Consider the following 57,671-nt stretch of genomic DNA (forward strand, 5'->3'; position numbering starts at 1 on the left):
CCGACGCTTCGCGTCGGGAGACGGGAGCGAGTCGCTTCGCTCCCCGCCAGGGAGCCGCTGCGCGGCTCGCAGTGGGTCGAGTGCCGTTGCCGTCGATCGAGTCGCTTCGCTCCTCTGAATTCCGAATCTTGGTTCTCACCAAACGAATTCATCGCAACGTTTGAACCAGTACCCGACACCCGAACGAGGCTGGGGAGGAGGGGAAGGGTCACAAAAAGCGCCCCGTCTCGCGTCCACTGCCTCGTCATCATCATGCTCCCAATCATACACCCCCACCCACCAAACCGCAAAACAACCCGAAAACACAAAACACCGAAATCCGCACCACCACAACACCATTCGACGTTCATAAAAACACCACCGTGCACAACCCACGAAACAAACCCAACACCAACCGAATACCGAAACCCACTGACACACAACAACATTCAAAAACACCCAAACCGAGCCTCACAACACCCCCACACCACCCGACACCACTCCCCCACACCACCCAACCCGAACACCCGCCGGCCCCCCCAACCGCAGCCATCGCCTACCGGCGCGGCACCAACAACGAGAAGGCACCTCGTCAAAGGCAGCAAACGACCACGGCTGAACGACGCACAATTTGGACCGACAGCTTGCTGATGGCGCCTTCCACATACAGTTACCCCGTGAGCATCGCGATCTCGTGGTGCAGAAAGGCGATACCGAAGTGTGGCCAGATAACGAGACCGACCGTGACTTCCTGAACTTCGAAGGGGTTGCAGATACCGTCGCTGAGATGATCGTGCAAGCTGAAGGCCGCCCGATATCGGTCGGTGTCTCAGGCGCTTGGGGCGTAGGTAAATCATCCTTGATCAAGCTGACGAAATCCTCGCTTAAGAAACATCAGCCAACACAACCTGCTCCATCAAAATTTGTCTTCGTCGATTTCAACGCGTGGCTTTATCAAGGATTTGATGACGCCCGAGCCGCTTTGCTTGAGGTAATCGCCAGTAAACTTGCCGAAGAAGCACAAGCACGGAAAACCGGTATGGACAAGGCGAAAGAATTCCTTCACCGGGTTCGATGGTTTCGTCTGGCAAAGACATTGGCGGTTCCCACCGCCGCAGTTGCAGTTGGGCTTGTTGGAGACGTGACTGGCCTGGTCTCAGCTGGCCTGAATGGAGAGATTGATGCCGAGGGCCTGCAACGGGCCGAGACGACAGGCGCTGACCTCGCCGAAGCCGGCCGCTCGATACTTGATCCGAGAATCATCTCCTCCCCTCCGCAACAAATACAAGCGCTTCGTGATTCTTTCGAGAACACACTTACCGAGTTGCGCATCACTCTCGTTGTCCTCATAGACGATCTTGACCGCTGTCTACCGGGAACTACGATCTCTACGTTGGAAGCAATACGCCTGTTCCTCTTCATGGAGAACACTGCGTTCGTTATCGCCGCCGACGACGGGATGATCAAACACGCTGTCAAGAGGCACTTCGCGGGTCTTGAGGACGACGTTCTGGTGACCAACTATTTTGACAAGCTGATTCAAATTCCGATTCGAGTTCCTGGCCTGGGGACGCAGGAAGTGCGCGCGTACATGATGATGTTGTTCGTGGAAAACAGCAGTATCGATCAGCAACAGAAGGACGTCATTCGAGACGCGATAGCTGGCCGACTGCGCGAGTCGTGGAGGGGGAAACGCGTCGATCGGGCTTACCTTGCCTCGTTGGATCTCGAATTGCCACCTGCGCTGATTGCAAAGTTGGAGACCGCAGAACGGCTCGCGCCGCTCATGACAACAGCTCAGAGAATTGCTGGGAACCCTCGCCTGATAAAGCGATTCCTCAATGCTCTGTCGATTCGGATGTCCATCTCATCTGCTCAAGGTGTCGGGGTGGACGAAGCAGTCTTAGCTAAGCTTCTTTTATTTGAACGCCTCGCCCCGCCTGCGCTGTACACCGAACTGGCGACCGCCGTCAATGCGGACCCCGATGGGAAACCCACCTTCCTGACGGACTGGGAGAGCCGAATCGCTGCTGGAGAATCTGTGAGCTTGCAAGGCGGATGGGACGACGGTTTCATCCGAGAATGGCTGACATTGCCGCCCAGTCTGGCTGAGGTAGACCTTCGGGGCGCGCTCTACGTCAGTCGAGAACACGCTCCAATGATTACCGCTGCCGACCGTCTCTCGTCCGACGCAGCAGGGATCTTGACAGCTCTCCTCGAAAGTCCGGGAGAAAGCGATGCTTTGAAAGATCAGTTGCGGGCTGTATCACGTGCGGAAACCGGCATCATCATGGATCGTTTGCTCGCAAAGGCACGACAAGAGCAGGAATGGGGAGCCCCCGATATCCTTCGCGCTTGCATCACCGTCGCAGACGTTGACCCGGGTCAAGGCTCAGCACTAGCCGGTTTCTTGATCGAACGTCCCGGAGTTCAGATCCAACCGAGTATCGTCCCTCGAATCACCGGTCTCAGCTGGTCTTCCGATGTTCTCAAGCATTGGAAGGAATCCGCAGATGTCAGTGGCCCTGTGAAGAACGCGATCGAAAATCGAGGTGCTTAATGGGCACGTCGCAAAGCAGTAGCGGGCCAGGTTCATCAGTCTCACTGGTACCTCCCTGGGCGGACGACGCCCAGTCGCAGGTCGAAAGTTTGGACGGGGATAGTTCAGCGGCGGAAGAACATCCGGCACAACTACCTCCGGCACCATTGGCCCCACCGCGCCGTTTCCGTGATGCGCGACGGAGTCTGGGCAGGTTCGCGGGAACAGGAGCCAGACGCGATCTGGAGCGCGCGCTCGCCCACTACGTTAGCCAGGGGTACGGCGGCAGCAGCACCATGGCCCGCCGACTCGGGGCCACGTCAGCCAATGCTGCCCGTCTCAACCAAGTACTTTCATCAGGTATTCAACCGGACGGGACCGCGCTTCGCGATGAGACTCTAGCAACCGGTTCCAATGCCGACGTCGTCATGGACGCCATCGTCGAGGCGGTACGTCCTGTCGATGGAACACAAGATAGCGAAGCCTCACGCAAAGCGATGCGCGATGCTCTTTCCGATCTTCTGGATCGCTATCCAACAGCTGACTTGCTGACGTTAAATGACATGCAGCGTCAGTTCGTGATCGAGCGCTACGCTGCTCTCGATGTCTACGGACGATTTTGTCTCGACTTACAGAAGTCGTTGATGCACAAGGCTCCTGATGCCGCGACAGCCTTGAACAGGTTGAAACAAATCCGAGCGTTCATCACGGAGCACGTTGCCGCGTCGTTCAGATCGATTCGCGAAAAAGGACTTCCTGCAACAACTCACAGCCTCTCTAGGCTTACCAAGGAAGCGCTTCGGGAAACTCTCGGCGTGTTTGAGGAGTATCTAAGATGAAGTTCACAAGCGGACCATCGTCGTCGAGTGCGAACGATTCCGGCGATAGCGCCGTACCTGTCGTTCTTTTTGGACGTTCTTCTCTACCTCACGTTGTGAGCGCTGGGGCCTCCGTCGGCGAGACCTTCCGTCGACGTGAATTGCTACCGTCTCCCCTGGCGTGGGACTTCCTGTCGATCGCGCTCTCGATCGTCGCCGCTGACGGTGTAGTCAAACGCGACGAAAGTCCTGACGGATGGACACGAGAATTCGACATGCAGATCGCTGTCAGCGATCTCGATATATGGACGCAGCAAGTATCGGCATTGTCGGATGCCTTTGCGTTTCTCACAACCGACCGGTGGCGGTTGACATTCACCGGCGGTGCCAAACATCCAGATCCTCCGAAGAAACCAAGGTTTCCTGCTACCGATGCGGTCGCTCTACTCTCCGGTGGCCTTGACAGCCTCGTTGGCGCCATAGATCTGAGTGCTCAAGGAAAACGCCTCCTCCCGATAAGCCAGACGGTACGAGGAGACCGTGCCACGCAAAAAAGATTCGCAGCCTTGGCCGGGGCGGGAAGCGAGCATCTGCAGCTCAATCACAACGCAAACACACCCCGCTTTGCCAAGGAAACATCGCAGCGGTCACGTTCGTTGCTCTTTCTGGCGTTCGCCACTATTGCTGCTACGGCTACGGATCGCTATCACAGCGGCGGAACAGTGCCTATCTACATCTGCGAAAATGGGTTCATCGCGATGAACCCGCCTCTCACGGGGGCGAGAGTGGGAAGTTTGAGCACTCGAACCGCACATCCACACTTCCTCGGATGCATTCAAGAAATATTTGACGTACTCGGCCTACGTATCGAGATCAGAAACCCCTATCTCGAGAAGACGAAGGGTGAAATGCTCCGTGGATGCCTCGACCAGGACCTACTTGCAGCCGAGGCATCGAATTCGACCAGTTGTGGACGATACCAACGATTCAACTACACCCACTGTGGACGTTGCATTCCCTGCCAGATTCGACGTGCCTCCTTCCTTGGCTCCGAACTTACCGACGAGACGAAATACGTTTACGAAGATCTGGGAAGAACCGATGAGGATCACGCTGGCTTTGACGATGTGCGCTCAGTGGCCATCGCCCGGCTCATAACACGGGATGAGGGAATCAGCCGTTGGTTGGGACCCTCACTGAGCTCGCCGCGGATTTCCAATCGCCAAGCACTGCAGGACATGCTCGACCGCGGACTCAACGAACTGAGCGCCCTTCACACGCACTACGCGATCTTATGATCGACTTCCACTGCCACCTCGATCTGTACCCGGACCCCCAGGATATGGCAATTGCAGTGCAACACAGCGGCATCGGCCTTCTGTCTGTCACGACCACACCTTCAGCCTGGCCAGGAACCTCCCGCCTGGCACATCAACGACCAGCGATCCGGACCGCACTTGGCCTCCACCCACAACTTGCTCACGAGCGCAAAAATGAGCTCCACTTGTTCGACAAGTACCTCAGTGAGACTCGATTTGTCGGAGAGATCGGGTTGGATGGCTCACCCGCTCTCCGCCACGCAAGGAACGACCAACTTCAAGTATTCGAACACATCCTCGCTGCGTGCAATCGCGCTGGAGGAAGAATTCTCTCGATCCACAGCCGCGGAGCCGCATCTGCGGTATTGGATTGCCTCGAGCGGTACGATCCTTCGAATATCCCTGTCTTTCATTGGTTCTCGGGGACGGTAACCGAACTCAAACGCGCCATCGACAATGACAGCTGGTTCAGTGTCGGCCCCGCGATGCTTGCTGGCGCGAAAGGCAGGAACCTTGTAGCAAAGATTCCACAGAATCGGGTACTTCTGGAAACCGACGGGCCATTTGCCAAATCAAGGAATTCACCTCTAAATCCCTGGGACATCGCACTCGCACGGCAAGAGTTAACACAAGTCTGGAACCTCGACGAAGACCGTGTAACTCGCATACTGACAGAGAACGAAAAGGCAATACTTCGATGAATGCGTGCCACACCAACCGAACCCAACACCAGCCTTCGCAGCCGAAAAACAGATTTACTAGGAGCCTCAGACGGAAGAGTGTGAACGACGATTCGAAAACTAGTGATGTGCACCGAGTTTCGTGGAATCGTGACATTTGTCTTCAGGCTACGGGTTGACGTGTGACGTGTACGTTCTCGAACTCGATCGGTGTCAGCATCCCGAGCGCACTGCGCCGACGTTGCCGGTTGTGGAAGATGATCTCGATTGCTTACTGCGAGATCGGAGGCGGGCGCGTTCGGTTTCGGTGGTCCCGCCCCAAACTCCGTACTGCTCGCCGTGACCCTCAGCGTGGGATCGACATTCCTCGATTACCTTGCAGCTGACACAGATTCGACGCGCATGGGACTCTCGGCGCACTCTGTCTTCCCTGGTCTCGTCTTCTCGTGAGAAGAAAAAGTCGGGCCCGAAGAATTTGCATTCTGCGTCGTGCCGCCAACCCCACGCCTTGGTTATGGGGAGCAACTTCGTATGGTTCGGCATGATCTCGCTCGTGTTACTCGATTGCGGGGAGACGTTGTTCCGCTAGGTTCGGCGCCCGCTGCCACCAGGCTGGTGACGATGCAGTCCCCGCGGGTACAGTCATCGGTTGCTCTGCCTTGTCCGCCTCGCACCCGAAGAGGTGTCAAGAGCCCTCATCACTCCTGCCCTCTACTACTGAAGCGGGGATTGCGGCAATGGCCACGCCATCGTCGAGTCGGCTTCGGCAATCGTTTGCGGTGCTCCGGACGGGGGCCATGCCTTCTCGTCGTACGCTTGCTTGCGTTTGGACAAACGCTCATTCGGACTATCGAACGGCCAAATGTGGATGATCCGATCAACGCCGTCGAGTGCATACATGACGACGGTGACGGGATCGATGGAATGCCTACGCGGTAACGCTGTCCGCCACCCCGTGATGGTCGCCGGCAGCCCACCCGGGATCAGACGGTAGTCGCGGATCTCGTAGACGGGACCGTGAGATCCGGCGGTTACGGTCGGGACGAAGGGGAAGGCTGTGAACGTCTCGACGGACAGTGAACGCACCGAAAGTACCTGGGAAAGCGGATGGCCGTGGAGGCGTTGCCGGTGACGAGCGTCCAACAGTGTGTCGATCGTGTCGAATTGTCGTAGAACCCAGATCCGTCCCAATCTGCCGTTCTCCGACGACCACCCACCGAGATACTCTCCACCGTCGTCCGCGCTCAAAGCCCAGGCGTCGGTGTGTTTCGCTACCTCGGCCTGATCCACCAGGGCGAATTGCACAGTGGTCCACTCATATCGGACTGCTGTGATAACAGCTGGCTGGTCCTGGCCTGTGATCGCTTCGAGCTGTTGTGGATTCACTTCTGTTTGTCCTTCTGATCCTGTCCTGCGCTCAGTCATTGTGTGCCACGCGCCCCCGCAACGGGCGTCGAACATATGCCCATCTGCTTGACCTGTTTGTCTCGGCCGATCAATGCAAGTCCTTCGCGCTGTGACCTGTTTCGAGCCGATGTGCACTGCACTGAGGTATTTCGCAGCGTCTGCGCTGGCGACAGTGCAGTGGCACACGACTCGCTCCATTGAGCAGCGTTTCTCTGTTTTGTAGACGCGCAGCCCCATAAATGACGGGACCTCAGTGCGCCGCCGGCGCGCTTCGTCGAATCTCTTCTCCCCATTGCTCTGGGGTTACGGCTGCACACCAGGATCATGTGCCATGACACTCGATCGTGCGCTCCTTTTGCGCGGCACTGCCGTGTGAGGGGCTCGCACCTGAGACGCTCGGGGCTTACACGAGAACGGCAGTCAATTTGTCGTACACGGTCTCTTGCACTTCGATGTCGCCTTGGGCGATCTGGGCATCCCGGTGGGCGCTGGATCGTTCGAACGGCACGCGCACCGGCTCTGTCGAATCCAACGGGCGGGTTGTTCTGATGCTGTCCGCGTAAGCCGCTGCGCGGCGCTTGAAGTCATCGGGGTCTGTGAATAGGGCGGGGTCCCATACCGAAAGGAAGAAGCCGCAGTCGGACAAACCGACCGGCGCCGCTGCGGCTCCGGTGAGCATGCCCAGAAGTTGGACGGTCAGCGCGAGACCGGATCCACGATGTCCTCCCCAGACTGTGAACGCACCCGCGAGAGCCTCGGAGGGGTCGAGGGTGGGAGAACCTGATGCGCTGTACGCCAGTCCGCCGCTCAGGGGGTGTCCGAGACGTTCATGGAGCATCACTTCTGCCAGTGTGATGGACGAGGTGCCGATGTCCCAGATCAGGGGCGCCCCGGCTGTCGGGAACCCGAAAGCAATGGGGTTGGTGCCGAACCTGCTTTCGGTACCTCCATGTGGCGCAACCACGTGGGGGCCGCTTCCGGCGATAACGCCGACCAGCCCAGCGGCGGTGATCTGCTCGAGGTAGTAGGAGAACATCCCGGTGTACCAGGTCTGATTTGCTCCGACTGCGGCGATCCCAGTGGTGCGGGCTTTGGAGAGGGCGATCTCGGTTGCGCGTTGAGCCACCAGGTATCCGACTTGATCTCCTCCGTCGATGCTGGCGGATACGGGGGTTTCTCGGATTATCGTGATGGGACGCGGCGGCTGCGGTATCTGCCTTTTGCGTTCGATGATCGAGAGAGCTCTGGCGAGACCGCCGTAGGACAAACCACGCAACTCGCAGTCGAGGAGGTGGTCGGCGATCACTGCGGCTTCGGTTTCGCTGTGGCCGCATGAGGTCATGGCGCGATGCGCGAGATCGTGTGCCTGGGAGATTGTAAGTTTCATGCCGTGCTTTCGACAAAGAGTTGCGGGATTGATGTGAATGGGCAGCGCTCGTTCACGATGGAGCGGTGGCGTTCTTGGCCGTTGTGGCAAGGTCTGCGGCCATCAGCGGTGGCTGGACGGCCAGTACGCGCCGAACCCACAGAGCGGCGACTGCGCTCAACGCGGCTGACGCGATCAGAATGAACGCTGGCGCCTGCCCATTTCCGGTGATGTTGACCAAGAACTGACTGAGTGGCAAGGCGGTTCCGCCCAGAATCGCAGCGACGAGTCCGTACCCGACCGCGAAGATGGTTCCGCGTACCTGTGCGGGAACGACCTCGACGTAGGTGACCGGAACGATTGACGAATAGAGAACGGGTCCGACCGAGAGCAGTACAGCGAACAGGAGAACCGTGCCGATGCTGCCGGCGTGAGCGAGCGCGGCGAAGAGGGGGTAGGACACGAGCATGACCGCGATACAAATCGTCAGCAGTGGACGCCAGCGGCCCCAACGGTCGGTGATGCGTCCGCCGACGGGGATCAGGCTCAGACCGACGATGAGCGAGATGACTGTGACGAATGTTGCCTGAGTGCGGGTGTACTCGAGCGAGATTATGTAGGTCTGAAGGTAGGTGTAGACCATGTAGATCCCGATCATGTGCAGCGCGCCGATGAGGAAGATCAACACGACGAGCGGCCAGAAGCGCGTGAAGGCGTCGCGGGTCGGGGTCTCGGAGGTTTCCTCTTTACTTTCGAGCGCTGAAAATTCTGGTGTTTCTCCGAGCTTGGAACGCATGTACAGGCCGATCAAACCCATGGGCAGGGCGAGAAGGAAGGGCAGACGCCACCCCCACGATGTCAGTTGTTCACTGGTCAAGGTGGCATTGATGGCCAGCACTACGAGGGCGGCGAGTAAGAACCCCGCGATGCTGCCGAACTGAACTCGGCCGGCCATCCGTCCGCGCACACTATGCGGAGAAAACTCCGCCGCATAGATCACAGCGGCGCTGAATTCGCCGCCGGCGGCCAGTCCCTGGAGAAGGCGCAGGATCACCAGCAGTATGGGTGCAGCGATTCCGATGCTTTCGGCTGTGGGTAGCAATCCGATGAGCGGGGTGACGATAGCCATCAGGATCAGAGTGATGATCAGGGTGTTGCGGCGTCCGATGCGGTCGGCGAGGGGACCGAAAACGAACGATCCGAGGGGTCTGACCACGAAGGCGGCACCGAAAATGGCAAAGGTCGACAGAAGCGCGACTCCGGGCGTGGCTTCTGGAAAGAACAGGTGCGCAAGGACTGTCGCCAGAAATCCGTACACAGCGTAGTCGTAGGTTTCGACGGTGTTACCGACTGTCGCAGCAATTGTCACTCGCCTGAGTAGGCGTCGATCGTGCGGTGTCATGGACGGGGGTGCAGATGTGTTCACCGTGCTCCTAGGTTTGCGATTCTGTGGGTGAACGCCCGATCCCCAGCGGGCGTGTTGTGGCCTACGCCACTATAAGCGTGCTTACATTAGAACAGCAAGCGTATGTTTTGGAAGCGACTTAGGCAGAAGGTATGACTGCCCTCTGCGGTTGGCCAGATCAGACGGCACACGTGGTCGGAGAGGATTGATCCGCTGACCGAGCACTCTCGCGGAGCTCAGACGGTCCGCACACAATCTCTCCCAACGCGCCGGCCTGGCGTCGCCCATCATCGAGAACGCCGGATCCAGGGGCCGTTTGCTGATGTTCTTTGACCAAAAACAAACTCACTGCTATAACCGCAGCATGCTTATGTTCGACCTCCCCTTCACGGAAACTCGGTAGCTGGTTCGGCCGCTCAGTCCCTTGTCCTGCAAGCGGTTCAGCCTTGCAATGACCCTCACCCCATGAACCGATCCGGCAGGTCGTCGAACGAGTTCAGCCCTTCCAATTTTCTTTCTCATCAAACTTTTTTCGCGGCAAAGAGAGGCCCCCGACATGGAACGCAACGTGAACCCGCCCCCCGGCAGCACCGGGGCCCTTCGAAGACGGCCCCTTCACCGATGACGATTCTCAAGCACACGTCGAATCCACAGGAACGTCGAAGCAGTAAGTGGCTACTGCCGGGTGCACACATGGAGAGTTCGGTCGAGCCGGACCGACAATGTCGCTTCTATATGACAACACCGATCCCCGAGCCTGGCCTCGCACTCTTACGAGCAGCCGGGCACGTCCATATCCCCGATGAACCTCCCAACCCGGCTCAGCTCCACGCCGCTTGCACATCCGGCGAGTTCGACGTGATCGTGGCACAACTCAGCGATCGATTCGAGTCGAACCTGTTGGCATCGGCAAGGATTCGCGGAATATCGAACTATGCGGTCGGATTCAACAACATCGAGATTCCCGCGGCCACGGCAAACTCCATCATGGTCGCCAACACTCCGGACGTGCTCACCGATGCGACGGCCGACATCGCTTTGGCGCTGATGCTGGCCACGTCGCGGCGTATCGTCGAAGCAGACGCTTTCGTTCGAGCAGGCCACTTCACAGGTTGGCACCCCACTCTGTTGCTCGGCCGAGATCTTGCCGGAAGAACTCTCGGACTCGCCGGCTTTGGACGTATCGCCCGTGCCACCGCCCGTAGGGCACTCGCGTTCGGCATGAATGTTGCGTTCTGTCCCAGACCCCCGCATGACCGGGCTGTCAGTGAAGACGAGCTGACCGAGTTCGGTGGGCGTGTTCGGCACACGGATTGGGACGACCTGGTCGTATCCAGCGATTACCTGTCTCTGCACCTCCCGCTCAACGAGCAAACCCACCATCTGGTGGATCAATCGGTTCTCGAGGCAATGCAGCCGTCGGCAATTCTCGTCAATACCGCGAGGGGGGCCATCGTGGATGAAGCCGCCCTTGTCGAAGCGCTCCGATCGGGCGTGATCGCCGCAGCCGGCCTCGATGTCTACGAGGACGAACCCTTATTGGCCAGTGGGCTCATCGAGCTGCCCAACGCCGTGCTTCTCCCTCACATAGGTAGTGCCACCACCAGCGTGCGATCGAGAATGGCTGAGCTGTGCGCGACCAATGCGGTGGCGATGGCGCAGTCCAGACTTCCACCGCATGCCGTCAACCCCGACGCTTGGCAGCGATGACGTGTGCGTTGCTCGGGCCACTCAGAGGTGCATGCCACAGATGAAGGTTTCTCCGAACCTGCCTGGAAGGCAGAGACTCTGGAGGTAACTCTCGACCTACAGGAGAGCGAGAAGATCACAACGAAAGGACGTCCGATGGACCTATCCGTACGCGCCTCGGCACGTGCCCACACTTCGGCGCACCCCCGGGCCGCATCGCGCCGGCCGGCTCGACATCGTCAGCTCAGGGCGCGTAACTCTGTCTCGACTGCCAGAGCGCACTTGCGAAGCGATTGTTCCAGAACTGTGACGCCGGAATCATCGAGCTGCTCGGTCAGCGTCTCGTTGATTTTGAGGACTTCGGCGTCCATGTCGTTCAGTGCGGCCCTGCCTGATTCGGTCAGCGACAGTGAAATTGCGCGCTCGCTCTCCGGGTGCGGGCTGCGCTGAACGAAGTCGCGCTCTTCGAGTTGCGCGACCAGTCGCGTCATTGTCTGGGGGCGCACGAAGCACCGCCGAGACAGTTGAGCGAGAGACAAATTGGGCCGATTCTCCAGCGTCTTCATCGCCGCATACCCCGACAGCGACATGTGCCAGTTCGCGAGCCGCTTGTTGCCGATACGGGTCACCGCACGCTCGAGTCTGAACACAGCGTCGAGCAAGTACATAGGGTCGGCCATGTCAGGGACGTCGGATGCAGCCGACTCAAGCGTCATGATCTCGAGCTTATCTGCCGCAGTGACCACCGCTGCCCATGCTGGCCAGTGCGCATGTCGAGACTGATAACAGCTGATGAGCGATCTTCCAATCCCGAACACCTCTAATAGGGAAGCAAGCTGCGATTTTGGTGCCGGAGAGGGGCGCCGACGCACAAGAAATATTAATCCGCAGATCGAATGGAGCGAAGATGGGCGTGTCTTGCGTTGGAAGCACAGACGACTTTTCGATAGACCCCGTAGGCGGTGCGCTTCCGCTGTGTGACGCCTGCCGCGAACTCTCTCGCTGCCGAATGGGCATGACTAGGGTCACCTACCAGGCCGACGGCTCGGTAGATATCGAAGTAAGTTGCGACCGGCAGTATCGCGGCGGACCGACGGTGGCGCACGGGGGTTGGATCTCGGCCATTTTCGATGATGCGCTCGCCGTGGCGGTTCTGCAAGCAGACGCCAAAGTGGTCACGGGAGAACTCTCGGTCCGATACGTGCGCCCCGTCCCGATCGAACGGCCCCTACTCATCACCTCCCGGATTGCAGGACATGACGGACGAAAGTGGTTCGTCGAGGGATCGATGGCTCTACGCACGCCCGGCGCGCCTGTACTCGCGACGGCGCATGCGATTTTCCTCTCTCGCAGCGCAGACCATTTCGTCCGCCACCAGCAGTGGCTCGACGCTCAATCGAACGCCCATTCCGGCCGGCACCAGGACCAGACCACCGATTGACAAATCGTAAGCATGCTGCCTTAATGGAAGCATGCTTACGAATGTGGGGGCGGTCACCGCTCAGTCCTACCGTGACCTGTTCCGCAATGTGCCAGGTCCCATCGTGGTCGTGACCGGAATGCAGGACTCGATTCCACACGCGACCACCGTCAGTTCCTTCAGCAGCCTGTCACTGGACCCGATGTATGCACTGGTCAATCTGGATCTGACCTCGCGATTGCTTCCCGTGATCGAATCGACCGGGAAGCTGGGCATCAATCTCCTAGCCGAGAACCAGAAATGGATCGGCATGCTGTGCGCAACCAAGTCCGACGACAAGTTGACAACCATTTCATGGTCGAAAAGCGCAGGCACACCTCGCATCTCCGATACCGCGGGATGGCTGGGGTGCAATGTAGAACGGCTGATCGAGGTCGGTGACCACAAGATCGTCGTGGCACGGCCGGTCGAAATCGACGTGACTGCCCGATCCCCGCTGGTGTATCACGAGGGCGACTTCCGGTGCATCGGCCCCTCCGCGAGCTGACCTGATCCGCCGATCGACTCCGACATTCACATATTCCCCGAAAGGTAATTCCTCATGGTCAACATCTTCACCGGCCTCCAGCCACTCGAACCCGGCGAAACGGACCCCACCGAGTTGCTGCAGCGTGCAGCGGCGATGAACGACTCCGCCGCAATCGACCGCGTTCTGGTCGGCTACTCCTCCATCTGGCCGCACAATCACGCGACGGCACCGTTCATGACCGCGCTGACCGACAAACTCTCGCCGATTGTTGCGCACCGACCCGGAGTGATGCATCCCACCGCCGCAGCCCGTTACTTCGCCACGCTCGATGTGCTTGCTCGCGGACGACTCGCCATCAATCTGGTGACCGGAGGGTCGGACAAGGATCTACGGCGCGAGGGCGACTACACCCCCAAGGAAGAGCGTTACGACCGGGCGAGTGAATACCTGGATGTGATGAAGGCAGCCTGGAGCAACCCCGATTCGTTCGACCACGACGGAAAGTACTACCGCGCAGATGCCGTCAAACAACTAGTTCGACCCCGGAACGGGCACGTACCTATCTTCATGGGAGGAGAAAGCGATGCCGCCGTCGACTTCGGAGCACGCCACGCCGATCTCTACATGCTGTGGGGTGAGCCGGTAGCGGGAACGAAGGAACGCATCGAACGCGTCAAAGCGGCAGCACAAGGATACGGCCGCTCCATCGAGTTCTCGCTCAGTCTCCGTCTTTTCGTCGGTGATACCGACGACGAAGCATGGGAAGCGGCCCGTGCCGTTGAACGAACGATCCTCGAAGCGCAGGGTTCGAACAAGTTTCTACGCTCCTCGTCGACGGACAAGTCGGTCGGGCCGCGAGCGCCAGCTCGCACTCACCGACGAAGAACTCCACGACGACTGCTTCTGGACCGGGCTGGTCAAGCTCCTGGGCGGCTTCGCCAATTCAGCCGCCCTCGTAGGTACCGAAGATCGGATACTGGAGGCGTTGTCGAAGTACGTCGACCTGGGTGTATCGACCTTCCTGCTGACCACCGGCGCCGAAGCGTCCTGGGATCCCTCTCTCGAGGACCTGGCGTTGCGCATCAAAAAAGAACTCTGACCAGATCTCTTCCGACACGACGCGGGGACAGTACGCGTGGTGATGGTGGGAACACTTCCTATGAAAGGGAGACACGTATGACCTCTCGAGACCTCTTCGACCTCGGAGGAGGAACCGTAGGTGGATTGCTCTCGACGCGCGCTGCCAGTATGCCGGACAAAATCGCGGTGCTCTGCGGCGAGCAATCGCGAACCTACACCGACATGGACCGTGCAGCTACCGTCGTGGGTTCAGCGCTGTTGGCGTTGAACTGCACATTCGGTGATTCGGTGGGGATCTTTCTGTCCAACCGACTCGAGTATCTCGAAACCTGGATGGGCACTGCGAAGGCGGGGCTCGTCCAGGTTCCCATCAATACCGCGTACAAAGGTGGCTTCCTCGAGTACGCCCTCGGACACACCGAGGTACGAGTTCTGGTCACTGAATCGAGGTTGGGAGAGGCACTCGCTGCTGCCCTTCCTCAGCTCGCTGACACCGTGCATGCGGTGGTGTTCGTCGACTCGATCCCTGCTTCAGTTCGCCGCACCGGGGTGACCGTGCTGACCTGGGATGAGCTGGTAGCACTCGGCGACCGCGACCATCAGTTCCCCCCAGTGGAACCTTCCGACATCACCGCCATTCAGCTCACCTCGGGCACCACGGGAAAGAGCAAAGGCGTGGTAGTGCCGCATCTACATAACGTCATCGCCGCCCGCGAAGGTGCCCTGGCGATGACGACCACCCGACGCGACCGGCTCTACACGTGCCTGCCCCTCTTTCACGGCGCCGCCCAGGTCAACATCTTTCTACGCGCGGTGTACGCGGGCGCGACAACGATCCTCTCGACCAGGTTCAGTGCCAGCCAATTCTGGGACGAGATCCGCGCGAGCGGTGCCACAGAATTCAACGCGCTGGGCTCGATCCTGCCGATGCTGCTGGCACAACCCCCGAGCGAGCAGGACCGCGCTCACGACGTAGAGCGTGTCTTCGCCGCACCAGCACCTCCGGATGTCCTGTACTCCTTCGAGGAACGCTTCGGTGTTCACATCGTGGAGGGCTACGGATCCACCGAAATCAAGAACGTCACCTACAACCCGATTCACGCACGAAAAGTAGGGTCCATCGGACAACCGACACCGTCCACTCTCCTGGAAATTCACGACGAATCCGGACGCAGGCAACGTCCGGGCGAGATCGGGGAGATCGTCTACCGTCCCAAACTTCCACACATCATGTTCAAATCGTACTATCGTGACGCCCCGTCCACCCTGGCCACTATCACCGATTTATGGTGGCATACAGGTGATCTCGGATATGTCGACACCGATGGTTACTTCTACTTCATCGACCGCAAGAAGGACGCATTGCGTCGGCGGGGCGAGAACATTTCTTCCTACGAAGTCGAAACCGTGCTCGCATCCTTTCCGGGGGTCATCGAGGCAGCGGCCGTTGCCACGCCATCCGAACTCGGCGAAGACGAAGTCCTTGCTATCGTCCACGTCCCCGACCCGGACTCGTTCGACTTCAAAGCCCTGTTCGAGCACTGCGATTCGCTGATGCCACATTTCATGGTTCCTCGGTTCTATCGTGCCGTCGAAGAGCTACCTCGAACCCCTACCGGCAAGATCCGCAAAGCAGATCTACGCGAGACCGGGCGAACGGAAACGACCTGGGACGCACACTCGGCCGGTCATCGTCCCACCCGAAACGTATGACCGGCCCCGGCTGGGCACCCCTGAAGGAGCATCTCGTATGACCACCACCCCCGTGCGCATCAAAGACATCTCCCCACGCTTGGGCTTCCAAGCGCATCCCGCCGTCGACACCGACACCAAGGTGCGCTTGGTGAACGAGCTCATCGCAGCGGGAGTACCGGCGATCGAGGTGTCCTCCTTCGTTCGCCCCGATCTCATTCCCGGGTTGGCCGACGCAGACGAGGTCTTCGCCCGCGTCGACCGTCGCCCTGGCGTCTCCTTGGAATGCTGCGTAGGAAACCTGCGCGGCCTCGAACGAGCAATCGACGCCGGTGCAGACGCCGCGTGGTTCCTGCTGTCCGCAGACGAAGATTTCGCCCGAAACAACATCGGACGCACCATGCGCCAGTCCCTCGACGAACTCGAACGGATGCAGGAGCGTGCGTCCTCGGCATCGATCACACTCGGGACCTATCTCATTTTCGCGTGGGGCGGACCAACCTCGCGGCCACGAACCCCCGACGACCTGACGACACTGACCGATCCCTTGATGAGTATGGGAGTATCCAAATGGATTCTCGCCGACTCCTCCGGCTATGCAGCGCCACACCAAATGCGTGAAACGGTGTCCTACGCGCTCTCACTGGTCGAACCCGACGACATCACCGTCCAGATCCACGACGACCGCGGACTCGGGCTCGCCAATGTTCTCGAATTGATCTCGCTCGGCGTCAAGAACATCGACGCTGCACTTGCCGGTTCCGGCGGACATCCCGCAATACTGACCGGCCGCGGCGCAGGAATGTGTACCGAAGACCTCGTACAACTACTCGAACTCCAGGGCCACGAAACCGGCATCGACCTGACCAGCTTGATCACCACGGCAAACTGGCTCGTCGACACCGTCGGCATCCCCGGGCGGGGCTTCACTCGCGCGGTCGGAGCTGTCCCCTCAGCGGACGGACCAACGCCACAGTCCGCTCGATTCTCGTGGCATTGAAACCCACTCGATCGGAGAAGCCATGTCGGTGACACTGCCGCCTGTCCTCGTCGAGCACCTCGAGAACGCCGAACACGGCGAGGAACAGTGGAATCGCGCGGTGGCGTCCCTAGCTCGCGGGCACACCGTCGTAGTGATCGTTGCCCACCGCAGCGTCCTGGTCTGCGTGGCCCACACCGTCGATGCCGCACAAATGGCATTCCTGATCCGCCACACCAGCGGGTTCATCCAAGTCGCGCTATCCGAGAACGTGTGCGAACGGCTTCAGCTTCCGGAAGCTGCGCACAATAGAGGTCAGCAACGGCCGGCTGCCACGGGCCAATGCGTTGCAGTCGACGCCGCGGCAGGGACCAGCACCGGAATCTCGGCTGCCGACCGCGCTCGTACCGCGCGTGTGCTCACCGACCCCACTTCGACCGCAGCAGATCTCACCCGCCCCGGACATCTCGTGCCGACCTGCGTGCCATCGGCAACCGGAGAACACAGTGGAAACGAGATCGCGGAAATTGCGCATGCTCTGAGCGCAGCAGCAACGGCCATGCCAGGTGCAGTCTTTGCCGACCTGATCTCCGAACGAGATCCGACAAACCTGGCCGAAGCAGACGAGGCACACCATTTCGCCGAACGCCACAGCCTCACGGAACTGACCATCGCCTTCCATGACTGATCCGCAGCTCCATTCACCGACAGCAGCGACTGCCGCTCTCACTGCAGTACTCGCCGACCTGCACGCAGAGAGCGAATCGCTCGACCAGCTGGTAGCACACCTGCCCGCTCGACAGTGGACACTCCCCACGCCCGCCACCGGCTGGACCATAGCTCACCAGATAGGACATCTACTCTGGACCGACCTGGCAGCGCTGCACGCCCTGACCCAACCCGAGACGTTTCACTCGCAGTACGTCGTTCCCGCATCATCGGGCGATCCGCATTTCGCCGACACCGCGGCCGAGAATTATTCGAAGTTGCCCCCCGCGATCCTGCACAGCACATGGAGAATGCACCAGCGGCGTCTTTCCGACGCACTTCACCGAGTTCCTCCAGGAACCAAGCTGGCCTGGTTCGGTCCGCCGATGAAACCGACCACTATGACCACCGCACGGTTGATGGAAACCTGGGCTCACGGCCACGATGTCGCTGACGCTCTGGGGGTAACCCGCACGCCCACAGCGCGATTGAGAAGCATCGCCGATCTCGGCATCCGAACGCGAGCCTTCTCGTTCACTGTCCACCAACTGTCCCCACCCCGTGAATCCGTCCGGGTCGAACTCACAGTGCCCACCGAGAGCGCAGGTGAGCGCGTCTGGACATGGGGACCCGAGGACGCACCCGAAAGCGTTATGGGCTCAGCCCTGGACTTCTGCCTCCTGGTAACCAAACGTGCCCACCGCGACGACCTCGATCTGAAAGCCACCGGTCCCGGAGCCGATCGCTGGCTCGACATCGCACAAGCTTTCGCCGGGCCACCAGGCCCTGGCCGAGAGCCCTCCTCGACGGGTCGAGCAAACAGCTCGATCGCTACCGGAAAAGAAAGAAAGCCTGATTAGCATGAGCGTCTTCGTTGTTCACTACACCCACCCGGACGCAGAAGGGTGGGCACGTTATCTCGAACCACACCTGGAATGGATAGCTGATCATGTCGAGGCGGGCACTATCCTCGCGTCCGGGCCGACGAATACCTCCGATCACGTGCGAACTGCCACTCTGATCATCGACCTACCCGACCGCCACTCAGTGGACCAGTTCATCGAGACCGATCCGTACACCGTGCACGAGCAGGTCTCCGACCTCACTGTCATCGAGTGGGATCCGATCTTCGGCATTTTGCGGGAGCGTTCCAGTGTCGAAGGACGATCCACACGTGAAGTTGTCACCGACATCGTCCGCACCTTCGGTTGACCCGCGACTGAGCTGCGGAGTGGAGCAGCGCGCACAACGGACTGGTAGGCGTTCGCTTCGAAGAGCATTTCGGGTAGTTCACGGTGTTGCCGGGCGTTGAATCCGGCGGCCAGTCATTTCCGTTCCCTACGTGCGAATTACCAACCGGGCAGCACACTCATCGGCATGTCGCGGGATGCGCAGTTGCTTTCCACGGAGTTGCGTTCCCCGTTCGGCGCACTTCTGTCGGCACCCCAGTGGACGGACCACCTACGCTGAAAAGCTGGTCTCCCGGCCACTGGGGGAACCCCGAATACTCTTCCGCGAGAAGCGATTATCCTCAGTTCTCCGTCAGCTTGAGTATCGAGTTGTCCCGATCGGCTGCAACATAGATGGTGCCGTCGCTGCCCACCACCATGCCACCAGATCTGGGGTATGGATCCTGGAGATATCCAACGGGTAGCGTCGACGCAATCTTGTTGCTCTTCCCCGCCAGGGGATCCACGATGTGCACATCACCGCTACCGGAATCAAGCACAGCTAACCTGCCATCCGGTAGAACGCCAATGGATCTGACGATGCCGAAGCCGGCGGCTACCTCTGTCAGAGAACCGGAATCGACGTCGAGCTCGAGTACTCGACCAGCGGTACTCTCCGCGAGATAGACGCTGCCATTCCCACTGGACACCAGCGCCATCGGGGCGATGAGTCCATCCGCAATTACTGTTCGGCCAGTGCTGTCGACTCGAACGATGCGGCCACTGCTTCCCTCCGCCACCAGCATGATCCCGTCCGGGAGACCGACCACATCGGTAGGCTCGACGAATCCGTCGACCTTGCCCACGAACTCACTTGTGCGCCTGTCTACGATCTGAACGGAGCCCGTCACCTCACTGACAAGGTAGATATGCGCGGGATCGACTCCGATCCCTGACGGAAATTGAAGGGCGGATGTCATTCGTCGGGCGAGGTCGGTGACGTCCCCGGTGGTGGTGTCGACGCTTCGCACGGCCGTGCTGTCGGCAACGTACAAGACATCGCGGCCCGCCTCCGAGACCAAGGCGACGTCTTTGGGAAAGGCAAGCACTCCGTCGATGAGACTCGTGGTAGCCCCTGTCGCGATGTCCACGGCGATGACTGCGTTATCAGCCATGTTCGTGACGTAGATAGTTCTGTTGTCTTCTACCACCATGTTGTCGACCGGGGCAGCGACCTGAGCCACCAGCTTGGTAGATCCCGTATGCGGATCGACCTCGAGAACCTCACCGGTGGCCCCCGCCAGGACGTACAAATGCTCATCTGCACTCCAACGGACCGACACGGGCGTCTTCAGGCCGCCCACCAGGACCTCCATCTCACCGGTCTCGGGGTCCATACGCACAACGGTTCCGTCATGGGCAATCGGACCGTAGATGAAGCCATCCGCACCGAACGCGAACGCATTGACCCCCTCGGTGTCCTTCGCGACCAGTCGTGGAGGTTGGCGGCCTTCGGGATCGATTTCCCAGAAGGAATCGGCAAAGAAGGTCTGTCCGACGAACAACCGTCTTCCATCGCGGGAAAAAGCTATCGAGTTCACCCCGGGCAAGTTTTCGGCGACGACCGACACAGTGCCGTCGTCGTGTTCGGTTCGAACAACGCCTGCCACAGGGTCAGTCCAAAACAAATTGCCGGATGACGACAGAGCGATATCGTCCGATAGCCCCTCAGGTGCAGGAACTGCGACCTGCACAGTCTTCGTGTGGGGGTCGAACCTGTAGATCGATTCACTTGCCACACTGGCGATCAGAGCTTCGCCATTCCGGTCGAGGGCTAGTCCGTTGACAGTATGGAAGGACGATCCAGGAACGAGGACCTCTTGTTGCCACGACCGTAGTGGAGCGGGGTCGGCGGTGGTTGTTGCGTTCGTGCACCCAGTGACCGTTCCCGCCAGCGCTGCACACAGTGCAATGCTGAGCAGGCGGATCCTCATCGCCGTGGCATTCTTCGCGCTAAGCATCTCTCTCCAATCCATGAAGTGGGTATCGGCGGCACCCAGTGCGGCCGCAGTCATCAAGCTCCGAGAGGATCCACCCACCACAACCTGCGGGCGGGCAAGGGGTCGAGATCCGCACGGAACGAAGTCATGAAGGCTGCCTTGTGCAGTGCAACCCGAGGGCGTGGTTAGCCGCCGAAGCGAACTCGAATTGGCGGCATACGTGAGGCAGATCACGCAACGGGTCGCACTGACGCAGAACTTTAGCAGCATGCTGCCTTAAAAACAGCATGCTGTCATCGTGTTGTCGGTGGAGGATCCCCGAAATGGCAAGCCAAGCGCCAACGCAAGTCCCAGAGCGTGCGCGATTTCCAGACTCATATGTAGGAGGCAACGAGGGAAGGTTCCGAAGCTCATGCTGACCTACTCCCCAGTGATAATGGCGACTCTGGTCGGGCTTGTCCTTCTGTCCACTCACATTCGGGTATTCTTTGCCCCGGGTACCACCGAAAGAAATGCCGCTACGAGCGGTCACATGCCGAGAAGCGCAAGACGGGCACCGACCCTGTGAAGCCGCTGGCCACCTTGTCGGTGCCGGCGGTTTCGCCATATCTACCAGGGCTTCAGTAACACTGTGTTCCGCCGAGCTCGCATGGAGTCACCTCGGAGAGAGCTATCCGCCATTCCCACGGCAATGGAAGCCACCAGATCCAACCACCTGCGATCATCTGAAAACCTCCTCGAATGCGTTGTCGCTCCCGATCAGTGGCGACCGGGAAGGTCGAGTGGCGGATGTGCAGCATTCGAAATGTGCGCTATTCCTCATCAGCTGGACTCGTCCGTACCACCGGTTCGGAAAGCGCCGACCTTATTCAGACTCGAAGGATCGCTTCGACGTCCCGCACGACGTTCTAGCCGTCAGCCGACCGGCCTGAGCGGCATCGACCGAACCGCTTCTATGAACTGACGAGTTTCCTCGACATCGCGTGGACGGTAGACGCGCATGCCGTAATAGAACTTCTGCCCCTCGGTCGCGCGAATGACATTCGGCATGTCCGCTATCCGGTCGTCACCGAACCAAACGCTGATGGTGCCGTCGCCGTTGCGCACCAGTTCGCTCTCGGACAGGCCAGGACGGTCGACATCGAGCCAGCCCATCCCGTCGTACTTGATCACCGAGAAATACCCGTTGTGCTCGTAGTCCAGCGGTGGAACATCGAAAGTCCACACATCAGCACCGGACGAGGTGGCCGGCGCCTGGAAATACTGGGCATCCTCGGGCGGCAAACCACCCCAGCCCAGGCGCGCACCCAACAGGTGCTGGTAGGGGTCTGTGCTGGCTGGGGTACCGAAGCCCAGGGAAAAGTCCGCTTCTGCGGCATGGGTTTCCAACTCGGCACCGACCGACTTACGTGTGTCCTCGTCGAACTCCCGACCCTGATAGGGGTTGGAGGTAGCTGCGGTAACGCGGCGTGCGTCCTGCAACTCGTGGGCGCGCTCGAACCCGCCGACAGTCGCGGTGCGGCCGGCAACATACACATGGGTGCCGGCAGAGAGATCGGACTTGCGCACCGTCAACGTCTCACCCGGGTAGATCACTCCGACGACGTAATGGTTCTCGTCGATGATCTGCGCTACCTGATACTCGTCCGACGGCGCGAGCGAAAAAGTTGCCTCTTCGGTCACGTCGACAACAGCGAGGGAGTAGATCAAGTCCACGTTCGACCGGATCACCACCTGCGTCTCGACGTTCACTGGTGCCCTGGAGTGGGAGTACTCGTTGACCGGAGCCTTGCCCAACTGCTCCCGGAAATAATGTGCAGTTTCAGCCTCGACGAAATTCTCTCGGGTCACGATCTCAGCCACAGGGCACCCCTTCTCGAATCATCAGGTCAGAGGCGACGTTAATCGCCCGACCAACCGCTGTCCTCGCCCACCACGGATGAATTCACCCGCTCACGACATCGCCTCGATCCGCCCCCTCAGCGAAGAGAACACTCGGAAACGACGTCCCACCTGCCGACACAACCTGATGCGGGGTCGACGCAAAAAATGCCGCTGCCGTAAGGCGGCGCACCTTGGGGGGTCAAGGTTTCGAACACTCGAGGATGGTTACACCCTGTGGTGCAGTAACTCACCTGCAGAGCCCGACGGCCGCAGAACGGGACATGGCCGTCGGCCGAGACGTCGCCCAGCGGCCGCTGCTCCCGAACCCACCCCTCGATGAAGAAAGGACACAGCACCGCTCACCGACACGGATGAAAACTCCTACACCGCAGGGCTTTCGCTGCCAGCCCCGAGAGAAGAGGCCATCATGAACAATCCGGACACGAGGACCGCGGACCACCCCGTCCGCCAGGGGTTTGCGATAGGCACCACTCTCGTGGCGGCGGCATTGCTGCTCGTCGCGGGAATCGTGGCACTGCTACAAGGGGTCGCGGCGATCGCCGAGAACGAAATGTTCGTAGTCGGCATCGAATACACCTACCGGTTCGACCTGACCACGTGGGGTTGGATTCATCTGATACTCGGAATCATTGCCGTGCTGGTCTCATTCGGTTTGTTCGGCGGGATGGCGTGGGCACGGGGCATGGCATTCGTGATCGCAGCCCTGTCGATCGTGGCCAATTTCCTCTGGATGCCGTATTACCCGGTGTGGGCGATTGTCATCATCTCCCTCGACGTGGCAGTCATCTGGGCCGTGGCAACGTGGAGACCAGGAACCGACCGTTGGGCACCGCCGCGTTGAAACCGCTGGACGTGTCAGGGCCTGCCGATGGCGGATGCACAAAATTCGACCGTGTGGATATACCGCCGCCGGCCCGTAGCCTGCCGAAGATCGGCCCAGAGACTTCTGGGTTGAAACCCACGCCGCCCGTGAGCGCTTCCGGAGGAGCCCCTTCGCGCCGACCTGAAGGGGCGTGATGAAGTGATGCAGCCGGGGCCCACCGACCGCGTGATCGGCCACACGCTCCTCTGCAATTCATCCCGTGCTGGCTCACGCAAGCCACGCCAACGCCAGCCACAAAGGCAGGACGAGTAACAAGATCTCGGACTGGAGCGGGCGTCTTCCGCATCCTGCACTATTTCCGTAACCTGCAGATACACCAACTCGGCATACTGTCGAAGTGGAGCCCCCACCGACTGATGCTGGGCGGGGACTCCACGAGGTGAGACGTCCCCGTGTTGAGCACACAGCACGGGGACCCACTTTCCGCGCCGGGCTCTTTGTTCAACCCTGCATCTCCACAGTAAAACAGTCCGTCAGGTTTGGTCTACGAAGAAGGCAAACCGTTACCGTTCCAACACACTTCACTCCAGCGTGGCGCGATCACGCGGAGCATGGCGAACTACGTCGCCTCCGACGCAGCTGGGCGCACTCGCCGCCGAAAGCATGACCACGCTTATGGGATCGCGGCTAGCTTGTGACCTGCACGATCCACACCCGCCCACACCCACACCCGAGCAGACTCCCCCCGTCACATGCCTCCGCTGGGCGCCCGCACAGCAAAGAAACTCGACCGCTCCGATCGTCGAGCAGCCGAAGCCATCGACTGCTCACCCCTGCAGGTTCTTTCGCGCAACGGCAAACTCCGGCCACCGAACACTCAGAGCCGACCAGCCGACACCACTCCCGCCCGCCGACACTCCAACTCGTCCTGCACGATCTCGAGCCGCATCTCCTCACAGCGACTCAACTCGTCCAGCCCCTCCAACCGACAACGCTCCGTCGCCAGGTCCTGATCGCTCCCCTCCCGCGCCTGACATCCTGCACCGTGCGCTCCCTTTCCGACCCGCACTCGTTCGGATCGTGAATACCCACGAAAAGACATCCCTCACACCCACCACCGGAAAGAGCACCCATCGCCGATGTTTCAACCCGCCGGCCCCCGAGGTAACTACCCCACGCGGCGAACGGTTCGGGTGAGTCGCGAGCAGGCGCCCACCAGCACGCTGGTCACTCACTGCGGTGGGTCGCCTGCTCCCCGAAATTGCTCCACCAAACTCTCCGTTTCCGCTGTCTCACAAAACGCCGACACGAACGAACCGCGCGCGTTCCGAGCGACGACGAAAACGAAATCACCACTCGCACTCCAGTGCCGGTCATCGCCCACCACGCGCCCGGCAGCACTACAGTGGGGAGCCCCTACCAACTGGCGAGGATCGGCAGGATCCGCTCTGTCGAGGACCCGCTCTCCACGGTGTAGACGATGAGGCTTTGATCGGGGTTGTCAGGGGTGCACAGAAATTCGATCCCGAACTGCATCGTCCCCGCCACCGGGTGTTGGATCACCTTGACGCTCCGACCGAACTCCTGCACATCGTGGTCATCCCACCAGTGAGAGAAATCGGGCTCCGAGCCTCGCAACTCCTCGATCAGCCGAGTCAGCGTCGTATCCCACGGCCGCCTGCCGGCGTTACGTCGCAAACCTGCCACCATTGCCGCGGCGAACTGCGACCAGTTCACCGTCCTCTCACGGGCGATGGGATTCCGGAACAAATAATGGAACATCGACGTGTCGTCGGGCGCGAGACTCAGGACCGCACGCACCAAAGCATTGCTGGCCAGGATTTCACCGGAACGGCCGAGCTGAATTGCCGGGACATGATCGAGAGCGGCCAGCACCTGCAGCAACCCCGGGTCCGGCACCTGCACGTCCGGGCCTGGCGGCTGAGCAGTCGCCTCACGCGATGCCTCGGGCGAGGCGAGATCGAACAGGTGACGCGCTTCGACGTCGTCGAGCCGCAGCGCACGGGCGAGCGCCTGCAACACTTCCTTCGACACGTTGGCCTGACGGCCCTGTTCGAGCTTGCTGTAATAATCCGGACTCACACCCGCCAGCTGAGCGAGCTCCTCGCGCCGAAGGCCGGGAACGCGCCGACGACCCGGATAGGCAGTCAGCCCGACGGACGCCGGCGACACACGGTCGCGACGGTCGCGCAGGAATGCGCTCAGCGCGGCACGATCTCGGGTCATGGCTACCAGGCTAGCGCCGCCTGGCTGCGCAGTCCTGGTCATGACAGAACCAGGTTCAGCAACATCTGGTTGACCCCTGCCCTGCCCGCGTAGACCAGAGATCATGACAGCACTGACAGCACAGACTCAACGCCTCGCAGGACACACCGCCGTCGTCACCGGATCGACCAGCGGCATCGGTGAAGCCATCGCCGCCACCCTCGCCGCCCACGGCGCCACGGTCGTTGTTTGTGGACGCGACGCCGCCCGCGGAGAAGCCGTCGTGAAAAAAATCGTTGACGACGGCGGAACCGCGTCGTTCCTCGCCGCGGACCTCGGCGGCAGCTACGAACAACTCAGATCCTTCGCGGCAGAAGCCGAATCCCGACTCGGGCACCTCGACATCCTCGTCAACAACGCAGGCGTCTACCCGGCGACGCGCACCGCGGATCTGCCCGACGCCGACCTCGACACCATGCTCGCCGTCAACATCCGTGCGCCGCACGTTCTAGTGGCAGAGTTCGCACCGAAGATGGCGCAACGGGGCACGGGGGCGATCGTGAACATAGGCTCGTGGATGGCAACAGTCGGCAGTCCATTCGCCGCCATCTACACCGCCACCAAAGCAGCCGCCGAGCAGCTGACACGAAGCTGGGCAGCCGAATTCGGTCCACACGGTGTGCGCGTGAACACCGTCGCACCCGGCGCGACACTCACCCCGGGCAACAAGAATTCACGCCCCATCCTCGACGCCATGACCGCCAACACTCCAGCAGGAGTCCCCATCGACCCCCAAGACATCGCCAACGCAGTGTTGTTCCTGGTCTCCGACGACGCGTCGAAGATCCACGGCACCACCTTGCACGTCGACGGCGGAATCGCCACCACGCGAATGCCCGCCCGATAAATATCTACTCCCACTCTCGCCGATTAGACCTACCCGTACTTGTAAACCTGATCGACTCACTACATTCACTGAACCACAGTTGATTCCGGCGATCTCGACGAAGCACCGAAGTCGATGGCGGTGATGTCACTGGTTCTGAGCGTTCGGACTGATGTTGGCAATGCGGGTCCTCGTCGTTGCGTTGGGCGGCTTGGAGTATGACAGCCGCAACGACGATGCGCCTGGTAGCGGCGACCTTCGGTACCTCGCGCTGTATCAATCATTTCAGCGGTGTCGCCGTCGCAACCATCGTCGCCGCTCGCTCGGTAGCTGCCCAGTTCGTGAAGTGCTTTTGGTAGAGACTGCCCCAGATCGTGACGTCTGTCTTCGAGCTGTTCACATGGGCCCGCATTACACCACCAGGCGCGGCACAGTAAAAAACTCTGTGGTCAATGGCGCCCGCAGTTCAGCCAGGACTGCACCCAGTTTGGTTGACATCTTGACCTGTGAGGATCGCTCCTCGCGGTGAAAGGATGCTGCCACGCCGAAGTCGTTCCCCATGGAGTTTCGCCGTGACACGGTCGAGTTGTACCGCGATACCGACGGCGCGACCGATCCGGGATCGATGCCGATCTCGCCATATCCCACGGCTCCCGTACCACATGACTGAAGGATGCGGGAATCCCAATCCACAGTCCCGCCGCCACCGCTCCGTTGCGGAAATTGGTGTCGCAGATCACTTAGCTAAGCCTATCCAGAAATCACCAGATGTCCTACATTTGACGCATGCCGGATCCTCGAATCGCACCCACCGCACGCAACATCCCACTTTCAGTGCAGATCGCGGAGCAACTACGCTCCCAGATCACCTCCGGCAACTGGGAATTGGGAGAGAAGATCCCCGGCGAGCATCAACTCGTCGAAATGACCGGCGCGAGCCGCAATACGGTCCGGGAGGCCATTCGAGGCCTAGTCCATGCCGGCCTCCTCGAAGCGCGCCCGGGAGACGGAACCTACGTCTGCGCGAGCTCAGAACTCGAAATTGCACTTCAAAGACGTGCAGCGGCGGAGAACGTGCTCGAAATCTTCGAAGCCCGTGAAGCTTTAGAACTCTACGCTGCCCGACTCGCTGCAGAACGAGCCCTGCCCGAAGACATCGACCGAATGACTCGGGCTTTGGATCGCCGAGACGCTGAGCCCGATGTCGCCAAATCCGTCGAGTACGACCTCGACTTCCACCTGGAGATGTTCGCAGCGAGCGGGAACCAACTGATCACGGACATCTACCGCAGTCTGGATCGCTCCGACACCATGAGTATCCCACAAGGTAAGTCCGACAAGGAGACTCGACAGCTGTTCATCGGACCTTGGGCCGACGACGACCCACACCGGCAGCTGCTTGCGGCCATCCGTGACCGCGATCCGGACGGCGCAGCCACCGCAGTGGTCCGACTGATGGACCACAGCCGATTCATCTTTCTGCAAAACATGCCGAAGTAGCTGACACACAAGAGGTTCAGCGCACAGACAATCTCAGAAGGGCACACCTATGGCTAACGTCATCTCCGACACCGAAAACGTGGCGTCTGCCCCGAGCGCGATACCGATAATGCGCCGAGGACTCGTTATCGCGGGCATTCTTCTCATCGCAGCCAATCTTCGAGCCTCAATCACAGTCGTCGGCCCGCTACTCGGTGAGGTACGCACCGATCTCGATATCTCGTCGACAACAGCATCAGCGCTGATCAGTCTTCCACTGCTGTGCTTCGCAGTGTTCTCCCCCGTCGCCCCGGTCATCGCAGCTCGGTGGGGAATGGAACGGACACTCGCAGCAGCACTCGGCATGCTCGCCGTAGCGATCGTGATCCGCTCTGTTCCGTGGATGCCTGCGCTGTGGATCGGTACCGTATCGCTCGGCATGACCATCGCAACAATGAACGTTCTACTGCCGGCGCTCCTCAAACGAGACTTCCCGACCGAAGCCGGCCGTTTGACCGGCATCTTCTCGGCGGTCTCTGCAGCCGTCGCCGCAACCGCATCCGGACTTGCCGTGCCGATCGCCGGTCTCACCGATCACGGTTGGCGGATCGCATTCGGAATCTGGGCTGCTATGGCTCTCATAGGATTTGGGGTGTTCCTTCCCCAACTTCGCCGACGCACGCTTCCGAAACACGATCACGCTGCGGCTTTGGATCCCCATCCAGGCGGCCATCGCTCCCCCTGGCGCTCAGCACTCGGGTGGCAGATCACAATATTCATGGGCGTCCAATCCCTCTTCTTCTACACCGTTCTGACATGGTGGCCCACCATTGAAGAATCACACGGCACTACCGCGGCTACCGCCGGACTGCATCAAGGCATCATGCAAATATTCTCGATCGTCGGCAGCCTCCTCACAGCAGTGCTCCTGCACAAACTGCCCAAGGATCAGAGAGGAGCCGTCCTCGGGCTGGTGTCGGTCGCCGCAGTGGCAGTCCTCGGCCAACTCCTCCTCCCCTCCTGGGCCCTGCTGTGGAATGCATTCCTCGGCATCGGCATCGGCGGATCGATTGTCATTGCCTTGTCCTTCTTCGCAATACGCACTGTCAACCACGGTCAAGCAGCGGCACTCTCGGGTATGGCACAGTCCGTCGGATACCTTCTGGCGGCCACCGGTCCCCTCGTTTTCGGTGCACTGCACGATGCCGTTGATTCCTGGACGACTCCGCTGATCGCGTTGCTGGTGCTGCTGGCCGTGCAACTCGCCTTCGGCTCCCTCGCCGGCCGCAACAAGACATTGGCATGACTGAACGACCCCAGCATCGTTGGTACCTGGTCTCGCTCGGCTGGTTCTGGACTGCCATGGTCCTGCCAATACCCGAGAAGACCGACGTGGTCGGCGGACTTGCAACCTGCTCTCTCCCCAGAGCCGAAAGCGGTCGGGTGCCGACGTCAGCACACGGCGAGGGCTGCATACCTATCATGTCCCCTTACGATTACCGGCTCGCGGCCTACCAAAACATGGTGCATTACAACGCCGCCAAACACGGCGTGGTCGGCATTATGAGAACCCTGGCAAATGAACTTGGGAATCACACGATCCGAGTCAACAGTATTCATCCAGCGTTCACCGACGCCGAAATCGTAATGAACCAGCCCACCTACGATCTATTCTGACCTCATCTAGAGAAGCCTGATCGTGACGATTTGGCGAAGGTGTCGCAGACCATGAACATCCTACCGATCCCTTGGCTTGAGCCGGTCGACATGAGCAACGCCCTACTGTTCCTCGCCTCTGATGAGGCTCGCTACATTACCGGAGTAACCCTGCCGATCGATGCGGGATTACTGACAAAAGTCGGCTAGGGCATGCCCCTGTAAACTGCACCCAAGTACCCATGCGGTCTTCGAAATATTCAGTTCTGCAATGCAATTGGGCGCTGCCCAATAAGATGGCGCAGCATTCGACGGTTGGGTCGTGGGGTACATAGCGAGGCTGCGTAAATATCCATGCAAGGGCAGCGACCACAACGATGTCGATCAGCACGAGGACCCAGGCTTCCCAGTCGCATCACCGGCCAGCCTGGGTCCTCAATTCTCGTCGATACCTGGTCGGCCGCGGGGTGATCTGGATTTCGTCGAGCGCCAGGTGCTTCATGGCTCTTCTCCGTTTCGTATGGGCATGTCAGAACAGGTGGGTCTCGAGGCAGAATCGATGCGCGGAGACACCGTAGTAGACGAGATTCGCGAGATTGGCATGCGTGCACTCGGTTTCCAGGCCGATGTCACCGATGCGACGGCCTTGGATACGGCAGTTCAACAGGTCGGGCCGGCTCGATATCGCGATCTGCAATGCAGGTGGCGGTGTCGGCTCCCCCGAGGAGACACGCGTCGCTCGTCGAGGAGGACCTTGTCGGCATCGTCCTCGCACGCAATCTCACCGGCACAATCAACACCTGCCGAGCCGTCGCCGCGCCGATGAAGGTACAGAGATCCGGCAAAATCATCACCGTCGGCAGCCAGGCGGGTCACCGTATCGAAAGCAACGGCGGCTACGCGCATTACGGCGCAGCGAAGGCTGCGGTCGCCAAGTACACCCAGTACCTGGTACGAGATCTCGGACCCTTTGAGATCACAGCGAATTGCGTTGCACCAGGATACATCTCGACTGGACGACTTGCTCCACTGCTGAATGCGATGGGAGACACACAGCTCGAGAACATTCCCCTCGGCCGATACGGAACACCCGAGGATTGTGCCGGAGTCATCGAATTTCTCGCGAACAACCTCAGCGATTACGTCACCGGCGCGATCATCCCAGCGGACGGGGGCTGACATATTCGTAGTCACAGCCACAGCCCGGCTGGCAACCATGCGTCACCTACCCACTATGTCCGCCGGTGCAATCTGCTCCCACCCCCGTGCAACCGAAACTCGAGACTGGTCCGGTTGATCCCCCGCACCAACAAACTGCGCGGTCAGCATCGGAACACCGTAGTCGAGCGTCCCAGGCGGCAAGGGTCCATTGGCAACCAAGGACACCAATCCGTGGCCGATGGCCCAGGCCTGGGTCGCCAGATCCAGCGGGCCGAGCTCGGCGCGGAAGCGCCCGGCGTCCTGCGCTCGTCGGACGGCTTGAACCAGATACTCGAGGGTTGCGTCAGCGGCGGCGAGGTCATCGAGGTCGACGCTGGCGTCGAACATGACGCGGTACAGATCGGGGTGCTCCAGAGCGTTGCCGACATACGAAGCGAGCAGAGCAGTCAGGTCCTGTACCGGGTCGGCAGAGACCGGCACCGCCGCGAATCGGGCTGCCAGCCTCGTGAACCCCTCCTGCCGCAGGGCCTTCCACATGCCGTCCATACCTCCGAAGTAGGTGTAGACAGCCATCGTCGACACCCCAGTACCCGCCACCAAGGAACGCAGTGTGATCGGCTCGCGAGTGCGAAGCATGTGCGCAGCACGCTCGAGGAGCAGAGTGCGGATCGCCGGGTCTTTCATCCTCGCCATGACGCAAGAATACATAGCATAGCTGTGCTATATTATGTATTGTCGGTTCAAGTGCTCCCTCGGACAACCCATCTCCCAAAAACAACGTTGTCCAGGGCCCGTCGATCCAGGAGTACAGATGGCCATCAATCTCGTGAATCCAGAAGGGCTACCGGAGGTAGATCTCTACCGGCAGGTGTCGGTAGCCACCGGATCGAAGCTGGTCTTCATGGCTGGCCAAGTCGCGGTCGACGCAAGCGGTGCCATCGTCGGTGCCGACGATCTCGCCGCCCAGGCCGAGCAGTGCTATCTCAATGTCGCCACCGCGCTGGCCGCAGCCGGGGCCTCGTTCGACGACGTCGTGAAACTGTCCGTCTATTTGGTCGACTGGACCCCGGACAAGATGGGCCGGTTCGTCGAAGGCGTGGCCCGGGCGTCCGCCAAACTAGGTATCGCCACCCCGTTGCCACCGCTCACGGGTGTCGGTGTAGCAGCTTTGGCCGATCCCGACCTTCTCATCGAAGTTGAGGCCACCGCAGTCGTCGACTGAATCGGCATAATACTGCACAACCTGCCTAAGCCTATGCGCCGATGCATTGCTTCAGTCGGTGTATTCCGTTGCGGAGAATGATGATTCGCTGAACGAATTTCATCGCTCCCTTAACACGCCGGCCTGGGACCTCAATTAGGGCTGAGCACCCCGTCAGATCAGGGAACAGCAAACTCCAACGCGCACTATTCCTCTCGGACTTCGCCGCCTTGCACGACCCAAGTAGTCGCGCCAATTTCGACCGAAAACGTGGCGACGGCAAGAGAGCGCAACACCGCCCTGATCTGCCTCACCCGATGACGCTGCGATGCCCTGTACGCCATGCTCAAAATCACGCATCCTACCGATCACCCGCAGCGAGCGCGGCTTGACGAAAACGATAGGGATACCCCCGCGAACTGAGGTCGAGCCCGCAAAGTGTGCCGGAGGTAGCGACGGCGGTGCCGAAGAATTCATGGAGACAACGCGCACGGCGTGGCCTTGTGGCACGGTCAAGATTTGGGGCGCCGGCTCGTAACAGCTGTGCGCGCGGGGTTGACTGTGCCCCAAGGGCATCGTTTGTACTTGCTCCGTCACGCGCTCGCAGCGATGCGAGATCGCACTCACGGAGGAAGTTGTTCATGGCGTCGTTTTTGTATCGGGTGGGGAAGTTCTCCTACCGGCGGTGGTGGGCGGTCCTTGCGGTGTGGATCCTCGCTGCGATCACGCTGAGCGCACTCGGGTCTGCGTTGTCGAGACCGTTCGAGGACAAATTCGAGCTTCCCGACAGTCCGTCGGTCACAGCGCAGGAGGAGATCCAGAAGGCCTTCCCCGAAACCGCGAAGGAAGTAGGACAACCAGCTACGGTGGTCGTGCAATCAGCGGACGGCAAACGGCTGGACAGTGGGGAGCATCAGGCCACGATCGAGCGGATGGTCGCGAAGCTGCGTGAAGTGCCACAGCTATCAACGCAGGCGCGCGCGGCGATCGTCAATCCGACGACCGGCACGACAGCTCCCGAGGGGCTGAGCGACGACGGTAGGGTGGCGCTGATCAAATTCATGGTCGATGCCACCCCGAGTGGCGCAGACAATGGGGTCTCGCAACAATCGATCGAAGCCGTGACCGCGGCCAAGCAGATCGGCCGTTCGGCGGGTCTGATCGTCGAGAGCTCCGGCGCAGCGAACGAGCACGCCTCTGAGCCTCCGGCGGAGCTGATCGGCATAGGCGTCGCTATCATCGTCATGATCATCACGTTCGCCTCGTTGCTGGCGGCGGCGATGCCGCTTGTTTCTGCGATTGTCGGTATCGCCTTGTCGACGTCGATCATCTCGATCGGCACCGCATTCCTGACTCTCGGGACATCGACAACCGGCTTGGCGACGATGATCGGTCTCGCTGTCGGAATTGACTACTCACTGTTCGTCATTTCCCGGTATCGACAGGAAACCACCAAAACCTCTGATCGAGCGCATGCTGCCGGGGTTGCGGTCGGTACGGCAGGTTCGGCGGTCGTGTTCGCCGGCGCGACTGTCGTGATCGCGCTCGTCGCACTCGGCCTCACGGGCATGTCCTTCCTGACCCAGATGGGCTTGGGTGCAGCAGTCACGGTGGCGATGGCTGTGCTCGTCGCGCTCACGGTACTGCCGGCACTGCTCGGCTTGTTCAAGTCGATCGTGTTCAAGCCCAGAATCCCATTGCTGTGGACACCGGAGATCAGCACTGGCCTCACCGTCGGACACCGCGTGGGTGTCGAGCTCACCAAACGTCCACTGCCCTACCTCATCGGTTCGGCCGCAGTGCTAGTCCTGGCGGCACTTCCCTTAGGACATATCCAGCTCGGCCTCGATGCTGCGACTCAGTCGGACAAGGCAGCGTTGAAGATCGAGCAGGATGCGTTCGGAGCCGGGAAGTCCTCACCTCTGATCGTTGTAGTGAGCGCGGATGACCAGGCAGGTGCGGCGAAGGCGACCAGGTTGGTCAGTGACCGAATTGAGGAACTCGGTCATATCGCCGCTCATGGTGTTGTGGGGCCGATCCCGAACGTGACGGGGAATGCTGCCCAGTACATTGTGATCCCGCAGAACGGCCCTGCAGCCCCGGAAACGAGGGCGCTGCTCGATCAGATACGTTCGGCCGCACTCGATGTGAAGAGGGAGACCGGAACCTACGTCGGAGTCGGTGGTGCCGCCGCCATCAATGCGGATTTCGCGTCGACTCTCACTGGGAAGCTGCCGTTGTATCTAGGTGTGGTCGTGGGTTTGGCGTTCATCCTGCTGATGATCGTGTTCCGCTCGGTGATCATCCCACTCATCGCTTCGCTCGGATTCTTGCTGTCGATCGCGGCGACCTTCGGCGTCACTGTCGGTTTCTTCCAAGACGGTTGGCTGGGCTGGATCAAACCCGAAGACCAAGGCCCGATCATGGTGTTCATGCCGATCTTCCTCATCGGGATCGTCTTCGGACTCGCGATGGATTATCAAGTGTTCCTGGTCAGCCGAATGCGAGAGGAATACCACCACGGTGCATCCCCGATCGACGCGATCCGCACCGGATACAGTGCCGGTGCACGTGTGATCACCGCCGCGGCGGTGATCATGATCTCCGTCTTCGCCGGCTTCACACTCTCTCCCGAAACCTTCCTCAAGCTCATGGGGTTGTCGATGGCCGTCGCTATCGTCTTCGACGCCTTCTTGGTCCGCATGATCATCATGCCCACTACTATGGCTCTTCTCGGCGAGAAGGTCTGGTGGATGCCCTCCTGGCTGGACAGGATCCTGCCGCGCATCGACGTCGAAGGCGAAACACTCCGCACCGCCCCCGAGACCGGGACAATCCCGTTCGCCGGCCCAGATCGGCTGACCACACCACTCCCGGCCCCTAGATCCGGGAGTGGACGCGGATCACCGTAAGAGGATGAAGACGTCTATCGCCAAACGCATGGTTAGCGACAGGAGGTGTCGAAATGGGTTGGAGCACCAGACAACTCGCCGAGCTCGCAGGTACAACAGTGAAGGCAATCCGCCACTATCATCAGATCGGGCTTCTCGACGAACCGGATCGCGCCGCGAACGGCTACAAACAGTACGAGACCAGCCACCTCGTTCGCGTACTGCAGATCACCCGCATGAAAGAGCTCGGCGTCCCTCTCGCCGCAATCAGCGCGATGGAGCGGGCCGATGACGACCCGGAAGCGGCCATCGAAGTGCTCGACGCGGACCTGGCAGCGACCATCGAACGGCTGCAACGGATCCGCTCCGAACTCGCAATCGTCCTCAAGTACCGGGCGCCCGTCGACATGCCCACCCCGTTTCAGCTGGTCGCCGGATCACTATCCGAGAGGGACCGCAAACTCGTCACCGTCCTGTCCCGGGTTTTCGAGCCCGATGCTCTCGAAGACTTCCGGGCACTCCTCGGCGAGCACAATGACAACGACCAACAATTCGACACGCTCCCCACCGACGCTGACGCCGACGTGATCGAGGAACTCGCCCAGCATCTAGCTGTGGAGATACAGCGCGATCAGGAACGATTCCCGTGGATGACAGACTCCCTCGGTAAGGCGAAATTGAATCGACAGTTCGCCGAATCTGCTCTTCAAACCGCCATCCTCGATCTCTACAACCCTGCACAGGTGAAGGCCCTCGCACGAGCATTCGCGATCATAGAAAACAGCCGTCCACAATCACCCCCGTGATCCCTCTGACACCATGCCTGGCCGCGCCGACGGTGATCGAACATTCTCGAAGGGCGCGCAAATCGCCCGTCGCTCAACAGCGCCGACTGTTGGCTACACGTATCAAAGATTGGAAGAAAATGATCATTGTCACCACCAACGATATCCCGGGAGCACGAATCACCCAGGTCTTCGGACAAGTGTTCGGACTCACCGTACGATCACGCAACATCGGGTCCAGCTTCGGATCGATCGTCAAATCGGTGCGGGGAGGCGAACTCAAGGGCGTCACCCAGTTGTTGCACGACGCGCGAGAGGAAGCTCTGCAACGTCTGCAGGTCGAAGCAGAAGCTGTCGGTGCAAACGCCGTGGTCGCGTTCCGGTTCGAAACCAACGAATACGCCGATTCCGGCGTCGAAGTCTGCGCGTACGGGACTGCCGTCACAATTTGATGGGCGCGGGCCGATACCTCGACCGCGCAGCGCAGTCGAGGTATCGGCGGCCATAGCCGGGTCCAGTTCGCGGGTAAGATCACACTTCAACTCGCGATGCAGAACGAATGTGTGGCCGGGTGCCGTCTAGCACGTGGACAGGGGCATGTTTCGGGCACCGACAGGTCGTTGACATTGCCTGATCGCAATGATGGGCTCATGTTGTCGATATACAGGGGCGCTGGTTTCGGTGCGAGAGATCCGAGCTTGGAACCGCGCAGGCGCTTCATCCTCGCCAGCGTCCTCATGCCCCGGTCACCCCAGATTTTCACTCAAGCGCGATGAAGCCGATGATCGCTGACGTCCCAGAAGCATGCGATGAGCGCGCGCGGCCATCGATCTTCTGTGCCTGAGAGACAGCGTCCTCCGGCTTCGTCGAGTCGAATCGCCGCTGACGGCGATGCCACGCAAGACCGGCTTGCCGTCCACCCAACCAAAGTGGCGGCTCGAGTTGACGTACCCCGAGTTTTGCGCAGGCCTGATCGGGAATCCGCGCCGAGCACAACCGGGATCGAACTTCAAACGCCGACCGCGAACGGACAGCCGCCGCGTCCGTCGGCAGCTCACACTGGCCGAGGTGGATCAGCGCTCGGAGTCCGACAGTTCATCTTCCATCGCCCGTACCTGCGGTGGACGTTGTGGTCAGCTCGGCGTCTTCGTTCGAATCGTCGAGAGGTGCCGCCGGCTTCGGGCCACGGAGAACGACGTAGATGAACAGCGCAGCCAAGGCTCCCACGCCGACCCACATCGCTTGTTGCCATCCAGTGATGAAAGATTCCCGTGCAGCATTGATCAGCTGCTCTGCTTGGGAACCGGCCTGGCTGCTCACTGTGACGGCATTGGCGATCCCTTCACGAGCGGTATCGGCAATCGAGTCAGAAACGCCGTCAAGACGCTGATCGATCGCGCTTTGGTATCCAGCGGTGAGCAGCCCCCCGAGCAGTGCGATACCGAGCGCCGCGCCGAATTCCCGGGTGAGATCGTTAAGCGCGGAGGCGACTCCCTGCTGCTCACGCGGAAGTGAGGAGGTGATCGCTTCCGTGGACGGCGTCATCGCGAGCCCGGCCCCCAGCCCCATCGCGATCAGCCCAGGCAGGACGGGAAGGTAGCCCCCATCGGCGGAGACGAGGACTGCCATGAGCGCAAGTCCGATACCGGCGATGACGAGGCCGGTCGCCATCGCGGCACGCCTCCCGACACGTGCCGCGAGTCTGGGTGCGAGACCGGACGCGAGCATCATCGACACAGCCATCGGCATCATCGCCAGGGTGGAGAGAAGCCCGCTCCAGCCGAGGACGACCTGAAAGAAGGGGTAGAGCACGAGCGAAATGCCTGCCTGGACTCCGAACAGGACCAGCAGCAGCGTCGACCCGCTGGAAAGACCTCGCTTCTGGAAGTGTCGGACGTCCAGAAGTGGTGTGGGGGTACGAAGTTCCCATACGACGAAGATGATCGCGGCGCTGACGGCCACGCCGAGAATACCCAAGATCGAAGGGTCGTCCCAGCCGAGGGAAGGCCCTTCGTGAAGGGCGTAGGTGATCCCGACCGCGGCGATGACAGAAGTGACGCCACCGACGAAATCGTAACGGCCTGTGGTGCGTTCGTGGGAGTTCGGAACGGAGCGTGCGGCGATCATCGCAGCTGCTCCCGTGAGGGCGATAGGAAGGATGAACAGCCACCGCCAAATAGCGATATCGACCACAAGCGCCGAGAGATACATGCCGAGAATGCCACCTCCGCCGGCGACCGCCGTCCACACACCGATCGCTTTGGAGCGCTCCTCGTCGGGGAAGGATGTGGTAATCACCGAGAGGGTGACCGGCATGATCATCGCCGCGCCCACCCCGGCTAGGACGCGAGCCGCGACCATGATTTCGATGGTGGGCGCGATGGCGGCAGCGATGTTGGCGATGCCGAACACTGCGAGACCGAGAAGCAGGACCGGCTTGCGGCCCCACCTGTCGCCGACAGCTCCGAGTGGAAGCAGCAAAGCTGCCAGGGTGAGGGTGTAGACGTTGATGATCCACAGCACCTGCCCCTGTGATGCGGCGAAGGTGTCCGCGAGCTGTGGCTGGGCGACGTTGAGCCCGGAAACTGAAGCGACTACGGACATCAGTGCTATACATACAGCGATGAGGATCGCACGGCGTCTGCGAGGATCCTCGATGACAGGGGTGCCCGCTTTCACATCTGCGGGTGGGGTGGCGTTCATGTGTTCCTTCGAGTCGACGCCCGGCTTACGGGTCTGGTGCGGGCGGGTGGCATCAATACGACAGTGGTTCGCCCGTCTACGGCGCTGCCGAGTTTTTGGACCATCTGTTCTGAGAATTCTTGGGGCTCAACTATTTCGATGAGCGCGGACGATGACGTCGCTCAGCGTCACCACGGCGCCACTGTGGTGAGTGACCAGGCGGGATTCCTGCCGCGCGGTCTCGATCTCCCATGCCGGCGAGATGAAGAGTTCGGTGATCTCACCCAGCGTGGCGGACACTTCTCGCGGCTGATGGGATGTGGCCGACTCTGGATCGTGGAGATGCCCCACGATCAACAACGCGCCTCCTGGGGTAACCCAACTGGCGATTCGCCGGTAGAACTCGACCTGCGGGATCGTTGGATGGGCGTAGTTGGTGACCACCAGGTCCCATCGCTCATGCGGCTCCCACGTGGTCAGATCAGCTTCGACCCATGTCAACAAGTCTTCGATAGAGGCGTCCCGCGCATACTTTGCTGCCATAGCCAGGGCTGTTCGAGAAGTATCGACTCCAGTGACCTTCCAGCCGTTGCGTGCCAGCCAAATCGCTTCTGCACCTGATCCACATCCGGCGTCCAGTGCAGTGCCCGAAATCAATTGCTTTGTCTCACTGTCAATGTAGGGGTTCACCGGACTGTTGGTACGTTTGCCGGCGCCATCAGTGCGAGTCCAATGGCATTCCCAGTAGTCTTTGTCGAAGTCCCGCGAGGTCATTGCTGTCCCGCCGTTCCATTGTCTTCCACGGCGCGGTCGGCATCTTTGAATATCAACTCGGTGTTGGTGGTCATCACCACGCGCATCTCACTCACAGCAGTTCCTGACCTGCATGCCGGAATCGAGGGTGTTTCCCCGCTCCATCCACCGGGGACGCTCTTGTGCCCGAAGACATCCGCGACAATCTCCGCTGCCGCCGCGTGAGCACTCATCTCCAGCCCCACCTCATCGAATCCACCGATTCGTAGGCGAGTCAGTGAGGGAACCGCCAACGCAGCCAACTCGAGAAACTCGCCACCCTGCAGTCGCATACAGGTGAGTTGATTATCGACCTTCTCCACCCCTGTGACAGTTTTGGTCGTGACCGGGACACCGGCGGCAGTGCGGATGATCTCGAATCCGTGGTTCGTCGCGGCAGATTGGACGATTCGAGTTGAGATGATCTGCACCCCATCGCTTGACGATTCCTCTCGACCCCTACTCCGCGGAGTCAAAGGGTTACCCCTTTCAACGCCGAGGAAAGTGCGCTCAGCCTGAGCGGAGGCGTTACGTGATGACAGCCGTCGACGACGACTGATCGCCGCGCGCGCAAGTGCCAATGCTGCACTCGACCCCGCAGAGTTTCCTCCTACAACAACCACATCCCATACTCGGCCGTTTTGACCTGCACCCATCCCGTACATCTCCTCTGTTACAACCATGGAACAACAGCCTGGAACGCCACACCCCAAAAGTGCAATCTATGTTGCCGAATGGCAAAATGAGAAGAATGGATGGCACGATCGATCACACCCTCGACACTGTCGGACAGAGACTCAAGCGCCTACGCTTACGCCGCGAGATCACCCTCACCGAACTCGCGACCGAGACGGGGATCTCCGCCAGCACTCTCTCTCGACTCGAAGCGGGGCACCGCCGACCGACTCTCGAACAACTCCTACCCCTGGCGAGGTATTACGGGGTTACCCTCGACTCCCTCGTTGATGCACCACGCACAGCCAACCCCCGCATCGACCTTCGCCCCGTCGCCTGCACCGACGGATCGACCGTCATCCCTCTCACCCGCAGGCCAGGGGGCATCCAGGCCTACAAATTCGTCCTCCCCACCGGAGACGACAACACCGAACCAGAGCTCCGTTCACACGAGGGATACGACTGGGCCTACGTCCTCGACGGCACCCTCCGGCTCGTCCTCGGTCAACACGACCTCCTCCTCACCGCCGGAGAAGCCGCGGAATTCGACACCCGCACCCCACACTGGTTCGGCGCCACCAGCGCCGGACCAGTCGAGTTCATCAGCCTCATCGGCAGGCAAGGCGAACGCGCCCACATTCGCGCCACACCAAAACACTCGAATCCCAATGCATGACAAAGCATTCCTCCGATATCGACTCCCCGGACACACCACCAGGAGAATCAATAAATGAAGCCCACCAAATTACGGGACGCGAATACCGGGAACTTAGGATCACGAATACGAATATCCTTCGAAACCACCCGCCCCACGTCACACTTCCGACTCCAGCGCCGCTTTACTCAGCTCAGATAATCCCAGATCGAGGACCACCTCCTCGCGGTCACCGCTGCCGACCTTTATATCGACTACAGCAAGCACCGGGTCACCCGGGAGACCACGGCCTAGCCCGGACGGCCGCGGTGGAGGAACACCGGGATGCCATGCTGGCCGGTGCGCACGTCAACACCTCGGAAGATCGCGCAGTGCTACACACTGCCCTGGCCCTGCGTATGCCGTTGGAAAATCAGCTGATAGGTGGACGGGCGGGGCCTGGTTCTTGCCATCGCCGAGGTACTCGGACATCTCCTCGTTCAACACGTTTTCCAGAACGGTTTTGGTGAACTGCTCGAACTGCCCGTCCGGTCCGGGCAGCGACAGGCTTTGTTCCTGGGCTAGGCGTGCCAGTTCCGCTGTCGCTGCGGGGTCCGCAGAAGGCTCGTCCCTCTTCTTCCTCACATCATCCAGTGTCGTCGTCATCACGACACCACTCACCGAGCATTCTCTCAGCGTCTCAGGCCGAAACACTGATTAAACCAGTGTCACGATTGATAGGTCGGCTGGTTCGCTCCACCGTTTTTTCGCCTCCGTGGCTAATGTCCCTACTGCGGCCAGCCGACACCGAAAGGACCCCGGCGATCTGGCTCGAGAGGGGCGTGGCGTCGCCCCTGACTGGTATATGCCGATCGACCGGCCCATGCCACCAACCCGGTATCGAGGCAGGAGACACAACAATCATGATCGTCATCGGAATCGACGCGCACAAGCGCACCCACACCGCGTCGCCACCGATCAGATGGGGCAACAGCTATCGACGAAAACCGTTGGCACGACAAGCAAAGACCACCTCACGCTCCTGCAATGGGCGAGACGGAAAAGACGATGAGTGCATCTGGGCAATCGAGGATTGCCGGCACCTGAGCCGACGACTCGAGCGAAACCTGATCGCTTCCGGAGAACGGGTAGTGCGAGTACCACCGAAGTTGATGGCCCACGCCCGAGACTCAGCCCGCAGCTACGGAAAATCAGATCCGATCGACGCTCTTGCCGTCGCCCGAGCCGCTCTGCGCGAGCCGGATCTGCCGGTCGCCCGCCTCGACGGCGTCGAGCGCGAAATCAGGCTCCTCGTCGATCACCGTGAAGACCTTGTCGGCAGCATCATCGCTCGGCTGCGTTGGCATTTGCACGAACTCGATCCGGGGTGGACACAGCCGGCGAAAATGGATCGGGCCAGCGCCTTTGTCAAAGTTGAGGCGCATGTGTCGGACTTCGCCGGGCTGGTGACCGACCTCGCGGCCCGACTCGTCGACCATCTCCGCCGTCTCACGGTCGAGTTTGATGAACTCGCCGCCGAGATCACCTCCCGAACCACCGTATTGGCGCCGTCCTTGCTGGCGATCCCGGGCTGCGGCGCGTTGACCGCGGCGAAGATCCTCGGTGAGACCGCGCAGGTCGGCCGGTTCCACTCCAAGGATGGCATTTGCCCGCCACAACGCCAGCCGCACCGTTACCGGTGTGGTCGTCGAGTCATGCTCGACATCGTCTCTCGCGCACAGGGAACCGGCAGATCAATGCCGGCATTCATAGGATTGCTCTGACTCAAGCACGGTGCCACACACCCGCCCGCGAATTGCTCGACCGACGCCGAAAGAACGGTGACGGAGGGATGGAAGCCCTTCGGGTTCTCAAGCGTCGACTTTCCGCTGTCGTCTTCCGTGCCATGGTCGTGGACCGGTCACTGACGCTCATCGATGCAGCTGCTTGACAGAGGAGCTAGGGACAGTCCCCACCCAGGCGCAAGTATGGGCTTCATGTATCGGCGCGCGCGTCGTTGAATCTCCCTCGGGCATTGGTTTCTGCCGGCAGCGCCGTTGATTCCGGAGACTTTTCGCTGACTAGCTCGACGATGTAGTGGGTGACAGTACGATCTTCGAGGTTCCTGATCCGGTGGGGGGTGAGTGGTTCGCCGTGCCCGACGGTTTTGAAGATGACAAATCCTTCTTCGGCCGTTTGTGAGATGGACCAGTGAGGGTCCCCCAGCTCTTGGGCCTCGGCGCGCCCCGCGTCGGGCCAGATCACCACATGGTCGTGGTGGTGCTGATGGAAGTCATACATGCCGTGCGGTGGAAGTGTCATGCTCCATACCCGCACCCGGCCATTTTCGAAGATAAGGGTGTCACCGGGCGCCGGAGAGTAGGTGCCTTCGGGGGCTGGATCGGTACTCATAGGTAATCTCCTTCGGTTGCACTTCAGACGAATTAGATGTGACTCTCGATCCAATTGCACAGGTCGAGCTGTGCCACTGGCAGCGAATCCTGTTGACAGTGCGAACTTCCCGGCGAACCACTGGGATAGACGATCAAGGTCTTGTCCGTGGTTGGGGCCTCGGCGAGGATGCGCTCCCCGTCGGCAACCGCGACAAGTGCGTCGTCGGCGCCGTAAAGAGCCAGCAATGGCGTGTGGATGTTTTTGACGGCGTCGCGCAGATGGAAGTCTGCGAGCTTGCGTAGTGCTTCGTCCAGCGACTGAGAACCGGTCAGTTCCGAATACAGCGCGACGAAGAATCCCATGGCGGTCTCATCGGTATCCGACGAGTCTCCTCCTGTGAGGTTTGCGAGTAGGTCGAATGGAGCGCTTGCGATGACAGTTCCACGGAGTCGAGAATCCGATGCGGCGGCTCGCGCCGCATAGAGGCCGCCCAGGCTGTGTCCTACGAGACCGACACGGTCTGCATTCACATCCGGCCTCTCGGAGACGAAATCGATCGCTGCCGAGATCGCCACCTCGAAGTCGGCCCGAGCCAGGACTCCGCGGCGCAGAGCTTCACCCTGCCCGGGACCGTCGAATACCAGCACGCTGTAACCACGTGCCACCAATGCGCCACCGAGCGCAAAGTACATCTCCTCGGCTACACCGTCGGTTCCGCCGACCACGATGACGATCGGCCGCGGCCCGGCGTCCGACGTTGTACCGGTGCAGAACCACCCCGGCAGTGAAGTATCTCCGAAGGGCACCTCTATTTGCTCTATCGGCTCGGGATGCGCTTCTGCTGCGGCGCCGAACGTCTGTCGTCGAGACTCAGCGGCCTCCATCGCTCTCGGGTCGGACGGGGCCAGGAACACACCGGCGTTTCGGTAGTACATGCTGGCTCGCCAGAGTAGATCTCGTCGCGACAGCCGATGATCAGCACCCAGGGCTTCGCTTTGATCACGCGTTCGGTTGGCAAGGTCGTCGAAGGCCTTGTACCAACCGTCGGAGTCTCCCGATCGAATGCCGGCAACTGCGGACACCACTTCGGATAGGTCAGCTCCCCGCGAATAGGACAGGGCCGCCAGTCGGACGACCTGCGAAGACCACAGGGCGTTGCCGGGCCAGAGGTCGAGAATCGAACGATCGGTCATGAAGGTTGCCCCTTAAGTCGGTTGGAAGTTACAGATGGCCTCTGTCAGTCGCGGACAGGCCACGGATTGAATCCCGGGAGCGTCAGGTGTCCGGCGTCGACGGGAAGTGCTACACCCGTGATGTATTCGGCCGAATCCGAGGCAAGCCAGACGATTGCCTTGGCCGTCGCCTGCGGCGGTAGCGCTGTCGTGTTAGGGAGAATGCTCCACTGGTGCACCGCATCAAGGTAGTCATCTCGCGTTCCATCTGGTTTCCCGCTGGCCCGGCGCCAACCGGCCGGATGATCGTTGATCTTCGTGTCCGTGGTGCTCGGGAGCACAGCGTTGACCCGGATTCCCAGCTCACCCAACTCGAGCGCTGCAGTCTTCATAAGTCCGATGACACCATGTTTCGCAGCCACGTAGGGCGCCGAGCAGGGCGCCCCTTCCACACCAACATTGGACGAGGTGAAGACCATCGATCCGCCCCGACCCTGCTTGATCATCTGCGGTGCGACAGCTTTCGCGCTCCGCCACACGCCCTCGAGGCACACTCCGATCTGGGCGTACCATGCGGCGTCGGATGTCTCCCACAGCCGAGAACTCGACCAGTCGTAGACACCGGCGTTCGCGGACAAGACGTCGATTCGGCCGAAGACCTCGACACCCGCGGCAACCGCATCGTCGAGTGCTTGCTGGTCTCGAACGTCGGCGACACGTGCGATACATCGGACGCCTTCGGCTTCCACGAGGGCCTTCGTCTCGTCCAGGTCCTCCTTCGAGGCGAGGGAGTACGGAATAGCCTCGATATCGGAAGCGATGTCGGTGATGATGACGTCACCGCCCTGTCTGGCGAACTCCAATGCGATTTCGCGTCCCATCCCTCGACCGCCACCGGTGATGAATGCGACTTTTCCTTCGAACGAACTCACAGGGTCTCTCCTTGTCATGTTTGTCCTTCTAGCGACTCCACAGGGGAAGTCGGCGCTCACACGATGTCGATGACAGCCTTGCCGCGCAACGTCCGATTCAGTAGGGCTGAGAATGCCTGATCTGCCTCATCGAGCTTGCCGCGCCAGGCGATCTGAGGATCGAGAGATCCTCGACCCACGCTCTCTGCGAGCCATCGCAGATCGGGTGCCAGGTCAGTGCAGCCTGTCAGATGGAATGTCACCAGCGAGCGATCGTGCCCCCCATCGTCACCGAACAGTGCTCCGTAGGAGAAGTTTTCGGGTTGTCCGGCAGCATGGCCGACAGCGACCAGCGTCCCGTGCTCAGCCAAACGCGCAAACCCCGCGACCAGCTCGTCTCCACCGACCATGTCGATGATCCCGTGGAGTGGTTCGGTCACCGATCGCGCACTGTCCACGACCTCGTGGGCCCCGATCTTTATCAGGCCTTCGCGTTGTCGGTCTGGATCGCCGGTTACTGCGATCACGTACGCACCGGCCTGGCGGGCCAGCTGGATCGCGAACCGTCCGACTCCGCCGGTCGATCCGGTGACGAGTATCCGTCTACCCAGCAATGTTCCCACCCTGTGCAGCGCACGCAGAGCCGTCAGGCCAGCGATCGGCACTGTACTGACCTCACCCAGGTCGACGGCATCCGGCACTACTGCGAGGAGGTCTGTGTTCACCGCGCGACGTTCTGCCCAGGCACCCCCGGCACCCAGCGTTACCACCCGAGCACCGGCCGGTGGTCCCGAACCATCTGCGGCGCGGCGTTCCACCACCCCGGCGGCATCGGCACCGAGGACGAATCCGGCCGGTGGCCTGTCCATATGTGATACGAGGTCCGCCGCAAGTGACACCTCGCCGAAATTGACTGATGCCGCCTCGATTTTGATCAGCGCCTGGTTCTCCGCAGGGATGGGTTCGGGAACGTCGGCGAGGCCGATCCCATTTTGCGCTGAGTGGTCTACGACAAGAGCACGCATCGTAAAATCCTTTCTGTTGCTGTTCGGGGTCAGTGAGATATCAGGTCATGAGGTCGTGGCGTGGCTCGATCTTTTCCTCGAGCTGCGGGACCTCGTCAGGCTTGTGCAATTGGTGTCGCGCCAACTCCCGCTGCCGCGTTGCTACGTGCTGCTCACGATCTTCGCGAGCCTTCGCGATTGTCCACCGCCCAGTGAGGGCCGGGATCGTGAAGATGAACACGATCGCGCTGGCCACTGCGATCCACATCCACAGCTGCCATTGACCGATCACGTCCTCAGAAGCCGTGGCGATCGCCGCCATCTTGTCGGAGAGCTCAGCAGACACCGGGGTCCCGGAGGCCTCTGCGGCCTCGAACTCGGCGACCGTCGGATCACTTTGGATGAGCGTGGTCAAAGAGGAGACGACCTGCGGAACGAAGAGGAAGGACAGCGTCACGACAATTCTCAACACCCATGCCCAGATCGCCATTCCGCTCGCGACCAGACTGGGACTGTGAGCTTCGATCGTCTCGGTATACGCCGCGAACCACGGGATCTGAAATACCGACCATGACATCGCGAGACAGGCCATCACGATGCCCACTACAGTGATGCTCGCATCGGTTCCGACCATCGACAGCAAGACGATCTGGAATACGATACACATCAAGGCGCCCAACAGGATCCAAGGCTTACGCACCAGGTATTTATCGACAATTGCCCCGAAGAACAACGCGATGAGGATGTTGAACGCCCAGGCAACCGAGACAATGGTGTTCGACTGTGTCGAGGTGAACCCGAATCCGGTACCGAACATCAGCGGCGCAACGGTGACGATGGTGTAGTAGAACAACAAGACCAGTGAATACCCTATGGCAGGGAGGAGAATGGCCGGCCGCATCAGCGGCTTCCAGGATCTGCTGACCTCGACCTCACCGCTCGCTGCCCGCACCTCCAGGAGTTCACTGTCGCTCTCCGAGACGATGGTCTGATCTCGCAGCGCCGGACTGAGTTCTTTCATGAACGGCAGGGCGATGAGCACCAGTACCAAACCGATGACGCCCGCGAGGATGAACTGGCTTTGCCACGCATCGTTGAACGCGCCCAGAGTTGCCGCGGCGATAGCGGTTGCGCAGAGCGAGCCGGCCGCCGGACCGACCGCCCACAGTCCCATCGCAGTTGCTCTACCTGTCTGCGGACTGAAGTCTCGGACCAGCGCGGGCGTTGCGACCAGCAGCATCCCCTCGAACAGTCCGATGCAGCACGACCAGAAGATGTACATCCACTTGTCGGTGGTCAGCGGCATGGCCACCGCGGTGAGCAAGCTCAGGATAATCAGGCCGTACACCACGACGTTGGTTCGACCGAATCGGTCCGCGACACCGGCCGCGAGCGACCCGAACGCTCCGACGCAATTGCAGAGCGCCAGTCCCCCGGCCAAGAACATGAATGACATTCCGAATTCGGCACTGGTCTGCGAGGAGACAGCTCCGAATGTGTACTGCTGGTAGTACAGAATGACCGTGGCTGCGACCGCAAGTGCGAGACGTAACTTCCGCTCCGCACCCACCGGGTAGTAGTCGAGCTGCCGATCGATGAGCGCACGCGTCAGGCGTGACCGTTCTTTAGATTTTACGTTGGTGCGACAAGCGTCCTCCGGACCAACTCTCGTCTGGCTCATGTCAACCCTTCTTGTTCACCGAATCCACGATGCGCGAAGCTCTTATGAATGCTAAATCTACGCAATTGGATGCAATTTGTCGGCGATTCGGAAAAGTTTTACACCCCGTTAATCCGAGACTGCCTATGCACCCGTCATCGACCTACTGCATAACCCTGTGCCCCACGAGGATTCGCCGCAGCGCCCAGCAACCCGCTGTACGGGTCCCGGGTGACACTCGATAGCCGTCCCAGAGTCCAGTCGCCTGCGCGAGTGACGTGATGCCCTCTTTCCTGTAACTCATCGATGACCTCGTCACCCAGTCGATCCTCGGCAACCAGACCGGCCGGCGTCCACGTCCGCGGCCAAAAGCTCGCAGGAAAGCTGGTGGTGTGGAACGCCGGCGCCTCGATGGCCTCCTGAGGAGTGTGGTTGCCGATCAATGTGCGTAGGAGATAGAGCAATTGCCACTGGTCCTGTTGATCGCCGCCTGGCGTTCCGAGCGCGGAGATTACTTGCCCCCCACGAACCAACATTGTGGGGCTCAGCGTCGTTCGCGGTCGGCACCCCGGCGCGAGTGCCGATGGACTGGCCTCATCGAGCCATGACATCTGCAGCCGGGTTCCGAGACAGAATCCCAGGCCGGGAATGGCGGGCGACGATTGCAACCAACCACCCGAGGGAGTGGCCGCGATCATATTTCCCCACTTGTCGACAACATCGAGATGACATGTGTCACCGCGGGTTTGCCCACTCAACGACACAGTCGGCTCACCCACGGTAGGCGAGAGCGACAAGCAGTCCTCTAGAACGAGAGGCGGCATGTACGGGTTTGCGCCGATCAGACCTGGCCGGAATACACCGGACGCCCGATCTGTGATCAGATCGCGCCTCGCTGCGGCATAACTCGGCGACAACAGGGTGGCGATCTGGCGGCGAGGAGTTCGTTCTCCGTAGTACGAGTCGCGGTCGGCCATCGCGAGTTTGAGTGCTTCGACCGCGCGGTGTACCCCGGCCGGCGTTTCGAGATCGAGGTCGCGGTCGTGATATCCGGCGAGAATTGCCAGCGTTTGCAACAGCACCGGACCCTGGGTCCACGTTCCGGCTTTGACGACCGTGATGCCCCGGAAGTTCGCATATAGCGGCTCTTCGAAAGAGGCACGAAACCCTTGAAGGTCCGACAACGACAGGATTCCATGATGATCTGATCCGGTGGAGTGGCGATGTTTGACCGTGGCGACGAAGTCGATCACGGCACGCGCGACAAATCCTTCCGACCATTCGCGGCGCGCCGCATCGATCTGCATGACGCGGTCGGCGCTATCTGTAGCTGCGATCAACGCACGTAGGGTCGCGGCGTACGAGCCATTACGTACTACGGCGCCCGCCGAAGGCGCACTGCCCTCGGCCGAGAGCCAGACCTCCGCAGAAGTCGGCCAGTGATTTCGAAAAAGATCAGCCACGGTGTCAATGACACCGGCGGCCCGCGGCAGGATCGGGTGGCCGTGATCCGCGTAGTGGATCGCAAACTCGAGTATGTCGCCGAGCTTCCAGGTTCCGTAATCGCGCAGTAGCAGCAACCACGCCTCCACCGCCCCAGGCACTGTCGCGGCAAGGGCACCCGATCCGGGAACCATGTCCAGGCCCTCCGCGCGGAAGTGGTCGATCGATGCCATCTGCGGTGCCGGCCCCTGCCCGACCAGAACACGCACCGGTGCGCCTGCGCGCCCGATCAGGGCCACCAGGTCGCCACCGGGGCCATTGAGGTGCGGCTCGACGATGTGCAAAACGAAGGCCGCTGCTGTGGCCGCGTCGAACGCGTTGCCACCGCGTTCCAATACCGCTTGGGCCGTTGACGACGCCGTCCAATGCGTCGTCGCGCACATACCGAATGAGCCCGTGAGATCCGGTCGCGCTTGCAACTTTGGTGTGACCATTCACATCCCTCTTTCAGCGCTATTGCATCCCATTTTTTGCATTCTGCATTCAAACTATCAGAACATGCATCTGTGTTTGGGACAGCCGAACGTCACCGTGGGAATTCCGACCGGCCGGTGCCGCCTGCGCTTTATCGGGTTGACGTGCAGCAAAGCGAATGCAGATGGAAGACTGTAGAGCGATCTACAAGCACGACGAGAGGACAGAGTGCACCGTGGCACCACGATCGACGGCAGCGGACAATGACGCCGGCGGGGGCTCCGCAGCCGATGAAATCGTTTCAGCGCTTCAGCATCGAATCCTCGTCGGTGAGGCGCCCGTGGGTTCCTGGCTGCGACACTCAACGCTCGCCGAAGAGTTCGGAACAAGCCGGACTCCCATCCGGGAGGCCCTCCGCGTGCTCGCGTCGCGGGGAATCGTCACGATCGTCCCCAATCGGGGTGCCCAGGTCAACGGCCACTCGAGTCGGGACATTCGGGAGTTGGGCGAGATTCGCGCTGAACTCGAGGGTTTCGCTGCCGCGCTCGCGGCGGAACGGATCAATGACGAACAACTCCAGCGGCTGCACAGCGCCTGGGACGGCTACCAGCAGATCATCGACAAAATCACGGCGCGTACAAAGCAGTCGGCGGCCGCGCAAACCAGAGAGACCGAGCGATGGACACACGCCAACGATGATTTCCACAATGTCATCATGGAAGCCTCCGGCAACCGACAACTCGTACTGGCGATCGAAGATATCCACCGGCGCTACCCCAAGAATACGGCCTTTGTCGCTTACTCACAGAATTCTCGACTCCTCCGACGCAACCTGGCCGAGCACAAGGCAATTTCCGATGCCATCACAGCCCACGACAGCCGGGGCGCCCGAAAAGCCATGACCGCCCACATCTTGCATTCGATCGACGCGACCGTACGCTGGGCCGAAGATCATCAACAAATGCGCGGACAGGGCACTACCTAGGAAACATTGCATCCTATCTTCCAGCGATCGAATGCATTACTCTCATGTCATGACCTATTCCGCACGCACAGTGGACATCCCGGTCGGAACACTGACATTCGAGGTCACGATCAGCGGCCCGCGAGATGGCATACCTGTGATGCTCCTGCACGGATTTCCCGAAAGCGCTGAGTCCTGGGCGACTGTAGCGTCCCACCTACACTCCGCCGGTTTCCAGACGATCATCCCCAACCAGCGGGGATACTCCCCCGCAGCCCGCCCGAACGGAATCGACAACTACCGGATCGACCACCTGGTTGACGATGTACTTGGATTGTTGAATGCGTTGGAAATCAATACAATTCATCTTGTGGGCCACGACTGGGGCGCTGTTGTCGGGTGGTTCCTCGCTGCCCGGCATCCGGACAAATTGACCACGTTCACAGCAGTGTCGTCACCGCACCCTGCCGCATTCGGCTGGGCCGCAGTTCACGATGCCGATCAGCAGAAGCGGTCGACTTACTTCCGCCTCTTCCGGACCCCGATCGAGGCCGAGGAGTCTCTACTCGGACACGGCGGCAGCGTATTTCGGAGCTTCTTCGGGGACGCAGTCAATCCCGAGGTGATTGATCGGTATCTAGCACGGCAAAGTTCACCAGGGGCGCTGACGGCCAGCCTGAACTGGTATCGCGCGATGACCCGAGACTTTGCCGACCTCGGTCCGGTGACGGTTCCGACCACCTATATATGGAGCACCGACGACGCGTTTCTCGGCTATGCGGGTGCCGTGAGGTGCGGAGAGCATGTCACCGCGGACTATGAACTGGCAATTGTCGAGGGCGCATCGCACTGGCTTCCCGAACAGGAACCCGAATTCGTCGCCTCCGCGATCAAGAAACGTATCGGCAGCTGCTGAACTACTAGGTACGCTCGGCCGCCTGCGATTTTCCGTCAAACCTGATGGAGGGGTGGCATGGGATCTTCTGATGAGAGGAAGACCCCATGCCATCACGAGAGATCGAACGCCGAGCAAAACAAAAATCGTAGTGCTGCGCCACGTCGAGGAAGTCAGTGGCAATGTCGCCGCCAGTGCCACTGTTACGGCATCAGCGCAGCAGGTCCACTGCGTCTGGCGGCGCCAGTTCGACGAGGGAGGAGTCGAGGGCTTGCGCTCGACCAGGCCACACTCGCAAGTGCGACGACTCAGCCTCGGCCGGGGCCGAGACTGAGAGCGCAGAGGCTGAGCACCGCCCGAATGGATTCCACGGGGACCGCACCGCGAGCGATCGTCCGAGCACTACGACGACCTGGTCAACACCGCCATCCGTGCGGTCAACCGCCTCCATATCGTGCTCACCCATGCAATCTCTGCGGGACCCCACAAAGGGTTTGTGCCGGCCGGGCTGCCGTGATACTTGCACCGGGTCCGCCCCCGCGATCTTGCCGGCCCGACTATGCGCACCCTCGCAGTCGATCTGGCCGCCGAAGTCCGACAACTGGATCGGCGGATGCCGATACCGCCGCGGCATCGAAGCAGCGGCCCGCCAGTCCTGCAGCTCACTGACTTCAACTGTGCGAGATCGGAGTCCGCAACACGAGCAGGATCTTCTACCGGACCGGCCCGCTTCATCGGTTCCGCTCGGCGGGCCGCATTCGCGAGCTACACCGGTACCACCCACCGACGTATTCTCCCGCGGTATCATTGTCCGCCAGCGACTCTCACGGAACGGAGACCGGCAACCGAACTATATTCTGCACACCAGGACTACCACCCGGATCGGTCGAGAAACAACGGGCTGCACGCACTGTCAGCGGAAGTGACCTTGCCGGGAAGAGCCTCTGAAAAGCGTTGCGCTGTTTGAAGAGGCACCTGTCGGATGTCGTCTGTAGGAAACTTTCCGCGACTCGAAGACAGAGCTGGCGGCGAGCCCGGGAGGCACTCGGGGCGACTCTCAGGTCCTGCGCACCCTGGCTGACACCCCGCAGGCCGACACGTCGGACTAATCACTTCCCGAACCACCACATTCCACGCTACAACCCGGCCGCAGGCCCGTCTTGACGCAGAGAGGCGCCGTCTAGACGACCGACGTCGTGGCGGGCATATTCGTCGCAGGTTCCCGTACGGGGAAAGCACCGAAGAGCGCTACTGCGAGTATCACGATCGCAGCGACGAGTAGTCCGAGACCGGGATTCCTGACGACCGATGCCGCGCCGACTCCGGCGCCGACCAGCAGCACCACCACCGCTGCGATCCGCCGCGCTCCTCCACCTGGGTTCCGTGCACCGAACCACGAGTCCGCTGCCAGACCGGTGATACTCGAGGTGACCACGACGGTGGTGACGTCTTTGACCGCGATGACGCGCGCTGCGGCCGCCTGTAATCCCATCGCGGTGCCGAGAACAGTGGTGATCACGATCGTCACCACGTACGAAAAAGACTCCACAACAGCCACATACACCGCGGTCGCGAGCACTGTTGCGCCGACCGTACCGAACACTGTTGTCGTTGAGACCGCCCAGGAACCAGGAACCTTGTGCCGCATCGCACGGCCTGCGATCGCGGCCCCCACCATAAACCCGACGAGCGCCAACGCCGGACCCGCGACAGGTAAATCGTCCACCCCCGCGAGACCCATTCCAAGAATCACCACATTCCCGGTCATATTGCCGGTAAAGACCCGATCGAACCCGAGGAAGCCGACCGCATCGATCACCCCGGTACTGAAAGTCAGGACAAGCATCAGGACGAGATGGGCGTGGTGGTGATTTCTGGCTCGACCTATCCGATTCATTCGGGTGACGCCCCTCCGATATTCAGTTCCATGAGCCCAAAAGACTCCGTAATGAGCGACATTTGGGATGAGTAGTTCATCCGCTTACCGCGAACGCCGGCGTGCGAGATCACACCGAGTCGGCGCCAGTGCTCTTTGCGGATGGCAATACTGCTCTGTTGCTGAACCTCGTAGTTGACAAGAGCTGCCACCACGCCGAGTTCCGCTCGGGCCGCGTCGATTCGGCCCTCTCGCGCACTCGCAGCGGCTCTGAGCAGAGTCGCCACCGGGGTTGCCTGGCAGGCAATCGCATCAGCACCAGCAGCAAGGTCCTCGATGATTCCCACCCCACCCCCGCCCGCGATCAGATGCAGATCGGCGGACGTGGCCCGGAGCTCGGAAATTCGTTGAAATGAGGGTGGCGCCTCCGCCTTCACAGCGACGATCCGAGAGTCTACGGTGACCACGTTCAGCAAGTCGGACAGGGCGATGTGAATCCCAGTGGACAGCGGATAGTCTTGGATCACGATCGGCAATCCACTCACGCGTGCTGCATGGTCGACGTCATCTCGCAGCTTCTCAGGGTCGGATGACGTCACTGGGATCATCACCGCACTGAGTTCGTGCCGGAGGTCCGTCCCGAACAGCGTCAGGTCTAGTTCACGAACCGGACGCGAGAGCGGCATCGCGGTTGCGATCACAGGACAGGGACCAGCGGCCTCGATCACAGTATGCAGCACACGCCGCTTCTCGCGCATCGAAAGCATGTCAGGTTCGCCAATGACCCCCAGCACGATAAGGCCGTCGACGCCTTGCCCACGCAGATACTCGACCAGAGCGCGCAGGGAACCGTGGTCGACCGCAGCCAGGTCGGCGGTGAACGGCGTAGCCAGCATGCCCCAGGCTGTCGGCAGCGAGCTGGTCGACCAAGCTGACATAGCACCTCCTATTGCATCCAATAACCATAGTTTTGCATCACTCTACACGGATATGGGCAGTGCAGTTTTGCCTTCGTCGCCGGGTTCCTGTTGACGATCTCACCGCGACTTCCGCTTCATCTCCCAGACATGTGCTGCAACACGAGACTCAATTCTTCGACGGCCTGCGATCACTCGGCCCGGCGACTGTTAGGTCAGGTTCATCGATGTGCCTTTCGGGATTCGATGAGCGGCGCAAGACGAGATGCGGACCGAAAAGGCGTTAACGTCGGAATGCATCGCGCTGCTGCATACGCCTTGTACAGACCGATCGCGATTTCGGCCAACGCGTTGACGCTCACTGAACAACCATGGCCGTACGTCTGCCTTCTGGGAAGGATGGTTGGTGCTGAACCCGGTGGCCGCTGGGCCACCGCTGTTGATGCTCGCCCGTCGAGGCCGATAGAAGTATCGCAGGGCGCGGCTGACCCGGCGTTGAAACTGGCAGAGGGTCACGCGCTTCGAGCGCCGTGCAGTGAGCGACCAGGACCAACGCCTACCACATGGTGAAGCATCCCGACGACGCGAAAAGGTGCGCATGCAGGAATCAAGTTCCATGGCTGGGATCGATTGGGGCACTGAGGTTCACGCAGTGTATCCTCGGCGCCGACGGCAAAGTGGTCGAACGATTCGATGTCTCGCCTGACAGCAAAGCACTGTGTGTACTGGTTTCCCGACTCCGCAAGGCCGGGGTGGCCAAGGTAGCGATTGAAATCAGCTATGGACCGGTCGCTGAAGATATTGATCGATGCCGGTCTCGCGGTTTCGTTGCCCCGTCGCGTCAGATCAAAGCCTCACGGCCCGTTACGGCTCGGCAGGCAACAAGGATGACCGTCTCGACACATACGTCCTTGCGGACACGCTACGCACCGACGGTCACCGGTGGCCGCTGCTACGAGAGGATCATCCGGAAACCAAAGCGCCACGGACGATGTGCCGGACTTGCAAGGGTCTCGTCGAGATTCGGGTGCAGATGACGAACCAACTCCGAGCGAACCGCGAGTTGGCATTCCCCCGGGGCGGTCGGGCTGCTGCGCCGCCTCGACAGCCCCATCACAGTGGCTTCCTGCGACGATTCCCTAACGCAACCAAAGCTTCGTGGCTCTCACCGGCACGCCTGGAGCGGTGGCTCCGATCAGTCGGCTCCAGCGGAGGCATCGCCGTAGAGATGCTGTATCGGCATGTAGAGCGCGGCATCTCGACGGCGTCGAGGCAGAAGCTCATAGGCAGATCACGACCAGTTTGGTCACCACCCCGAAACACTGACCGCAGAGATCATCCGGATCGAAACCCAGATCCTAGAACTTTTCGGCGCATAGCCCGATCAGAAGATATTCATATGCCTGCCACGCTCCGGAATGGTCAGAGCGGAAACCGTTCTGGCACAGATCGGGACTGCCGGAAACGGTTCCCTTCTGATGATGCCTGGCGGCGCTCGCCGGCGCCTCACCGTCGACCCTCCGATCCGTACACGCGAACAAACGGTGGTTCGTGGTCGTGCAAGAAGAACTTCCGTAGGGCGGTCATGAATTTCGCGAGCGGCAGCCGACTCGACGACCCGTGAGCGAGGCAGGCCTACCGGAGGGCCACCGCCCGAGGATGGCGGCCCCTCACGCGATCCGGATCACCCGAAAGTGAACGACCCGCGACGTATCGTAAAGTCTGTCTCAAACCAGATGCGCCGCTATCCTTTTCGTCCACCGTGGCAACGCCTACAGGACAGCTGAACGCGACGAGGCTGGTACCGTCGGAAGACGTTCAGTTGCTAACGACGGGGCGTTCGGCACGTGCGCAATTACCGGGCTGACGCGGGGAGCGCAGATAGTTCCTCCAGTCGCTCAGATGTCTCACTGTCTGCTGGTGTCATCACCGTCATGCGGTGACTGGTCTCAGGGATGGCCGTGGAGACGAAGTTGAGATTGAGACGCCCGACGAGTGGGCTGGTGAGATGCTTGACTTCGTAGTGCTCGAGTAGCACGTCGTGCCGGGTCCACAGCCGCGCGAACTCGTCGGACTGTTCCTTGAGTCGGTCGACGACCGTGGGAGTACCCCGACTCGCTGTGGTGCTTGCTGCGGCACGCATCCTCGCTACCATCCGTGTCGCGACGATGTCGGGGTCGAGGTAGCGGCCGCGCCATTGCGGGTCTGTGAAGAACTGCACTGCACAGTTTCGATCCGGTGCCGGAAGCAGATCGATGCCGGTGAAGAGCCATCGATAGGCCTGGTTGTGCGCCACGACATCGAAAAGCGACGTCTGCAAGCATGCGGGGTACGGGTTCAGCTTGTCCAGTATGGGTTGGATGGCGCTCAAGAGCGCCGGGTCGGATGAGGGTGCCTCGGGCATGGGGGGCTGCATTCCGGCGAGGCGACGAAGATGCTGAGTTTCCGAGTCATCCAGTTGCAGCGCCCGACCGACTGCCGAGATCACCTGCGTGCTGACGTTGATCGAACGTCCCTGTTCGAGCCAGGAATACCAGGTGACGCCGACGCCGGCGAGCACCGCTACCTCTTCACGTCGCAAACCCGGTGTGCGGCGGCGTCCCGTCGGGGGAAGGCCCACGTCCTCCGGCGACAGCCTCTCCCTCCGGCTGCGAAGGAAGCCACCCAGCTCCCGGTGCGCGATTGCGCCGCCCTCGTCACTGATGCCTCCATGCTGCGACATCACGTCCTCCGTATCCAGGTTCGGCTGGTACCCCTATAAACAGGCTACTGGTACCCGCATGAATCCCGATCCACCCTAGTGATGTGACCGAAACTTCAACGCCAAACTCCGGCGCCACCCCCGCAATTTCGTCGCCACCAGTGCCGCTGGGGATTCCGGGGCTGCTCGCGACGCTCTCCGCACTCCTTCTCTCCGTGGTCAGCTTCTCGGCAACGGGCATCGCCGTTCCCGACATCGGCGCATCCCTACACGCGAGTGCAGCAGAGCAATCACTGGTCGTCTCCGCGTACTCACTCGGATTCGCGGTTCCTCTGGTGCTCGCCGGGCGTCTCGGCGACCTCTACGGGCGTCGCCGCCTGTTCCTCCTCGGTATGGCGGGCTTCACCCTCTTCTCCCTCGCCGCGACCTTCTCCCCGAACATCACGGTGCTGATCACAGCCCGCGCGCTGACCGGCATCTCCGCCGCCGCGATGGTCCCGCAGGTACTGGCCACGATCACCGCGTCAACCCAGGGACGCGAACGCGCCCGCGCCGTCGGGCTCTTCGGTGCCACCGCCGGCGGCGCGACGGCGATCGGGCAGGTCCTCGGTGGAGTTCTGCTCTCGGTCCCGCTGTTCGGCGCCGGGTGGCGCACGGTCTTCGCGGTCAGCGTTGTCATGGGCGC

The 57,671-nt window shown here is 60.8% G+C and carries 48 protein-coding genes and 3 pseudogenes (1 of these 51 running past the window's edge); 30 read left to right on the top strand and 21 right to left on the bottom strand.

Going from position 1 to position 57,671, the window contains the following annotated elements:
* The first annotated feature begins 610 nt into the window (after nucleotides 1-610).
* Genes ABIE52_RS00005 through qatD form a run of 4 tightly spaced genes read left to right on the top strand, consistent with a single transcriptional unit; the run spans nucleotide 611 to nucleotide 5,356 of the window.
* Nucleotides 611-2,539 (top strand): KAP family P-loop NTPase fold protein, encoded by a 1,929-nt coding sequence (locus ABIE52_RS00005; RefSeq protein WP_354541357.1) that lies wholly within the window; start codon nucleotides 611-613, stop codon nucleotides 2,537-2,539.
* A complete protein-coding gene (gene qatB, locus ABIE52_RS00010) occupies nucleotides 2,539-3,357 on the top strand; it encodes a Qat anti-phage system associated protein QatB (protein WP_192713586.1) in 819 nt (272 codons plus the stop codon). The genes ABIE52_RS00005 and qatB overlap by 1 nt, the downstream gene beginning before the upstream one ends.
* The gene (gene qatC / locus ABIE52_RS00015; RefSeq protein ID WP_192713585.1) at nucleotides 3,354-4,634 is read left to right on the top strand and encodes a Qat anti-phage system QueC-like protein QatC; all 1,281 of its coding nucleotides are present in this window, start codon (nucleotides 3,354-3,356) and stop codon (nucleotides 4,632-4,634) included. Before qatB ends, qatC begins: the two co-directional genes overlap by 4 nt.
* Complete coding sequence (gene qatD / locus ABIE52_RS00020) at nucleotides 4,631-5,356, top strand: Qat anti-phage system TatD family nuclease QatD (protein WP_192713584.1); 726 nt, start codon at nucleotides 4,631-4,633, stop codon at nucleotides 5,354-5,356. Before qatC ends, qatD begins: the two co-directional genes overlap by 4 nt.
* Nucleotides 5,357-5,548: 192 nt before the next feature.
* On the opposite strand, the gene ABIE52_RS00025 is transcribed toward qatD, so the two are convergent.
* The 4 genes from ABIE52_RS00025 to ABIE52_RS00040 form a co-directional block, all read right to left on the bottom strand.
* Nucleotides 5,549-5,878 (bottom strand): WhiB family transcriptional regulator, encoded by a 330-nt coding sequence (locus ABIE52_RS00025; protein ID WP_192713583.1) that lies wholly within the window; start codon nucleotides 5,876-5,878, stop codon nucleotides 5,549-5,551.
* Between the two features lie 171 nt (nucleotides 5,879-6,049).
* Nucleotides 6,050-6,721, bottom strand: coding sequence for an NIPSNAP family protein (locus ABIE52_RS00030; RefSeq protein WP_354541358.1), 672 nt, complete (start codon nucleotides 6,719-6,721; stop codon nucleotides 6,050-6,052).
* A 424-nt stretch (nucleotides 6,722-7,145) separates the two neighbouring features.
* Complete coding sequence (locus ABIE52_RS00035; RefSeq protein WP_192713582.1) at nucleotides 7,146-8,129, bottom strand: Ldh family oxidoreductase; 984 nt, start codon at nucleotides 8,127-8,129, stop codon at nucleotides 7,146-7,148.
* Between the two features lie 52 nt (nucleotides 8,130-8,181).
* The gene (locus ABIE52_RS00040; RefSeq protein ID WP_354541359.1) at nucleotides 8,182-9,534 is read right to left on the bottom strand and encodes an MFS transporter; all 1,353 of its coding nucleotides are present in this window, start codon (nucleotides 9,532-9,534) and stop codon (nucleotides 8,182-8,184) included.
* Nucleotides 9,535-10,248: 714 nt separating this feature from the next.
* On the opposite strand from ABIE52_RS00040, the gene ABIE52_RS00045 reads away from it, so the two are divergent.
* The gene (locus ABIE52_RS00045; protein ID WP_354541360.1) at nucleotides 10,249-11,223 is read left to right on the top strand and encodes a 2-hydroxyacid dehydrogenase; all 975 of its coding nucleotides are present in this window, start codon (nucleotides 10,249-10,251) and stop codon (nucleotides 11,221-11,223) included.
* Between the two features lie 218 nt (nucleotides 11,224-11,441).
* Here the strand turns inward: ABIE52_RS00045 and ABIE52_RS00050 are convergent, their stop codons facing one another.
* Entirely contained in the window at nucleotides 11,442-11,918 is a 477-nt protein-coding gene (locus tag ABIE52_RS00050; RefSeq protein WP_192713580.1) for a MarR family winged helix-turn-helix transcriptional regulator, read from the bottom strand.
* Between the two features lie 299 nt (nucleotides 11,919-12,217).
* Between ABIE52_RS00050 and ABIE52_RS00055 the strand changes: the two genes are divergently transcribed.
* From ABIE52_RS00055 to ABIE52_RS00085, 7 genes are read left to right on the top strand one after another with little or no spacing between them, the layout of a single operon-like run.
* The gene (locus ABIE52_RS00055; protein ID WP_192713579.1) at nucleotides 12,218-12,643 is read left to right on the top strand and encodes a PaaI family thioesterase; all 426 of its coding nucleotides are present in this window, start codon (nucleotides 12,218-12,220) and stop codon (nucleotides 12,641-12,643) included.
* Nucleotides 12,644-12,674: 31 nt separating this feature from the next.
* Nucleotides 12,675-13,169 carry a flavin reductase family protein gene (locus tag ABIE52_RS00060; RefSeq protein WP_192713578.1) on the top strand — a complete coding sequence of 165 codons (495 nt, stop codon included), beginning with the start codon at nucleotides 12,675-12,677 and terminating at the stop codon, nucleotides 13,167-13,169.
* Nucleotides 13,170-13,223: 54 nt separating this feature from the next.
* Complete coding sequence (locus tag ABIE52_RS00065; protein ID WP_354541361.1) at nucleotides 13,224-15,944, top strand: LLM class flavin-dependent oxidoreductase; 2,721 nt, start codon at nucleotides 13,224-13,226, stop codon at nucleotides 15,942-15,944.
* Between the two features lie 37 nt (nucleotides 15,945-15,981).
* The gene (locus tag ABIE52_RS00070; protein WP_192713575.1) at nucleotides 15,982-16,923 is read left to right on the top strand and encodes a hydroxymethylglutaryl-CoA lyase-like TIM-barrel protein; all 942 of its coding nucleotides are present in this window, start codon (nucleotides 15,982-15,984) and stop codon (nucleotides 16,921-16,923) included.
* 22 nt (nucleotides 16,924-16,945) lie between these two features.
* On the top strand, nucleotides 16,946-17,590 hold the full coding sequence (locus ABIE52_RS00075; protein WP_192713574.1) for a 3,4-dihydroxy-2-butanone-4-phosphate synthase: 645 nt from the start codon (nucleotides 16,946-16,948) through the stop codon (nucleotides 17,588-17,590).
* The gene (locus ABIE52_RS00080; protein ID WP_192713573.1) at nucleotides 17,583-18,470 is read left to right on the top strand and encodes a TIGR03084 family metal-binding protein; all 888 of its coding nucleotides are present in this window, start codon (nucleotides 17,583-17,585) and stop codon (nucleotides 18,468-18,470) included. The genes ABIE52_RS00075 and ABIE52_RS00080 overlap by 8 nt, the downstream gene beginning before the upstream one ends.
* Nucleotide 18,471: 1 nt before the next feature.
* Nucleotides 18,472-18,822, top strand: a complete 351-nt coding sequence (locus tag ABIE52_RS00085) for a YciI family protein (RefSeq protein ID WP_192713572.1) — start codon at nucleotides 18,472-18,474, stop codon at nucleotides 18,820-18,822.
* A 319-nt stretch (nucleotides 18,823-19,141) separates the two neighbouring features.
* On the opposite strand, the gene ABIE52_RS00090 is transcribed toward ABIE52_RS00085, so the two are convergent.
* Together ABIE52_RS00090 and ABIE52_RS00095 are read right to left on the bottom strand one after the other, a co-directional pair.
* A complete protein-coding gene (locus tag ABIE52_RS00090; protein ID WP_354541362.1) occupies nucleotides 19,142-21,049 on the bottom strand; it encodes a Vgb family protein in 1,908 nt (635 codons plus the stop codon).
* A 645-nt stretch (nucleotides 21,050-21,694) separates the two neighbouring features.
* On the bottom strand, nucleotides 21,695-22,642 hold the full coding sequence (locus ABIE52_RS00095) for a DUF1254 domain-containing protein (protein ID WP_192713570.1): 948 nt from the start codon (nucleotides 22,640-22,642) through the stop codon (nucleotides 21,695-21,697).
* 448 nt (nucleotides 22,643-23,090) lie between these two features.
* On the opposite strand from ABIE52_RS00095, the gene ABIE52_RS00100 reads away from it, so the two are divergent.
* A complete protein-coding gene (locus ABIE52_RS00100) occupies nucleotides 23,091-23,525 on the top strand; it encodes a DUF7144 family membrane protein (protein WP_192713569.1) in 435 nt (144 codons plus the stop codon).
* Between the two features lie 1,398 nt (nucleotides 23,526-24,923).
* On the opposite strand, the gene ABIE52_RS00105 is transcribed toward ABIE52_RS00100, so the two are convergent.
* On the bottom strand, nucleotides 24,924-25,754 hold the full coding sequence (locus ABIE52_RS00105; RefSeq protein ID WP_192713568.1) for a helix-turn-helix domain-containing protein: 831 nt from the start codon (nucleotides 25,752-25,754) through the stop codon (nucleotides 24,924-24,926).
* Between the two features lie 103 nt (nucleotides 25,755-25,857).
* On the opposite strand from ABIE52_RS00105, the gene ABIE52_RS00110 reads away from it, so the two are divergent.
* The 5 genes and pseudogenes from ABIE52_RS00110 to ABIE52_RS00130 all read left to right on the top strand — a co-directional run bounded on the left by ABIE52_RS00110 (nucleotide 25,858) and on the right by ABIE52_RS00130 (nucleotide 30,933).
* A complete protein-coding gene (locus ABIE52_RS00110; RefSeq protein WP_192713567.1) occupies nucleotides 25,858-26,640 on the top strand; it encodes an SDR family NAD(P)-dependent oxidoreductase in 783 nt (260 codons plus the stop codon).
* Nucleotides 26,641-27,405: 765 nt separating this feature from the next.
* The gene (locus ABIE52_RS00115; protein ID WP_192713566.1) at nucleotides 27,406-28,119 is read left to right on the top strand and encodes a FadR/GntR family transcriptional regulator; all 714 of its coding nucleotides are present in this window, start codon (nucleotides 27,406-27,408) and stop codon (nucleotides 28,117-28,119) included.
* A 49-nt stretch (nucleotides 28,120-28,168) separates the two neighbouring features.
* Complete coding sequence (locus tag ABIE52_RS00120; RefSeq protein WP_192713565.1) at nucleotides 28,169-29,404, top strand: CynX/NimT family MFS transporter; 1,236 nt, start codon at nucleotides 28,169-28,171, stop codon at nucleotides 29,402-29,404.
* 221 nt (nucleotides 29,405-29,625) lie between these two features.
* Nucleotides 29,626-29,964 (top strand): annotated as a pseudogene (locus tag ABIE52_RS00125) (SDR family oxidoreductase); the annotation flags it as partial.
* 498 nt (nucleotides 29,965-30,462) lie between these two features.
* Nucleotides 30,463-30,933 carry an SDR family NAD(P)-dependent oxidoreductase gene (locus tag ABIE52_RS00130; RefSeq protein WP_192713564.1) on the top strand — a complete coding sequence of 157 codons (471 nt, stop codon included), beginning with the start codon at nucleotides 30,463-30,465 and terminating at the stop codon, nucleotides 30,931-30,933.
* A 42-nt stretch (nucleotides 30,934-30,975) separates the two neighbouring features.
* Here ABIE52_RS00130 and ABIE52_RS00135 read toward each other — a convergent pair whose 3' ends face one another.
* Complete coding sequence (locus ABIE52_RS00135) at nucleotides 30,976-31,608, bottom strand: TetR/AcrR family transcriptional regulator (RefSeq protein WP_192713563.1); 633 nt, start codon at nucleotides 31,606-31,608, stop codon at nucleotides 30,976-30,978.
* 118 nt (nucleotides 31,609-31,726) lie between these two features.
* Between ABIE52_RS00135 and ABIE52_RS00140 the strand changes: the two genes are divergently transcribed.
* From ABIE52_RS00140 to ABIE52_RS00160, 5 genes and pseudogenes are all read left to right on the top strand, one after another.
* On the top strand, nucleotides 31,727-32,137 hold the full coding sequence (locus ABIE52_RS00140) for a RidA family protein (RefSeq protein WP_192713562.1): 411 nt from the start codon (nucleotides 31,727-31,729) through the stop codon (nucleotides 32,135-32,137).
* Between the two features lie 101 nt (nucleotides 32,138-32,238).
* A pseudogene (locus tag ABIE52_RS00145) lies at nucleotides 32,239-32,508 on the top strand (IS110 family transposase); the annotation flags it as partial.
* Between the two features lie 249 nt (nucleotides 32,509-32,757).
* Nucleotides 32,758-35,028: an MMPL family transporter gene (locus tag ABIE52_RS00150; RefSeq protein ID WP_192713561.1), complete on the top strand. Its 2,271-nt coding sequence runs from the start codon at nucleotides 32,758-32,760 to the stop codon at nucleotides 35,026-35,028.
* Nucleotides 35,029-35,081: 53 nt separating this feature from the next.
* Complete coding sequence (locus ABIE52_RS00155) at nucleotides 35,082-35,813, top strand: helix-turn-helix domain-containing protein (protein WP_192713560.1); 732 nt, start codon at nucleotides 35,082-35,084, stop codon at nucleotides 35,811-35,813.
* Between the two features lie 119 nt (nucleotides 35,814-35,932).
* Nucleotides 35,933-36,244, top strand: a complete 312-nt coding sequence (locus ABIE52_RS00160) for a YbjQ family protein (RefSeq protein ID WP_192713559.1) — start codon at nucleotides 35,933-35,935, stop codon at nucleotides 36,242-36,244.
* Nucleotides 36,245-36,887: 643 nt separating this feature from the next.
* On the opposite strand, the gene ABIE52_RS00165 is transcribed toward ABIE52_RS00160, so the two are convergent.
* The 3 genes from ABIE52_RS00165 to ABIE52_RS00175 form a co-directional block, all read right to left on the bottom strand.
* On the bottom strand, nucleotides 36,888-38,495 hold the full coding sequence (locus ABIE52_RS00165) for an MFS transporter (RefSeq protein WP_192713558.1): 1,608 nt from the start codon (nucleotides 38,493-38,495) through the stop codon (nucleotides 36,888-36,890).
* Nucleotides 38,496-38,621: 126 nt separating this feature from the next.
* A complete protein-coding gene (locus ABIE52_RS00170; RefSeq protein ID WP_192713557.1) occupies nucleotides 38,622-39,248 on the bottom strand; it encodes a class I SAM-dependent methyltransferase in 627 nt (208 codons plus the stop codon).
* Nucleotides 39,245-39,697, bottom strand: a complete 453-nt coding sequence (locus ABIE52_RS00175) for a hypothetical protein (RefSeq protein WP_192713556.1) — start codon at nucleotides 39,695-39,697, stop codon at nucleotides 39,245-39,247. The genes ABIE52_RS00170 and ABIE52_RS00175 overlap by 4 nt, the downstream gene beginning before the upstream one ends.
* A gap of 320 nt (nucleotides 39,698-40,017) precedes the next feature.
* Here ABIE52_RS00175 and ABIE52_RS00180 point away from each other — a divergent pair, with 320 nt between their 5' ends.
* The 3 genes and pseudogenes from ABIE52_RS00180 to ABIE52_RS00195 all read left to right on the top strand — a co-directional run bounded on the left by ABIE52_RS00180 (nucleotide 40,018) and on the right by ABIE52_RS00195 (nucleotide 42,359).
* The gene (locus tag ABIE52_RS00180; protein ID WP_192713555.1) at nucleotides 40,018-40,617 is read left to right on the top strand and encodes a helix-turn-helix domain-containing protein; all 600 of its coding nucleotides are present in this window, start codon (nucleotides 40,018-40,020) and stop codon (nucleotides 40,615-40,617) included.
* Between the two features lie 201 nt (nucleotides 40,618-40,818).
* A pseudogene (locus ABIE52_RS00185) lies at nucleotides 40,819-41,061 on the top strand (phosphoglucose isomerase-related protein); the annotation flags it as partial.
* 437 nt (nucleotides 41,062-41,498) lie between these two features.
* A complete protein-coding gene (locus ABIE52_RS00195) occupies nucleotides 41,499-42,359 on the top strand; it encodes an IS110 family transposase (protein WP_192713553.1) in 861 nt (286 codons plus the stop codon).
* Between the two features lie 211 nt (nucleotides 42,360-42,570).
* On the opposite strand, the gene ABIE52_RS00200 is transcribed toward ABIE52_RS00195, so the two are convergent.
* The 6 genes from ABIE52_RS00200 to ABIE52_RS00225 all read right to left on the bottom strand — a co-directional run bounded on the left by ABIE52_RS00200 (nucleotide 42,571) and on the right by ABIE52_RS00225 (nucleotide 49,653).
* Entirely contained in the window at nucleotides 42,571-42,987 is a 417-nt protein-coding gene (locus tag ABIE52_RS00200; RefSeq protein ID WP_192713552.1) for a hypothetical protein, read from the bottom strand.
* Between the two features lie 32 nt (nucleotides 42,988-43,019).
* On the bottom strand, nucleotides 43,020-44,162 hold the full coding sequence (locus ABIE52_RS00205) for an alpha/beta hydrolase family protein (protein WP_192713551.1): 1,143 nt from the start codon (nucleotides 44,160-44,162) through the stop codon (nucleotides 43,020-43,022).
* Nucleotides 44,163-44,206: 44 nt separating this feature from the next.
* Nucleotides 44,207-45,073, bottom strand: a complete 867-nt coding sequence (locus ABIE52_RS00210) for a mycofactocin-coupled SDR family oxidoreductase (RefSeq protein WP_354541363.1) — start codon at nucleotides 45,071-45,073, stop codon at nucleotides 44,207-44,209.
* 56 nt (nucleotides 45,074-45,129) lie between these two features.
* Complete coding sequence (locus ABIE52_RS00215; protein WP_192713549.1) at nucleotides 45,130-46,077, bottom strand: zinc-binding dehydrogenase; 948 nt, start codon at nucleotides 46,075-46,077, stop codon at nucleotides 45,130-45,132.
* Between the two features lie 40 nt (nucleotides 46,078-46,117).
* A complete protein-coding gene (locus ABIE52_RS00220; protein ID WP_192713548.1) occupies nucleotides 46,118-47,737 on the bottom strand; it encodes an MFS transporter in 1,620 nt (539 codons plus the stop codon).
* A gap of 134 nt (nucleotides 47,738-47,871) precedes the next feature.
* Nucleotides 47,872-49,653 carry a gamma-glutamyltransferase family protein gene (locus ABIE52_RS00225; RefSeq protein WP_354541364.1) on the bottom strand — a complete coding sequence of 594 codons (1,782 nt, stop codon included), beginning with the start codon at nucleotides 49,651-49,653 and terminating at the stop codon, nucleotides 47,872-47,874.
* A gap of 215 nt (nucleotides 49,654-49,868) precedes the next feature.
* Between ABIE52_RS00225 and ABIE52_RS00230 the strand changes: the two genes are divergently transcribed.
* Nucleotides 49,869-50,618, top strand: a complete 750-nt coding sequence (locus tag ABIE52_RS00230; RefSeq protein ID WP_354541365.1) for a GntR family transcriptional regulator — start codon at nucleotides 49,869-49,871, stop codon at nucleotides 50,616-50,618.
* 49 nt (nucleotides 50,619-50,667) lie between these two features.
* Nucleotides 50,668-51,513, top strand: coding sequence for an alpha/beta fold hydrolase (locus tag ABIE52_RS00235; RefSeq protein ID WP_192713546.1), 846 nt, complete (start codon nucleotides 50,668-50,670; stop codon nucleotides 51,511-51,513).
* A 1,159-nt stretch (nucleotides 51,514-52,672) separates the two neighbouring features.
* On the opposite strand, the gene ABIE52_RS00240 is transcribed toward ABIE52_RS00235, so the two are convergent.
* Both ABIE52_RS00240 and ABIE52_RS00245 read right to left on the bottom strand, forming a co-directional pair.
* The gene (locus tag ABIE52_RS00240) at nucleotides 52,673-53,338 is read right to left on the bottom strand and encodes a YoaK family protein (RefSeq protein ID WP_354541366.1); all 666 of its coding nucleotides are present in this window, start codon (nucleotides 53,336-53,338) and stop codon (nucleotides 52,673-52,675) included.
* 47 nt (nucleotides 53,339-53,385) lie between these two features.
* Nucleotides 53,386-54,306 carry a dihydrodipicolinate synthase family protein gene (locus ABIE52_RS00245; protein ID WP_192713544.1) on the bottom strand — a complete coding sequence of 307 codons (921 nt, stop codon included), beginning with the start codon at nucleotides 54,304-54,306 and terminating at the stop codon, nucleotides 53,386-53,388.
* Between the two features lie 787 nt (nucleotides 54,307-55,093).
* On the opposite strand from ABIE52_RS00245, the gene ABIE52_RS00250 reads away from it, so the two are divergent.
* Nucleotides 55,094-55,909, top strand: coding sequence for an IS110 family transposase (locus ABIE52_RS00250; RefSeq protein ID WP_192713543.1), 816 nt, complete (start codon nucleotides 55,094-55,096; stop codon nucleotides 55,907-55,909).
* A 231-nt stretch (nucleotides 55,910-56,140) separates the two neighbouring features.
* Here the strand turns inward: ABIE52_RS00250 and ABIE52_RS00255 are convergent, their stop codons facing one another.
* The gene (locus tag ABIE52_RS00255; RefSeq protein ID WP_192713542.1) at nucleotides 56,141-57,007 is read right to left on the bottom strand and encodes a helix-turn-helix transcriptional regulator; all 867 of its coding nucleotides are present in this window, start codon (nucleotides 57,005-57,007) and stop codon (nucleotides 56,141-56,143) included.
* Between the two features lie 83 nt (nucleotides 57,008-57,090).
* On the opposite strand from ABIE52_RS00255, the gene ABIE52_RS00260 reads away from it, so the two are divergent.
* Nucleotides 57,091-57,671: the beginning of an MFS transporter gene (locus tag ABIE52_RS00260; protein WP_354541367.1), read on the top strand. It continues 871 nt past the right edge of the window; the window shows 581 of its 1,452 coding nt (coding positions 1-581); its start codon is at nucleotides 57,091-57,093; the stop codon falls past the right edge of the window.

The organism is Rhodococcus sp. OAS809 (genome assembly GCF_040546695.1).
GTDB lineage: Bacteria > Actinomycetota > Actinomycetes > Mycobacteriales > Mycobacteriaceae > Rhodococcus_F > Rhodococcus_F qingshengii.

Bases quoted from the DNA above. Each gene is read 5' to 3' on its own strand.
- ABIE52_RS00065 (WP_354541361.1), top strand. From the start codon at position 13,224: ATGGTCAACATCTTCACCGGCCTCCAGCCACTCGAACCCGGCGAAACG.
- ABIE52_RS00180 (WP_192713555.1), top strand. From the start codon at position 40,018: ATGGATGGCACGATCGATCACACCCTCGACACTGTCGGACAGAGACTC.
- qatD (WP_192713584.1), top strand. From the start codon at position 4,631: ATGATCGACTTCCACTGCCACCTCGATCTGTACCCGGACCCCCAGGAT.
- ABIE52_RS00215 (WP_192713549.1), bottom strand. From the start codon at position 46,077: ATGCGTGCTCTTGTCGTAGACCACTCAGCGCAAAATGGGATCGGCCTC.
- ABIE52_RS00060 (WP_192713578.1), top strand. From the start codon at position 12,675: ATGCTTACGAATGTGGGGGCGGTCACCGCTCAGTCCTACCGTGACCTG.
- ABIE52_RS00105 (WP_192713568.1), bottom strand. From the start codon at position 25,754: ATGACCCGAGATCGTGCCGCGCTGAGCGCATTCCTGCGCGACCGTCGC.
- ABIE52_RS00225 (WP_354541364.1), bottom strand. From the start codon at position 49,653: ATGGTCACACCAAAGTTGCAAGCGCGACCGGATCTCACGGGCTCATTC.
- ABIE52_RS00150 (WP_192713561.1), top strand. From the start codon at position 32,758: ATGGCGTCGTTTTTGTATCGGGTGGGGAAGTTCTCCTACCGGCGGTGG.
- ABIE52_RS00220 (WP_192713548.1), bottom strand. From the start codon at position 47,737: ATGAGCCAGACGAGAGTTGGTCCGGAGGACGCTTGTCGCACCAACGTA.
- ABIE52_RS00235 (WP_192713546.1), top strand. From the start codon at position 50,668: ATGACCTATTCCGCACGCACAGTGGACATCCCGGTCGGAACACTGACA.
- ABIE52_RS00080 (WP_192713573.1), top strand. From the start codon at position 17,583: ATGACTGATCCGCAGCTCCATTCACCGACAGCAGCGACTGCCGCTCTC.
- ABIE52_RS00250 (WP_192713543.1), top strand. From the start codon at position 55,094: ATGCCGGTCTCGCGGTTTCGTTGCCCCGTCGCGTCAGATCAAAGCCTC.
- ABIE52_RS00245 (WP_192713544.1), bottom strand. From the start codon at position 54,306: ATGTCAGCTTGGTCGACCAGCTCGCTGCCGACAGCCTGGGGCATGCTG.
- ABIE52_RS00115 (WP_192713566.1), top strand. From the start codon at position 27,406: ATGCCGGATCCTCGAATCGCACCCACCGCACGCAACATCCCACTTTCA.
- ABIE52_RS00100 (WP_192713569.1), top strand. From the start codon at position 23,091: ATGAACAATCCGGACACGAGGACCGCGGACCACCCCGTCCGCCAGGGG.
- ABIE52_RS00165 (WP_192713558.1), bottom strand. From the start codon at position 38,495: ATGAACGCCACCCCACCCGCAGATGTGAAAGCGGGCACCCCTGTCATC.
- ABIE52_RS00200 (WP_192713552.1), bottom strand. From the start codon at position 42,987: ATGAGTACCGATCCAGCCCCCGAAGGCACCTACTCTCCGGCGCCCGGT.
- ABIE52_RS00255 (WP_192713542.1), bottom strand. From the start codon at position 57,007: ATGTCGCAGCATGGAGGCATCAGTGACGAGGGCGGCGCAATCGCGCAC.
- ABIE52_RS00025 (WP_192713583.1), bottom strand. From the start codon at position 5,878: ATGCCGAACCATACGAAGTTGCTCCCCATAACCAAGGCGTGGGGTTGG.
- ABIE52_RS00155 (WP_192713560.1), top strand. From the start codon at position 35,082: ATGGGTTGGAGCACCAGACAACTCGCCGAGCTCGCAGGTACAACAGTG.
- ABIE52_RS00240 (WP_354541366.1), bottom strand. From the start codon at position 53,338: ATGCTTGTCCTGACTTTCAGTACCGGGGTGATCGATGCGGTCGGCTTC.
- ABIE52_RS00160 (WP_192713559.1), top strand. From the start codon at position 35,933: ATGATCATTGTCACCACCAACGATATCCCGGGAGCACGAATCACCCAG.
- ABIE52_RS00205 (WP_192713551.1), bottom strand. From the start codon at position 44,162: ATGACCGATCGTTCGATTCTCGACCTCTGGCCCGGCAACGCCCTGTGG.
- ABIE52_RS00140 (WP_192713562.1), top strand. From the start codon at position 31,727: ATGGCCATCAATCTCGTGAATCCAGAAGGGCTACCGGAGGTAGATCTC.
- ABIE52_RS00090 (WP_354541362.1), bottom strand. From the start codon at position 21,049: ATGCTGCTAAAGTTCTGCGTCAGTGCGACCCGTTGCGTGATCTGCCTC.
- ABIE52_RS00120 (WP_192713565.1), top strand. From the start codon at position 28,169: ATGGCTAACGTCATCTCCGACACCGAAAACGTGGCGTCTGCCCCGAGC.
- ABIE52_RS00050 (WP_192713580.1), bottom strand. From the start codon at position 11,918: ATGACGCTTGAGTCGGCTGCATCCGACGTCCCTGACATGGCCGACCCT.
- ABIE52_RS00075 (WP_192713574.1), top strand. From the start codon at position 16,946: ATGTCGGTGACACTGCCGCCTGTCCTCGTCGAGCACCTCGAGAACGCC.
- ABIE52_RS00170 (WP_192713557.1), bottom strand. From the start codon at position 39,248: ATGACCTCGCGGGACTTCGACAAAGACTACTGGGAATGCCATTGGACT.
- ABIE52_RS00085 (WP_192713572.1), top strand. From the start codon at position 18,472: ATGAGCGTCTTCGTTGTTCACTACACCCACCCGGACGCAGAAGGGTGG.
- ABIE52_RS00135 (WP_192713563.1), bottom strand. From the start codon at position 31,608: ATGGCGAGGATGAAAGACCCGGCGATCCGCACTCTGCTCCTCGAGCGT.
- qatC (WP_192713585.1), top strand. From the start codon at position 3,354: ATGAAGTTCACAAGCGGACCATCGTCGTCGAGTGCGAACGATTCCGGC.
- ABIE52_RS00070 (WP_192713575.1), top strand. From the start codon at position 15,982: ATGACCACCACCCCCGTGCGCATCAAAGACATCTCCCCACGCTTGGGC.
- ABIE52_RS00195 (WP_192713553.1), top strand. From the start codon at position 41,499: ATGATCGTCATCGGAATCGACGCGCACAAGCGCACCCACACCGCGTCG.
- ABIE52_RS00045 (WP_354541360.1), top strand. From the start codon at position 10,249: ATGACAACACCGATCCCCGAGCCTGGCCTCGCACTCTTACGAGCAGCC.
- ABIE52_RS00110 (WP_192713567.1), top strand. From the start codon at position 25,858: ATGACAGCACTGACAGCACAGACTCAACGCCTCGCAGGACACACCGCC.
- qatB (WP_192713586.1), top strand. From the start codon at position 2,539: ATGGGCACGTCGCAAAGCAGTAGCGGGCCAGGTTCATCAGTCTCACTG.
- ABIE52_RS00055 (WP_192713579.1), top strand. From the start codon at position 12,218: ATGACTAGGGTCACCTACCAGGCCGACGGCTCGGTAGATATCGAAGTA.
- ABIE52_RS00035 (WP_192713582.1), bottom strand. From the start codon at position 8,129: ATGAAACTTACAATCTCCCAGGCACACGATCTCGCGCATCGCGCCATG.